This is a genomic window from Spirochaetota bacterium (assembly GCA_040756435.1).
In the GTDB taxonomy this organism is placed as follows: domain Bacteria; phylum Spirochaetota; class UBA4802; order UBA4802; family UB4802; genus UBA4802.
Genome location: JBFLZD010000026.1, coordinates 1 through 52100, shown reverse-complemented (window position 1 = coordinate 52100; position 52100 = coordinate 1). Strand labels below are relative to the sequence as shown.

General features: G+C 33.8%; 41 protein-coding genes. 22 read left to right on the top strand and 19 right to left on the bottom strand.

Annotated elements, in window-relative coordinates:
- Positions 1-694: amino acid carrier protein (locus tag AB1444_08960; protein ID MEW6526780.1), on the bottom strand; the 694-nt coding region annotated here is incomplete at its 3' end.
- Between the two features lie 184 nt (positions 695-878).
- Here AB1444_08960 and purB point away from each other — a divergent pair.
- Positions 879-2174 carry an adenylosuccinate lyase gene (gene purB / locus AB1444_08955; GenBank protein MEW6526779.1) on the top strand — a complete coding sequence of 432 codons (1296 nt, stop codon included), beginning with the start codon at positions 879-881 and terminating at the stop codon, positions 2172-2174.
- A 46-nt stretch (positions 2175-2220) separates the two neighbouring features.
- On the opposite strand, the gene AB1444_08950 is transcribed toward purB, so the two are convergent.
- Entirely contained in the window at positions 2221-4347 is a 2127-nt protein-coding gene (locus tag AB1444_08950) for a methyl-accepting chemotaxis protein (GenBank protein ID MEW6526778.1), read from the bottom strand.
- Between the two features lie 335 nt (positions 4348-4682).
- Here AB1444_08950 and AB1444_08945 point away from each other — a divergent pair, with 335 nt between their 5' ends.
- Genes AB1444_08945 through mutS form a run of 4 tightly spaced genes read left to right on the top strand, consistent with a single transcriptional unit; the run spans position 4683 to position 10851 of the window.
- Complete coding sequence (locus tag AB1444_08945) at positions 4683-5882, top strand: CaiB/BaiF CoA-transferase family protein (protein ID MEW6526777.1); 1200 nt, start codon at positions 4683-4685, stop codon at positions 5880-5882.
- Positions 5879-7195: a tRNA (N6-isopentenyl adenosine(37)-C2)-methylthiotransferase MiaB gene (gene miaB / locus AB1444_08940; protein MEW6526776.1), complete on the top strand. Its 1317-nt coding sequence runs from the start codon at positions 5879-5881 to the stop codon at positions 7193-7195. Before AB1444_08945 ends, miaB begins: the two co-directional genes overlap by 4 nt.
- Complete coding sequence (locus tag AB1444_08935) at positions 7176-8300, top strand: hypothetical protein (protein ID MEW6526775.1); 1125 nt, start codon at positions 7176-7178, stop codon at positions 8298-8300. Before miaB ends, AB1444_08935 begins: the two co-directional genes overlap by 20 nt.
- Positions 8290-10851 carry a DNA mismatch repair protein MutS gene (gene mutS / locus AB1444_08930; GenBank protein ID MEW6526774.1) on the top strand — a complete coding sequence of 854 codons (2562 nt, stop codon included), beginning with the start codon at positions 8290-8292 and terminating at the stop codon, positions 10849-10851. The genes AB1444_08935 and mutS overlap by 11 nt, the downstream gene beginning before the upstream one ends.
- Here mutS and AB1444_08925 read toward each other — a convergent pair whose 3' ends face one another.
- Both AB1444_08925 and AB1444_08920 read right to left on the bottom strand, forming a co-directional pair.
- Complete coding sequence (locus AB1444_08925; protein MEW6526773.1) at positions 10852-11613, bottom strand: slipin family protein; 762 nt, start codon at positions 11611-11613, stop codon at positions 10852-10854.
- An 86-nt stretch (positions 11614-11699) separates the two neighbouring features.
- Positions 11700-12989, bottom strand: coding sequence for a nodulation protein NfeD (locus AB1444_08920; protein ID MEW6526772.1), 1290 nt, complete (start codon positions 12987-12989; stop codon positions 11700-11702).
- A 267-nt stretch (positions 12990-13256) separates the two neighbouring features.
- On the opposite strand from AB1444_08920, the gene AB1444_08915 reads away from it, so the two are divergent.
- Together AB1444_08915 and AB1444_08910 are read left to right on the top strand one after the other, a co-directional pair.
- Complete coding sequence (locus tag AB1444_08915; protein MEW6526771.1) at positions 13257-14444, top strand: HEAT repeat domain-containing protein; 1188 nt, start codon at positions 13257-13259, stop codon at positions 14442-14444.
- Positions 14445-14839: 395 nt separating this feature from the next.
- Positions 14840-15778: an acetylxylan esterase gene (locus AB1444_08910; protein MEW6526770.1), complete on the top strand. Its 939-nt coding sequence runs from the start codon at positions 14840-14842 to the stop codon at positions 15776-15778.
- A gap of 34 nt (positions 15779-15812) precedes the next feature.
- Here the strand turns inward: AB1444_08910 and murJ are convergent, their stop codons facing one another.
- Complete coding sequence (murJ, locus tag AB1444_08905; GenBank protein ID MEW6526769.1) at positions 15813-17387, bottom strand: murein biosynthesis integral membrane protein MurJ; 1575 nt, start codon at positions 17385-17387, stop codon at positions 15813-15815.
- A gap of 249 nt (positions 17388-17636) precedes the next feature.
- On the opposite strand from murJ, the gene AB1444_08900 reads away from it, so the two are divergent.
- A complete protein-coding gene (locus tag AB1444_08900; GenBank protein ID MEW6526768.1) occupies positions 17637-18371 on the top strand; it encodes a hypothetical protein in 735 nt (244 codons plus the stop codon).
- 242 nt (positions 18372-18613) lie between these two features.
- A complete protein-coding gene (locus AB1444_08895) occupies positions 18614-20584 on the top strand; it encodes a PQQ-binding-like beta-propeller repeat protein (protein ID MEW6526767.1) in 1971 nt (656 codons plus the stop codon).
- On the opposite strand, the gene recJ is transcribed toward AB1444_08895, so the two are convergent.
- The 5 genes from recJ to thiD all read right to left on the bottom strand — a co-directional run bounded on the left by recJ (position 20569) and on the right by thiD (position 26233).
- A complete protein-coding gene (gene recJ / locus AB1444_08890; GenBank protein MEW6526766.1) occupies positions 20569-22566 on the bottom strand; it encodes a single-stranded-DNA-specific exonuclease RecJ in 1998 nt (665 codons plus the stop codon). The two genes, AB1444_08895 and recJ, sit on opposite strands and share 16 nt — an antisense overlap.
- A gap of 21 nt (positions 22567-22587) precedes the next feature.
- On the bottom strand, positions 22588-23256 hold the full coding sequence (locus AB1444_08885) for a ribonuclease HI family protein (protein ID MEW6526765.1): 669 nt from the start codon (positions 23254-23256) through the stop codon (positions 22588-22590).
- Between the two features lie 179 nt (positions 23257-23435).
- Positions 23436-24134: a hypothetical protein gene (locus AB1444_08880; GenBank protein ID MEW6526764.1), complete on the bottom strand. Its 699-nt coding sequence runs from the start codon at positions 24132-24134 to the stop codon at positions 23436-23438.
- Position 24135: 1 nt separating this feature from the next.
- Positions 24136-24939, bottom strand: a complete 804-nt coding sequence (locus tag AB1444_08875) for a Nif3-like dinuclear metal center hexameric protein (GenBank protein MEW6526763.1) — start codon at positions 24937-24939, stop codon at positions 24136-24138.
- Entirely contained in the window at positions 24932-26233 is a 1302-nt protein-coding gene (thiD, locus tag AB1444_08870; protein ID MEW6526762.1) for a bifunctional hydroxymethylpyrimidine kinase/phosphomethylpyrimidine kinase, read from the bottom strand. The genes AB1444_08875 and thiD overlap by 8 nt, the downstream gene beginning before the upstream one ends.
- A gap of 164 nt (positions 26234-26397) precedes the next feature.
- Here thiD and AB1444_08865 point away from each other — a divergent pair, with 164 nt between their 5' ends.
- The 4 genes from AB1444_08865 (at position 26398) to AB1444_08850 (ending at position 29916) form a co-directional block, all read left to right on the top strand.
- A complete protein-coding gene (locus AB1444_08865; GenBank protein MEW6526761.1) occupies positions 26398-26742 on the top strand; it encodes a hypothetical protein in 345 nt (114 codons plus the stop codon).
- On the top strand, positions 26739-27578 hold the full coding sequence (locus tag AB1444_08860; GenBank protein MEW6526760.1) for a shikimate dehydrogenase: 840 nt from the start codon (positions 26739-26741) through the stop codon (positions 27576-27578). Before AB1444_08865 ends, AB1444_08860 begins: the two co-directional genes overlap by 4 nt.
- Positions 27579-27580: 2 nt before the next feature.
- A complete protein-coding gene (locus AB1444_08855) occupies positions 27581-28870 on the top strand; it encodes a folylpolyglutamate synthase/dihydrofolate synthase family protein (protein ID MEW6526759.1) in 1290 nt (429 codons plus the stop codon).
- 230 nt (positions 28871-29100) lie between these two features.
- A complete protein-coding gene (locus tag AB1444_08850; protein ID MEW6526758.1) occupies positions 29101-29916 on the top strand; it encodes a PTS sugar transporter subunit IIA in 816 nt (271 codons plus the stop codon).
- 4 nt (positions 29917-29920) lie between these two features.
- On the opposite strand, the gene cls is transcribed toward AB1444_08850, so the two are convergent.
- The 4 genes from cls to AB1444_08830 form a co-directional block, all read right to left on the bottom strand.
- Complete coding sequence (gene cls / locus AB1444_08845; protein MEW6526757.1) at positions 29921-31177, bottom strand: cardiolipin synthase; 1257 nt, start codon at positions 31175-31177, stop codon at positions 29921-29923.
- Positions 31178-31372: 195 nt separating this feature from the next.
- A complete protein-coding gene (locus tag AB1444_08840; GenBank protein ID MEW6526756.1) occupies positions 31373-33838 on the bottom strand; it encodes an ATP-dependent Clp protease ATP-binding subunit in 2466 nt (821 codons plus the stop codon).
- A gap of 6 nt (positions 33839-33844) precedes the next feature.
- On the bottom strand, positions 33845-34894 hold the full coding sequence (locus AB1444_08835) for an ATP--guanido phosphotransferase (GenBank protein ID MEW6526755.1): 1050 nt from the start codon (positions 34892-34894) through the stop codon (positions 33845-33847).
- An 11-nt stretch (positions 34895-34905) separates the two neighbouring features.
- A complete protein-coding gene (locus tag AB1444_08830) occupies positions 34906-35430 on the bottom strand; it encodes a UvrB/UvrC motif-containing protein (GenBank protein MEW6526754.1) in 525 nt (174 codons plus the stop codon).
- Positions 35431-35670: 240 nt separating this feature from the next.
- Here AB1444_08830 and AB1444_08825 point away from each other — a divergent pair, with 240 nt between their 5' ends.
- Together AB1444_08825 and argF are read left to right on the top strand one after the other, a co-directional pair.
- A complete protein-coding gene (locus AB1444_08825; GenBank protein MEW6526753.1) occupies positions 35671-36891 on the top strand; it encodes an aspartate aminotransferase family protein in 1221 nt (406 codons plus the stop codon).
- Positions 36888-37829, top strand: a complete 942-nt coding sequence (gene argF / locus AB1444_08820) for an ornithine carbamoyltransferase (GenBank protein ID MEW6526752.1) — start codon at positions 36888-36890, stop codon at positions 37827-37829. The genes AB1444_08825 and argF overlap by 4 nt, the downstream gene beginning before the upstream one ends.
- 44 nt (positions 37830-37873) lie before the next feature.
- On the opposite strand, the gene AB1444_08815 is transcribed toward argF, so the two are convergent.
- From AB1444_08815 to AB1444_08805, 3 genes are all read right to left on the bottom strand, one after another.
- Positions 37874-39460 (bottom strand): hypothetical protein, encoded by a 1587-nt coding sequence (locus AB1444_08815; protein ID MEW6526751.1) that lies wholly within the window; start codon positions 39458-39460, stop codon positions 37874-37876.
- A gap of 74 nt (positions 39461-39534) precedes the next feature.
- Positions 39535-40617 carry a hypothetical protein gene (locus tag AB1444_08810; GenBank protein ID MEW6526750.1) on the bottom strand — a complete coding sequence of 361 codons (1083 nt, stop codon included), beginning with the start codon at positions 40615-40617 and terminating at the stop codon, positions 39535-39537.
- Entirely contained in the window at positions 40614-41414 is an 801-nt protein-coding gene (locus AB1444_08805; protein MEW6526749.1) for a hypothetical protein, read from the bottom strand. Before AB1444_08805 ends, AB1444_08810 begins: the two co-directional genes overlap by 4 nt.
- 792 nt (positions 41415-42206) lie before the next feature.
- On the opposite strand from AB1444_08805, the gene AB1444_08800 reads away from it, so the two are divergent.
- The 7 genes from AB1444_08800 (at position 42207) to AB1444_08770 (ending at position 50152) form a co-directional block, all read left to right on the top strand.
- Entirely contained in the window at positions 42207-43736 is a 1530-nt protein-coding gene (locus AB1444_08800) for a diguanylate cyclase (protein ID MEW6526748.1), read from the top strand.
- Between the two features lie 165 nt (positions 43737-43901).
- Positions 43902-45107: an argininosuccinate synthase gene (locus AB1444_08795; GenBank protein ID MEW6526747.1), complete on the top strand. Its 1206-nt coding sequence runs from the start codon at positions 43902-43904 to the stop codon at positions 45105-45107.
- A gap of 1 nt (position 45108) precedes the next feature.
- Positions 45109-46041, top strand: coding sequence for a hypothetical protein (locus AB1444_08790; GenBank protein MEW6526746.1), 933 nt, complete (start codon positions 45109-45111; stop codon positions 46039-46041).
- A gap of 184 nt (positions 46042-46225) precedes the next feature.
- Positions 46226-47134 (top strand): MoxR family ATPase, encoded by a 909-nt coding sequence (locus AB1444_08785; protein ID MEW6526745.1) that lies wholly within the window; start codon positions 46226-46228, stop codon positions 47132-47134.
- Positions 47135-47137: 3 nt separating this feature from the next.
- The gene (locus AB1444_08780) at positions 47138-48502 is read left to right on the top strand and encodes a VWA domain-containing protein (protein ID MEW6526744.1); all 1365 of its coding nucleotides are present in this window, start codon (positions 47138-47140) and stop codon (positions 48500-48502) included.
- Positions 48503-48675: 173 nt separating this feature from the next.
- On the top strand, positions 48676-49746 hold the full coding sequence (locus AB1444_08775; protein ID MEW6526743.1) for a response regulator: 1071 nt from the start codon (positions 48676-48678) through the stop codon (positions 49744-49746).
- An 82-nt stretch (positions 49747-49828) separates the two neighbouring features.
- A complete protein-coding gene (locus AB1444_08770) occupies positions 49829-50152 on the top strand; it encodes an STAS domain-containing protein (protein ID MEW6526742.1) in 324 nt (107 codons plus the stop codon).
- A gap of 9 nt (positions 50153-50161) precedes the next feature.
- On the opposite strand, the gene AB1444_08765 is transcribed toward AB1444_08770, so the two are convergent.
- Both AB1444_08765 and AB1444_08760 read right to left on the bottom strand, forming a co-directional pair.
- Positions 50162-51763 (bottom strand): SpoIIE family protein phosphatase, encoded by a 1602-nt coding sequence (locus AB1444_08765; protein ID MEW6526741.1) that lies wholly within the window; start codon positions 51761-51763, stop codon positions 50162-50164.
- Positions 51764-51766: 3 nt separating this feature from the next.
- A partial coding sequence (locus AB1444_08760; protein ID MEW6526740.1) for a tetratricopeptide repeat protein occupies positions 51767-52100 on the bottom strand: 334 nt, incomplete at its 5' end.

The following is a 52100-nucleotide window of genomic DNA, read 5'->3' as shown; positions in this document are numbered from 1 at the left end:
TATTTGATCGATAAATAATTAATATTATTGTTCCAGCAATTATGTAAAATAAAATCATCACAGGAACTATTGCCGAAGCTGCCCGTGCGATACTTTTGATGCCACCCATAATAACAAGAAAAGTTAAAATAAAAAGAGCAATCCCGGTAATCCAGTGGTCAATGTTAAACGTTGCTTTCATGGCTTCAGCAACTGAGTTTGATTGTATCATGTTACCTGTGCCAAATGCAGCACATGCAGCAAATATTGCAAAAATCATGGCAAGCCAGTTATTTTTTAACCCTTTTTCTATGTAATACATTGGCCCGCCGGACATGGTTCCCAGTCCATCAACTTCACGATATTTGACTGCCAAAACAGCTTCACTGTACTTTGTGGCCATTCCAAATAACCCGGTAAGCCACATCCAGAACATTGCACCAGGCCCACCAATAGCAATAGCTGATGCAACTCCTGCAATGTTTCCAGTGCCCACAGTGGCAGCCAGTGCTGTCATTAAAGCCTGAAAATGTGAAATATCACCAGGATGTGCACCGTACTCTTTTCGTTTAATTAATGCCAGGTATAATGAAGAAAACAGCGTCCTGAATTGTAATCCTTTAAGCAATATGGTAAGATATATTCCAGTTCCCAGCAGCAAAATGATCAGTGGGGCTCCCCACACAAAATCACGTATTTGATTAAGATATTCCATGATATACCCTGATTAAAAATTTGTATTGTTATACATTGATGCTATATTGTTATCCTATCCGTCAAGCAGTAATTTACTAACTATCCCAAATTATCTTTTTTTTACTTGATTATTTTCCTTATTGAAGGAAAATTTACTTTTTCTTTAATTTATTATGAATTATAAGGTGTAGTAAGAGGTTTATATGATTGATAGGTATTCACGGAAAGAAATTGCTAATATATGGTCACTGGAAAATAAATTTAAAATATGGCTTGATATTGAGATAGCTGCCTGCGAAGCAAATGCACAGTTAGGAGTTATACCACAGCAGGATTTGGCAATAATAAAAGAAAAAGCAAACTTTAATGTTACCCGCATTGAAGAGATAGAAAATCAGGTGCACCATGATGTGATAGCATTTTTAACCTGCGTTGCAGAATATGTTGGACCATCAAGCAGATACATTCATTATGGTCTCACATCAAGTGATATTGTTGACACTGCACTATCAATTCAAATGAAACAGGCTGGTGAAATTATACTTCATGATATTGACCAGCTTCTTCAAGTACTGAAAAAATTAGCAGTCAAATACAAACATACTCCATGTATGGGGCGCTCCCATGGCGTTCACGCAGAACCAACGACATTTGGCACTAAGATGGCATTGTATTATCATGAATTTTTACGTAACCGCAAAAGAATGCAGGATGCAATTGATGAAATATCGTATGGAAAGCTTTCAGGTGCTGTTGGCACGTTCAGCAATATTGATCCGCGTGTTGAAGAGATAGTATGTAAAAAATTGGGGCTTAAACCTGATCCAATATCAACACAAATTATACAAAGAGATAGACATGCACACTACATGTCAGCTGTAGCTATTTGCGCAGGAACACTGGATAAATTGGCAACTGAAATACGCCACCTTCAACGGACGGAAGTACGTGAAGTTGAAGAACCTTTTCAAAAAGGTCAGAAAGGCTCCTCGGCAATGCCTCATAAACGAAATCCCATCTTGTGTGAGCGGGTGTCAGGGCTATCACGGGTCATAAAGGCAAACCTTATGGTAGCACTGGATAACATGACATTGTGGCATGAACGTGATATATCACATTCATCAGCGGAGCGTGTAATATTGCCCGATAGCACTATTGCACTTGATTATCTGCTTACAAAGATGATGTTTATACTTGAAAATCTTCATGTATATCCTGATGCCATGATGAAAACCATTGAAAAAACTGGTGGATTGTTTTATTCACAGGGATTGTTACTTAAACTGGTAGAAAAAGGTTATACTCGTGAAGTAGCTTACCAGATAGTACAGGATAATGCAATGAAAGTATGGAATGCAGGGGGCTCTTTAAAGGAACTATCGCTGAATGATGAAAGAATAACTGCAAAACTTTCACATGATGAAATAGAAGAAATATTCAAACTGGAAAATTTTTTGCATAATATTGATTATGTATTTAAAAAAGCAGGTTTGGAATAAATAAATTGTGCACTTTATGCTAATAATGGCGTAAGTGTTCGTTTCATCATATCTTAAAACGCTCAATAACTTTTTTAAGTTCTGCTGCCATAGATTCAAGTTCTGATGAAGTGTTTGTAAGGTTTTCAGATAATGCCACAAATTGGCCTGCAACTGCATTAACGTTTTCAATGGATTGGACTATCTTTTTGGTATTATCGCTCAATTCAGCCATTGAAAGCGATAGTCCTTTGGAAAACTCGCTGGCACTGGCAATGCCTTCATGAATCCTTGCAAAATCTTGAACTCTTTGATTAATTGTTTCAATAAAACCTGTTATTAATGTTACACTGCGTTCAATATCCTGCATGATATTCATCAATACTTTTCGCATGGTGTCCATCATGCTCATGTTGCTATTCATGGCACTATTGCCTTCATTTATTATTTTTGAAATTTCCTTAAGGTTTTGCGAAGTTCTGTCTGCAAGTCTTGAGATTTCTTCTGCAACCACAGCAAATCCTCTTCCATGTTCACCAGCTCTTGCTGCTTCAATTGACGCATTTAGTGACAAAAGGTTAACCTGTTCCGCAATATCAGATATTAATCCTATAACATTCATAATATTTTCAAAAAAACTTGCTATATGCTTTGATGATTCTGCCGTACTGGTAACAAGATTTTCACTATCATGAGCATTTTTTTCAACTCCTCGTATTGCTACGATGACCTGCTGTGCATCGTTATTTAATGTATTCATTGCAGCATTAAGATTATTAACAATATCTTCAAGATTTTTCAAGATATCACTTTGCTTATTGGCATCGGATGCAATTGTATAAAAGGAACTGGATACTTCGGCTATAATTGAAGTAACCTGTTCAATATTTTGTGCCTGTTGTGAAGCCTCTTCCTTTATTGATTTTCCTGAGAATGCTAAGGCTTCGGATGAAATAAGTACCTTTTCGCTGAGTTCATTAGATTTCTGTATAAATTCAATAATAACTTCCCTGAAACCAATAAAACTTCGTATAAAATCCTCCATTATATCACGTGATTTTACTAATGTAATTTCACCTGTCAGATCGCCTTTGGTTGCCTTTTGTAAGGCTGGCATAGCTATATCAATAGCTTTTGAAAGTTTCATCAGCTGTCGGTTAATAAGATATCTGACGATTAAATTAAGTACTATCATGCCAAGTATTATCAAAAATAAACTTCTGTATACAGTTTTATACAATATCTTTTCATCAAATGCAGCCATTATAATACGATTGCTCTGAGGCATAGTATAACCAAATAACACAGCGTGATTGCCTTCAAATACACCATCTACTTTTGAATACCTGGTAGCTTTTATATTTTGAATAAATTGAATGGTATCATTATATAAAAATTGTGGCTGGTTTCCTTTTTTAATTGTTTGCGTAAGGGGTAATGATAAAAATTCATCTCTATTACTCATAATAACAATGTTATCTTCAGAAACAAGAATTACGCCTCCATATTCTTTAATTACAGTTGGTATGCTTTGAGTAAACGCTTCATTAGTATCTAATTGAATTGTAGTAAAACTATCATTTATTCTGGCTGTTAGTAATGAATCAACATTTGATTTATCTATACGATAAAATAATACCAGAAGAAATACAGATGTTAAAAGTGTTATAGGTATGACTATGCTAATAATTTTACTACGTAGTCTTTGAACTGCAACTGGTATCCCAAAACGTCCCAGTGGATATGTCCTGGTATACCATACCTGCATAGAATTGAACCCAATAAATAAGAACACAAACACTAAAATAAAGAAAACATAAAAATGATAATATAAGTTATTGTACCCAAATTTAAAATACATTAAGAAAAACAAAGGGATATATACAATAATTAAATACCCCATATTAAGCAACATTGTTTGTTGTGCACCTGTCTTAAATTTATTAAAGATCTTTTCATGCTTTTGTGGGTCTTCACTTTCAAATAATCGTAGTATACTAATAACCATCCACATGTAATATGTGAATAATGATGAAAAAGATATAACCCAGAAAATAATAAATGCTAATAACAGCCTGATATCTTTAAATAATGGGAATGAGCTGCTCATAATAATGACAAATAGTAATGCATTAAATAAGATAACAGCACTCCCATATTTCTGAAACTGTTTGATAAGCTGTTTTGGTTGCATTAATTTACCCCATAAAAAAATTGAATAAATTCCAAAAATAATGTAGTCTAGGTATAAATAAAAAACAATAATTATATTAAAATATACTAAAAATTTTTACAAATAAAATGATATATAATTTTCAAAACGTCAAATTTACCATTGGAAAGCCATACTAAAGCTTTTTCACCAATTACAATCATGATAAAGACATAGTTTATAAAGCCAGAAATTATATGAAAATCAACCAATTGAAAAATATCAATAAAGGGATGATAGATTCTCATAAACTTTTACTTGACTAATATCTATTTATACATATAGACATTGACAGTGTAGTATAACATGAGGTAAATATGAATTATCCATTGAAAAATCTTAAAATATTAGATTTCACATACCTGCTACCTGGTCCTTATGGTACCATGATGTTAGCTGATTTAGGTGCTGATATAATCAAAGTGGAAAATCCCAACAATCCCGATATGTTAAGGATGCTTCCACCAATTGTTAATGGTATTTCAGCTGTTTATGCGCATATTAACCGTGGTAAAAAGTCTTTAGCACTTGATTTAAAATCACCGGAAGCAAAAGATATTATATACGCACTTGTAAAAGACTATGACATTATTATAGAGCAGTTCAGGCCAAAAGTTCTGGAAAAGTTGGGTTTTGGATATAATGATTTAAAAACCATTAACTCTTCTATAATATATTGTTCATTGTCAGGTTATGGGCAAACAGGAAGTTACGCATTGCGAGCGGGACACGATATCAACTACATGGCACTATCTGGAGTTGATTCCTTTTCAGGAAAGAAAACTACAGGCCCTTCCCTTCACGGCATTCAGATTGCTGATATTGCCAGTGGTGCTAAGAATATGGTAATTGGTATATTAGCAGCATATATCAAACGACAGGCTACTGGTGAGGGAGATTATATAGACATTTCTATTACTGATGGCGTATTTGCCATGAGTGCATTTACCACAGCAGCATACCTGGAAGGCGAACCATTACCACAGCCTGAAACGCAAATGCTCAATGGTGGGGGAATATATGATTACTATCCAACATCCGATGGACGCTTTTTGTCAGTAGGGCCCATTGAACCAAAGTTTTTCCAGAGTTTTTGCCAGGCAATTGGCTATACTGATATACTGCAAAATATGGATTTTTCACCTGAAGCTGTTCATTTCCATAAAAAAAAGATTGCTGCTATTATTGCATCGCAACCTTTATCACACTGGATTGCAGTATTTTCAAACGTTGATGCTTGTATTGAACCAGTAAGAACACTTGAAGAAGCTATAAACAATCCCCCGCTTTCTGAACGCGATATGATAGTTTCAATTATGGATGGTAAGGGTTCTGTATTTAAACAGATTGGAAATCCAATTAAGTTTTTATCGCAAAACTATATTGCGCATTCAGCAGGTGTATCGCTTGGCTATAATAATGATGAAATTTTACAATCTATTGGCTATAATGAACATACAATTCAACAACTATATGCTAAAAATGTAATAGCAAAATTTAATGAAAGCAAACTATGAAAACACTAAAAACATTTACCATAGTAACCTTTGGCTGTCAGATGAATAAAAGCGATTCTGAATTAATGGAAGTTTCACTGGCACAGGAAGGTTTTGTAAAAAGCACAACGTATGGAGATATCATCATATTCAACACCTGTGCAGTCCGCAAACATGCAGAGGACAGAGCCCTGGCTCATATTGTTGAAGCCCGTAATACCTATAAGAACTCCATCATTATTGTTGCCGGCTGCATGGCACAACGATTGAGCTGGGAATTGCGGAGTAATTACGGCGTAGATTTAGTTGTAGGTCCCTACCACTCACCTAAAATTGGTTCAATTATCAAAAGTTTCATCCATAATCAAGGTATTAGCGAGTACACATCACAGGATGTAAAGGATTTTGCATCACGAATTCATCCTTCACTGGTTGCTCATAAGGATGAATTGCCATGGCATAAGTGGGTTACCATATCCCATGGATGTGAAAATTATTGCGCATATTGCATTGTCCCTTATGTACGGGGCAAGCTTATATCCTTCCCTTCACAGCAGATTATTGATTACTGTAAACTGCTCATTGACAACGGAATAACTGAAATTACATTGTTAGGACAAAACGTAAACCAGTATGGTCAGGATTCAGGCGATGTACCATTTTATACACTGCTTGAAAACATTGCCATGTTGCCTGGATTATATAAATTAAACTTTTTAACTTCACACCCAAAAGATTTTAATATAGAAATACTTCATGTTATACAAGATAATCCTGTCATTGCTCGTAGCATACATCTTCCTTTGCAAAGTGGCTCGGATACCATACTACAGGCAATGAACCGCCAGTATACCATGAAACACTATTACGCAATAATAGAGGCAATACATAAGCTACTACCTATGGCTTCCATATCTACTGATCTTATTGTGGGCTTTCCTGGTGAAACACAAAAAGATTTTGAAGACACAATTGATGCTGTACGTACCATACAGTTTGATGAAGCGTTTACCTATAAGTATTCGCCGCGTGAAGGCACAAAAGCTTTCACACTAGCTGATTCAGTGTCTGATATAGTCAAGCAGGAAAGACTTGATATGTTAATACAAACTGTGCGTGAGATTTCCCAAAAACGATTGATGAATCACATACACACTACTACCGATATGATTGTAGAACGGATCAGTAAAAAATCGGAAAATGAAGTTATGGGTAAAACCATTTATAATCATCCTGTTATTATTAAAGGTGGGAAAGAAGATATTGGGAAAAAATACACAGTAACTATCGTATCATTAAAAGGTTCAACGCTCTATGGTGAGCGTAGCGCTTAAAACAATAGGCATTGTTGTATTGTTTACCACTATCACGTTAGCTGGTGAACAGTCTGATTTTGAAGCAATTCAGAAAGCATATCAATTAAACAGTAGCAACAAGCAGGAACTTGTAAATAAATACTTCAAGACTTATCCAAACAGTAACTATATTCCTGATATCAGAATGCTAATGGCTGACAGAGCTTCAACAGTAGATAGAAGCATTGCAGAGTATCATATAATAATCAGTAACTATCGCTATTATGCAAAACGTGATGTGGCATTTTTATCACTATGTCAGCTCTATTATATAAAAAGCGATTGGGGCAACCTGCTTGCTGTCTGCAACCAGGCAATCAAAGAGTGTAGCGCCAGTAACTATCGCCCAATATTTTTACAGTTTCGGGCGATAGCTCATTATAACCACAACCATTATGATGATGGGGTCAACGATTGTGAAAAAATACCTGAATACTCACGCCAGCTAAATACGCTGGCATACAGTTTGTTCTTAAAAGCAGAGATGGACAGACAGATGTACGGATATGCACGTCAATACATTAAAGGTCTTGCCGAACTGATACATGGCTATTCTGAAGCAGCTATATATCCCACCTGTTTACTGCAATTGGGACAATATTATGAATATAATAGAATGTACAACGAAGCCTGGTCAACGTATAATTTTTTGATGGCTCAATTCCCAAAATCACCTGAAGCAGTGAAGGCGTATAATTATGCTCAACTTGTAAAGAAATTTAATCCTAAAACTGTTGCGTTTGTGCCTGATGAAAAGATTATTGCTCAGAGTGAAGCTATTGATATTAAACCTGATGTGGAAGAAAAAGAAACCCAACAAAAACAAACCATATATTATACCATTACTATTGGGCCTTTTTATAATTTACAAAAAGCAAAAGAATTACAAAAATTGATTGTTAATTATGTGGTGCCTGTACATATCGTCAGGAAAGAAAAATTTTTTGACATATATGCAGGCCATTTCAATTCACTTGATGAAGGCATGAGTATTAAAATACAATTGGCTGAAGAGTTAGGCATTAACGGGTTTATTATTGAAATATTTGAACAGGATGGGAAGCAGTATATCTATGGGCAATGATAAAGAACTAACTCCCATGATGCGACAGTATCTTGCGATTAAGCAAAATTACAAAGATGAGATACTGTTTTTCAGGCTTGGCGATTTTTATGAGATGTTCTTTGATGATGCAAAGATTGCTTCCAAAGTTTTAGATATTGCTCTGACTTCACGGCAAAATGATATTCCCATGTGTGGTGTGCCATATCACGCTGCTGACAGCTACATTGCCCGACTTATCAAATCTGGATACCGTGTGGCAATTTGTGAACAGATGGAACCTCCATCGTCAAGTTCTATTGTAAAACGCGAAGTTATCCGCGTCATTACTCCAGGTACTGTCATTGAAAGCAACCTTATTGCATCAGATGAAAATAATTACTTAGGTTCAGTGGTCATTCATAACAATACGGTTTGTACTGGATTTGTTGATGTATCGACAGGCGATTTTTTTCTTTCAGCTGCAGATTATAATCGTGAATTCATGGCTACTGAAATTTCACGTTTTTCACCAAAAGAAATGCTGTTATACGGATCCCCGCAGGAACTCACATTTTTACATGACCTTTTAAAACAGCATGACATTGCTTTAGCATCTATTAATGAGTGGTATTATGATGTTGAATATCTTTCTAATATAATATGTGATATCTATGGATTAAGCAATATTAAGGGGTTGGGATTAACACATACAGCAATTCTTACTGTTGGTTCACTGCTTCACTATTTAAAGGATACTCACAAAAGTGCGCTGGTGCACCTGAAATATCCAAAGAATGTTAGCCGCAGTGAATTTATGGTTTTAGACCATCAAACTATCCATAATCTTGAAATCTTAAAAAGTCAGGATGGTTCAAAACTTCATTCGCTTTTTGGTGTGCTCAATCATACACAGACTGCAATGGGGAAACGGACGTTAGAACGAGCACTTCTGTATCCATTGCTTGACGCAGTTGCTCTTGAAAGCCGTTATGACATTATATCATATCTTATGGGTAATATTAATCTTTTAAAGGAAATCCATGATGCGTTATCGCATATTCATGATCTGGAGCGGCTTGTTTCTCGCTTTGCCTTGAAAAAATATTACAATAGGGATTTTATTGCTTTGCAGCAATCCATTGAAGCAGCCAATGATGTATATATATTATTGCAACAACATCCTGATAAGCTTTTTAATATGCTGGGCACTATCAGCGATTCTTTACAGGAACTATCGCTCAAAATTAAAAATACTATTGTTGAAAATCCACCGCTTTCTTCAGAACAGGGACGCGTGATTAAAGAAGGTGTCAATGCTGAACTTGATAGGCTATATACGTTAAAAACTGATGCACGACAATGGCTTCTCAATTATCAGGAAGAAGAAAAAAAGCGTTTAGATATTGCTACCTTAAAAGTACGGTATAACAAAGTTATTGGCTATTACATTGAAGTGAGCAAGGGTCAAGCTGCAAAGGTTCCACAGGATTATTTCAGGAAACAAACGTTAATTAATGCTGAGCGCTATACAACCGAAACACTGCAGAAGTTTGAAACAGATGTGGTGCAGGCACATGATTCAATAATCAAGATTGAAAATGAGATACTTGAGACAATTGTTGAGGGAATTCTATTTAATAAGCAACAGATTCAAGAATTAGCATATAATATTGGCATACTTGACATGTTTTGTTCATTGGCCCTGGCAGCATATCAAAACAACTACGTCAGGCCAGTGTTGAACAATGAAGGTATCATTGACATAAAGGCTGGAAGACACCCGGTAGTTGAAAAATTTTATATAAAAGAACCATTTGTGCCCAATGACATTTATCTGGATACTACAGACAACGTGATAGCAATTATTACCGGTCCCAATATGTCGGGGAAATCAACGTATATACGCATGGCTGCTGTACTTCAGCTTATGGCTCAGATTGGATCATTCATACCTGCCCAAAATGCTAATCTGTGTATTGTTGATAGAATCTTTACCCGTATTGGCGCAAGTGACAATATTGCACGCGGTGAATCGACATTTCTTGTTGAGATGAATGAAACTGCTATCATCTTAAACAATGCAACCGATAAAAGCTTAATTATAATGGATGAGATTGGACGTGGGACAAGTACCTATGATGGGATGTCAATAGCATGGGCAGTTGTTGAGTACATTGCCAATTATATCAAGGCAAAAACATTATTTGCTACTCACTATCATGAATTGACTAAAATAAATAAAAAAGGAGTTGTTAATTATACAGTGATGGTGAAGGAATCTATTAGTGGCGTAGAATTTTTGCATAAAGTTGTTCCTGGCGCAGCGGACAAATCGTATGGGATTCATGTGGCTAAATTGGCTGGTATTCCAAAGCCTGTAACTATAAAAGCAAACAAAATTCTGGAAAAACTTGAAAAATCTTCGCGGATTGATTCTTTAGTTAAAGCTCCTGATAATGAAGAACAACTTGAAATATTTCAGGCAACACATCATAGATTGGCACAAGCATTAAAAGATATAAACATTGAAAATTTAACACCGCTTGAAGCGCTCAATGAAATTGCACGCCTCAAGCGGCTTATTGAGTAATTATTTCTTACGGCCTGCTAAAAATGGTTCAACCAAATCAATTGGTATTGGGAACAATGTGGTGGAATTTTTTTCAGTAGCAACTTCACGCAGCGTCTGCAAATAACGAAGCTGTAATGCAATAGGATGTGGTTCCATAAGTTTTGCAGCATCTACCATTTTTGAAGCTGCCTGGTATTCCCCTTCGGCGTTTATAACCTTGGCTCTTCGTTCTCGCTCTGCTTCTGCCTGTTTTGCCATAGCTCGCTGCATTTCCTGTGGCAGGTCAACATGCTTGATTTCAACAGCTGTCACTTTAATACCCCATGGGTCAGTTTGCTTATCAAGGATCTTTTGCAATTCATGATTGATTCGTTCTCGGTCAGCTAACAGATCATCAAGTTCAACCATACCTAAAATGCTTCGTAACGTTGTCTGTGCCAGCTGTGATGTAGCATACAGGTAATCTTCAACTTCGGTAATTGCTTTATTGGGTTCTATAACCCGGAAATAAATAACAGCATTTACTTTTACAGAAACGTTATCACGGGTGATTACATCCTGTGGTGGTACATCCATGGCAACTGTTCGCAGGCTAACCCTGATCATCTTATCTACAAATGGAATGATAATGACCAGGCCTGGACCTTTGGGGCCTGTTGGTGGTTGCAATAAACGACCTAATCGGAATACTACAGCCCTTTCATATTCCCTGATTATTTTAATTGCTGATACAGCTAATAAAACTAACAGTATAATCAATGTAGGTAATGCTTGAAACATTATGTTCCTCCTTAAATTTTATTTGTAAATAAAAGACTTTTAAAAAAATTAGAATATGTATTAAACTTGTTTCCTATTATTTATTGCTATACCCTCTTTACATGCAACACCATGCCTTCCATTTTTACTACTTCAACTATATCACCTTTTTTCACAGGTTCATTTGATATAGCAGTCCACAGTTCTCCATGAACTTCTACTGTTCCCTTTCCAGCAAAATCGATTGTGGCCTCACCTTTTTCACCAATCATACCCTCAATACCGGTAACAGCCTTTTGTGTGTGTACTTTAATTACAGCACGGACTACAACAAATATAAAAAGTAACAGAACAATAAGAACAGTAATAATTGAAGTTAATGGTATCTGTCCACCTGGCAAAGGAGAATCAAATAAGATCATTGCCCCAATAACAAAGGAAATTATACCACCCAAGGTTAGCAACCCATAGCTTGTGAATTTTAATTCCAGTATGAACAATATTATAGCTAAAATGATAAACGTAAGTCCAGCAAAATTTATTGGCAATACTTTGACTGCCAGTAAAAATAAAAATAATGCAATAGCACCAATGATACCGGGAATTATCATACCCGGATTCTTTAATTCAAAACCAATGCCAATAACTGCAATTAAAAACAAAAAGAACACCATCTGCGGATCAGCAAAGTAATTTAAAATCTTTTCCTTCCAGTCCATTGTATACTGCTGTTGTTGAATATTTTTTGTTTTTAAAACCACATATATATCTTTTGTTTTAATCTTTTTACCATCGATTTTTTCTAAAAGATCATTGATATCATTAGCTACAACATCTATAACACCCAATCGGAGTGCTTCATTATTGGTGCTGGATATGGCTTCACGGACTGCTTTTTCCACCCATGTAATATTGCGTCTTCGTAATTCAGCCAAACTTTTTGCATAAGCAACAGTATCATTTAAAACTTTCTTTTCCATTATGCCGTTTTGTTTTTGTTCCGGGCTGAAATTTAAAAATGGGCTTACTGGATGCATGGCACCTATCTCAGTACCCGGTGACATTGCTGCTATATGAGAAGCTATCATAATAAATCCACCAGCAGATGCAGCTTGAGCACCTTTAGGATAGGTATATACAATGACAGGAATTTCAGAATCAAGTATAGCTTTGATAATGTCACGCATTGAATTAAGTAGCCCGCCAGGGGTATCCATAATCATCAGAACAAATTGCATATTATCCTGATTGGCTTTTTTAATTGAATTGACTATGTAATCGGCAATGACAGGATTTACCGAACCATTCAGTTCAATCAATGCATATTTATTAGAAGCAAAAACTGTTGAGGAAAAAGCTATAATGAGCAATAGTGTTGTTAAGAATCTGACTTTCATATAATTCCACCCGAAATAGAATTTCATACAAAACATCTGGCTTAATTATGTTAGCTGAAACTTTCTTACATAACACAATTATATACAATATATGTATTTTAAAACAATAGTCAAGATATTAAACATAAGAATTTTACAATTGATTGATATAATATTATATTTTTAACATAAAAGTAGCTCTTTTTATATGTTGACATAAAAAGAATTGCTTTATCAGGCCGATAGTTACTATATAATACCATGAATATATTTATTGAGAGAATATTTATGAAAAAAATATTTTTTATTTTTATCATTTTGCTTGCTTCACTATCGCTTTTGCATGCACAAGAATTAGAAAAGAAAAATATGGATGCGGTAGGCGATAGTTCCCTGAAAAAATCAACTGAAAAGAATACACCATCAGTAACTACAGAAACAGCTAAAGATGAAAAAAAAGATATTAGCAATACATCACAGGAAAATATAAAACAATCTGATGAAAAGAAAAAGGACATTTCACAGGATAAACAAATTGAAGCTGAAAAGAAAAAAACAGAATGGATTAAAAAAACAATTCAATATGGAATTCAGGATGACAGAATAGAAGCAATAAAATCAACATTAGCGTTAAAGCAACCTTCACAAAAAAATGAAATTATAAAACTATTGGATGAACTTATGCCTCAGGAAACAAATCCCGAAGTTAAACGCACCGCTATTACAGTTGTCAGCGAGCTTAAGAGCAGTTCATCATCGTCATGGATTATTACTTCGTTGAACGACACCTCAGAGGAAGTAAAAATTGCTGCTGTTTATGCAATTGACACATTAAAAGCTACAGAGGCAATACCTCAATTAGAAAGCATACTCAAGGAACAAAAATTTACTGAAAATTCCAATTTTACCGAAGCCCTTATACGGACATTAGGTAAATTAAAAGCTACTCAGCTTAAAGATTTTGCCATTGAACGTATTAAAGATACAAAAACAACAGATAATTTACGGCAATTGTTTATATTGTTTCTTGGTGATCTGGAAGATATCGGTTCAAAAGATTTTTTACTTGGAATTGTCAAAGACAAAGATGAAGATACAACCATACGTTCATATGCAGCTGTAGCACTGGCAAAAATTGGGGCAAAGGATACAGCAGGCGATCTGCTAGAAATAATAAAAGAGATAGATAGCTATCCTGTAAATAAAAGAAAAGATTATTATTCTTTTTCAATGTATTGTACTGCTGCACTGGTAAAAATGGGAGACAGCAATGCAATTCCCCGTTTGATGGAGGCTTTACGCAGTAATAATCCAGTTGTACGCCTGCGAGCAGTTGAGTTGATGAAAGATCTTAAAGACAAAAGAACTATTGACATTTTGAAATATAAAATGCAGTATGATCCAAGTCCCAAAGTACAGAAGGCAGCTAAAGAAGCATTAAAAGAAATGGGTGAAAATGTTGATGAATCAAAATAATACAATAAAAAATATCATAATGCAATCGTTAACGCTGTCTGTTGCCATACTGATAAGCCTGTTATTAATAATATTAATTTCAAATCTTATTATTTTTCCAATTGTCCTTTTATCCAAAAGCTATCCTAAAATATTTACCAAAATCGTTGAGATTGTCATCAATCTTGGCATTATTTCTGTAATTTGCTATTTCTTAATTTACAGAATAGTAAATTTACGTAAAGCAGGTATACCTGTTATATTGAGCATCAAAAATGCTTTTGTATCACCTTTACGTATTTTTTTATTTATTTTGATGATACTATCTTTTATAGTTGTACTGATAGCATTGATTTATCTTATTCTTAAAACAAACTATATGATTCTTTATAAATTAATTCACCAGTGATATCCCAATGGCTTTAGTAAGCGATTTTGATAAATATTTCCTGCATCTACCTAAAATATCCCGACCAGATGACTTTGAAAAATTTTGGCAGAATGCAATTAACGAATTAAAAAAATCTCCAATTGATGTCCAGTATGTACATAACAAAAGAAAATCAACTGGCAAATTCTCTGCCTATGATATGACTTACAGTGGATATGGCAAAACCCAACTTTTTGCCACATTATATATTCCCGATAAAATAGCACGACCGCATGTTGTTATTTTATTTCATGATTATGATGACCTTGAAAGTTATGCTCAGTTCCCCATTGATTTACCCTTTGCATATTGTTTTGTAGAATTACGAGGCCACCGAAACATCATTCATTATGATCAGGAACAAAACAAATATCCGGGATTTATGACTGAAGGTATCCTTGAAAAGGATGATTATTATGTTAAAGGACTTTACTTAGATGGTCTACGAACTATTGATGCATTGCGTTTACATAATGATCTTGATTGCAGTAAAGTAGCAATTATTGGTAAGGGATTAGGAGGTGCTGTAGCTTTATTCACCACATCAAATTCTAACAGGGTTGTGGCGCTTGTTCTTGATACACCATCATTTTGTTATCTGGATAAAGCACAGAATATTGCAAAAAGCATGATAGCAAATGAAATAAATGCTTTTATTGAAGAACATCGAAGTAAAAAATCTACAATAAAGAAAAACCTCAATTACTTTGATGCTTTGCAATTTGTCAATGCTATAACATGCCCGGTATTAACAACAGTTGGCTTTAAAGATTCTTTATCACCTGCAGAATGTGTGTTTGCCCTTTTCAATCACTTACAGTGCGATAAAACTATTGAAGTATACCCCGATGAAGGCCATAGTGCCGGTGGAATTGAACAGCAGAAACGTATAATTGAATGGATCAAAGCCATAATGTTGGCGTAAAGCTTTATTTTAGTGTTTTACTTTCTTTCGTTATCTATCGTTTAAACCCAATCATTTTAAGTATATTCATTATTTCTTCTATCCTGAATATGAACGTACAAGCAAAGTATACACCGCCATATAATGGAAGCACTATTCCAGCTAGAATAAGAGGATGATAGTGCAAATGGATTTTAATATTGAATGCTATTAAAGCTGCGATAAGTGAACTTGCCCATAAATACAAAAGATATTTTTTTTGTAATCCGACTTCTCCAATTCTTTTAGAAATAGTTGCTTTTAGCAATTTATATTCAATCCACCCGGAAAATCCCGATGCTGCAGTAATTCCTACAGTTCCATACAGTTTATTAATACCTAGAAGTAAAGTCCCATACTGAGAAGCAAAAAAACCAATGATACTTGACAGTATAACGCGTAAAATTGCAAATTTTAAAGGGGTGCAAGTGTCATTCATTGCATAAAATGCAGATGAATATAATCTACTTTGGGTTATTGCAAGCAGTCCAACTGTTGAACCAGCAAGTACCATCCACACAAATGTTGTATCGTGAGTACTAAATGCACCAGTTTGATAAATAGCCCCAACAATAATATCGCCTAATATAAAAAATGCAATAGTTGATGGCACAACATAAAATGCAATACGTTTTATTGCGTTGTTTATTCGTGATTGAAGTTTTTTAGCTATTTCTTCCTGTGGGCCAATAACTTTTGACATGGCTGGTAATTCAGCGGCGGAAACTGACATGCCAAATAGGCTTATTGGTAGCATATACAATGTTTGGGCATAGGATATAGCGGCGACAGCTCCGGTAGGTAGCAAACTGGCAAGTAACGAATCAATGTATGCACTTATCTGAACAACTCCGCGTCCAAAAAATACCGGAATAAAATTATTAATAACAGTTCTTACTTCCTGTGTTCTAAATGAAAGTCGTAGTTTGAGCTGTTTAATGATAACGATAACAAATGGTAATTGTATCAATAACTGTAAAAAACTACCAGCCACTGATCCGGCTGCAGTATATTTTGCAAGGTCATTTTGCTGAGAACTATCGCCAAAAAATAATAATGTTATAATGATTATGATATTCCATAATACCGGTGCACTATACGATAAAAAGAACTTACCATGACTATTTAAAATGCCCAAACACCATGCTGAAAATACAAGTATTCCTGCACCTGGAAAAAATATACGAACAAGTAAAATGGTAAGCTCTCGCTTTTCACCGTGAAAACCAGGTGCAATGATATCGATAAGAAGTGGTGTTATCAGGATTCCAATAAATACAAGTGATGAAATTACAAGTGACAATATTCCAGCAATAGTCTGTGCAAGTTTTGTAGCCTGATCAAACTTTTTTTCTGCAAGCAATTTAGCATATACAGGTATAAATGAAGCTGAAAGGACGCCCTCGCCAAAAAGATTTTGCAAAAAATTTGGAATTCTAAATGCTGCTCTGAATGCATCTGCAGCATCCGAATTGCCAAAGTAATGCGCAAACACACGGTCGCGGATTAAACCAGCTATTCTGCTTAAGAAAATGCCGGTGGCAACCATTATGGTATTAAAAAGGCTTTTATCTTTTGGTTCGGTTTTCATATTGTGGTTTATATTAATTCAATTATTGTCAATAGTATTGTATGAAACAGAAATGGAAAATATAAAAAATTGTCAATTTGTAAAAAATAAAAAAATAAATTAATTATTAAATCTGCCGTTTTCAAATTTCTAAAATTTAAAAATTGCTTGTTTAATACACGATATACATATTAAAATTATCAAATAACCTTATTGTAACCTATTACTAATAACAATATTATTTTAAATTTTATGATAAGGACTTTTTATATGTATATACGTGAGGACATTATCAAAATAATAAATGAATGTGACCGGGTACTTAATTTAATAAATGCCACATTAGGCGAAGAATATTACTATCAAAGCTTGCCGCTCTGTGTCATTGACAGCGTATGGTCATTAGGAGTAAAGTATGAATCTGTCAAGCAAGTGGTAAGTAGATATTGTAAATACTTCAAACTTAAACGGATAAGGGAAAACCGATACAGTATTCCACCAAAAGAAGATCAAGAGTCAATATCAAACTTTTTTTATAAAATGAGTATATTAGGTGTTGCAAAGTTTACAGATGAAATTTTTGGTAAAAGACAAAGGACTTCAACCAAAAATGGTATATTAAAAACTGAAGCTGTTTTTCAATTTGCTACTGTGCTAAAAAAATATAAGGTTGACTATTTTCAAGATCTAAACAAAATAGTTTCAAATACTGATTTTGAAGCAGATATCAAAAAGATACCAGGTCAGTCAAGTGGCATTTCATTAAAATATTTCTTGATGCTTGCTGGAGAGGAAGATTTAATTAAACCAGACAGAATGATTGTAAATTTTTTATATGATATTACAGGAAAAAATATTACAGCTTATGAAGCTCAATTAATCCTTGTGCACGTATGTAATGGATTAAAATGTAAATATCCACATCTTACACCACGGTTATTGGATCATATAATATGGAACTACAAGAGAATGCACAATACAATCAGTTCCACTAGAAGAGTATAGTAGGCAATGAATGTATTAAATTGTCGTAAATATTTATATACTTTTTTGTACCTGCCGAATGTATGCATCTATCTAAATTTTATACTATGGTTATAAGGACTAATCTTACCATAAAAAAAGCAAAGATTTCTCACTTGCGTTCGAAATGAAATTATTGTAAAAAATAAATTTCTTTACCTTGAAAAATAAAAGTTTTAAAATAAAAGCCATGGTTATATCATTTTTTACAGCAGGAGGAAAGTATGAAAAACATCATAATAACCATTTCACTTTTATTAGTAACTTTCGCTACCTTTGCATTAGCGGGTAACTGGCCAATATATAAAGGAAATCTTTTTTTTACAGGCAATAATGATGAAATTATCGTTTCAAATAATCAATTAAAATGGCTATTCTTAGCTAAAGACAGAGTATTCAATCCAGTTGTAAGTGATGGAAGACTATATTTTGTTGATAAAAATGCATTTCTATATTGCATTGATGAAGATTCTGGAAATATTATCTGGCTTAATGATATACGATCCATATCATCACAGTTTAAAGCATATTCAAAATCAGCTGGGAAAATTAAATATCCTCTTGTGTATGGAAATACTGTTATTGTCAGCGATCCCATTGCTATTTATGCTTTTGATAAACGAACTGGCAACGTTATATGGGCACGTACCGGATTGCGTGTTGACGAAACAAAACCTCAAGGGTTAACCGGCATTACAACACAAATTTCCATAGATGGGATATATGCGGATCCCATTATTGATCAGGATACTATTTATTATGGTACTCGAAAAATATTTGCTTCACGGGATATAAAAAACGGGCATATAGTTTGGGAAAACAAGGATATTGCCACATACAGCGGTTTTCCTGTTTACTATGATCAGTATATCATAACGCAATCAATGAATTATGAAACAAAAACTTTTACCGTTTTTTGCTTGGAACAAAGAACTGGAAAAGTAGTATGGCAAAAAAATTTTAATCAACCAGTTGCAATACTGCCACCAGTAGTCAATAAACATGTATATGTACCCATAAATAATACCGTATATTGTTTGGATATAAAAAACGGTGAAACATTATGGCAGAAGTCATATAATGGCACCATTACATCACCGTTAAGTTTTACCGACAGGTCAATACTGTTTTCGCTGAATAATGCATCAATTGTTGGCATAAGTCCAGAAAGTGGTAATACCATTGCCAGCATATTTGTTGGACAACAATCCTCTCCGTACTTTGTTACCATTCGTGATGTTATATATATTGCGTATAATCAGCAAAATGATAAAAATCAACCAGTTGCAAAAGTGAAAGCAATGTATATCAATTCTGGCAATACATGGTGGGAATTCACTGCCCCCTTCCCTGGAGGCGTATCTCAACCAGTAGCTGCTGATGGTATTTTATTTTTACCTGCAGGAAACTATTTGTATGCAATTGGTGCAGGGTATATGGGAAGCAAACATTACGAAACTTCAAAACCAGAAGAAACCCAAAAGAGTGAACCAAAAGAACCATCAAAATTACCTGATCAAGAGCTATCTGAAAAAGAATTAGCCGATAAAACGAAAACACCCGAATCAAAGCCAACAACACAACCTACAAAACAACAAATGCCAACACGTCAGTTGCCCGTTGAGATTACGGATAATAATAAATCACCACTGAAATCACGTATAACTATTCAATACAAAGATGAAAATGGGGAGTATAACCAGTCAACTGCCATTAATGGAAAAGGTGATATAACTATCCCCGACAAAGACAATGTTGAAGTTATTTTTGAATCAGATGGTCATGTTCCCAAAAAGGTAATTGTCAATAAAAGCGACAGTCAATTGAAAGTAGTCCTTGATGAAATACAACCTGGCAAAGCTGTAGTGGTGGATAACATTCACTTTGATTTTGATAAATGGTATATCAGAAAAGACTCGATTAATATTCTTGATAAACTGGTAGACATGATGAAAGCAAATCCTCACTTAAAAGTTGAGGTGTGGGGCCATACTGACTCAATTGGCGATGATACCTATAATCAAAAATTATCTGAAAAACGTGCTGATGCGGTATGCGATTATATTATTAAGCATGGAATAAGCCCTGAAAGGATTAGCGCAAAAGGATTTGGTGAATCAAAGCCAATTGCACCAAATGATACTAAAGAAGGGAGACAGAAGAACAGGAGAACAGAATTTTATTTTAAATCCTGAGAGGGATAAAGATTTTCTATAATTAGCAGCGGCGATATAAGACCATTATACTCATTAGCTTTTACTGTAAAAAGTATATCAACAGGAATTTTTTGTATTAAAATATCTTTATATTTATCAGCTGAATTCCACGCCATAGCTTCTAATTTTATAGAACCATTAAAAATAATTTTACAATGTTTGCCATTAATGATAAAATATTGGCTGATGGTGCAATGTTTTGATAAAAAAATAAAAGGCTTATGCCCTATTCCATAAGGTTCAAATAATTTCAGTGCTTCAAGTAATTCAAAGGTTATGTATTCTATTGGCAATTCATAATCATATTCTGAAATATCATTTTCTATAGTTGTACAGCTCAATGTACTATTCAATTCTTTTAAAAGTATAGGAATATTCTCTTTTTTTATTGAAAAACCAAAGGCATGGTTATGCCCACCTAATTTTTCGAAAAGATGTTCATGTTTTGATACGGTAGTAAAAAAGTCAAAATTATTCCGTGACCTCCCTGAACCTTTAATTATCTTTGCCTCAGGCTTATCTGAAATTACAAGCACAGGTTGTAACAACTGATCAGCAAGCCTGTTTGCAATAATTCCGGTTAATCCGTCAGGTATTTCATTAGAACATATCACCCGTAATGCATTATTTTCAATGGATTCATTATTAGAAAATTTTGATACTAACGCTTGAATTATATTTTTACGTTCCCTGTTAAGTTGAACAATCTCCTGCAATAGTTCTTTTACTTTTGATTGCTTTTTCTCAAGAAGAAAATCGGCAGCTAACTTTGTTTTGCCAAATCTACCCGGTGAATTTAGAAGTGGTGATATATCCCAGCCAATAGTATCCGAATTTATTGTTTTTGCAACATGCTCTCTTATTACCTTTAATCCGCAATGATTAGTTTTATCAAAGTATGATATTCCGTTACTTACAATAATTCTGTTTTCATCTATCAGTGGCATCATATCAGCAATGGTACCCAGTGCCACCAGGGGGAGCATATCCTGTATAAATTGTGATATTTTTTTTGATTGCTGGTATTGTATCTTGAAAAGTAGCATGGTAGCATAATCCACCGGGGTTGGGAATAAATCCTTAACATCACCTTTTATTATTTCATTAATTGGCGATAGTTCATCTACAAAGTCTCTGATATCATAATACATTCCATGTTTTAAAGATGCTATATCAGGTACATCGTAATTAAAAAGAATTGCACCAGTATATTGTTTTAAAAGGTGTTTTATTTCCTGTATGCTGTTGACTGAACCATGAGCTATCGCCCTGCCTCTATGAATTACTTTATATAAAACAGAATCATGTGATAACGCTACAACTATAATATGCTTGTCATGATACTTTGTATAGCTTAGCAATACTGCCAGACAAAATTTATAAGTAACACCAACACCAGCCAGTTCCTTGAAGGGATATTGAGAACTGATTAATTTTGGGTTAATGATGACTGCATCTGGTAGTGTTTCAGATGGTTCATGGTGGTCACAAACAATAACATCCATACCCAAAGTTCTGGCATACGCAATTTCATTAACATCACGAGTACCACTATCCAATGTTATAATACAATCTATATTATTTTTTTTAAACTCATCAATAATAGGTATTGTTAGTCCATATAATTCATCGGCAACAGGATAACGGTAATAGTACTTTGCTTTCAAAAGATCAAGCAAATGAGTTAATAATGTTAAAGAAGTAAGACCGTCAATATCTGAATCCGCAAAAATACCTATTTTTTTCTTATGGGTTACAGCATTTTTAATGATCCTTACTGCTTCATCCATCTCGTTTATAAGAAATGGGCTGTAACATAATGTAAGGTCAGGATTGAGGAATGTGTATGCACTATAAGGGCTATTCATACCCCTAAGTAATAGTAAATCAGCAACAAGATGAGAGATTTTAAAATGAGATAATAATAAATCTTTTACATAGGATGATGTACTGGTACACACAAATGCCACCTTTATAGTATTCTATCTTTTTTTATCAGCAGCCTTCTTGGCTAAAAAGTCAGCTTTTTCATTAAAATTACGTATTACATGCTCAATTTTAACATTTGGTATCTGCTTTTTTAATTCTATTACTCTTTCATAAAGCTTTTTTATGTTAGTATTGCTTACCTGGTATTCTCCTGAGAGCTGGCGCACTACTAGCTCTGAATCACTTCTTATTTTTAAAGTTTTGGTCTTAAAGTACAGTGCCAATTGAATTGCCCGTAATAATGCAGTATATTCTGCCTGATTATTTGTCTTTTTGCCAATGTATGTGGAAACTTTGCCTACAAGCCTGTCATCGGCATCATAAATAACAATGCCAATACCTGCAGGACCTGGATTTCCTTTTGATGCACCATCAATATACATTGTCAGAACTGATTCAGTAGGTATTGTTGATAGAATTTCAAGCCCATCAAATATATTGTCCGCTACTTCAGCTTGATCTTTATTTTCTGTAGTACTGCTTTTCTTTTTTACTATTATTTTACTTTTTGCGCGTTGCTTGTCATATTCAAGGATAATTTTACGTGCTTCTTCAATTACTGATTGTATTTCACTTACATCAACATCTGACAATTCAGCAATTTTTTCCAAACTTTTGCCTTCTGCAAGTAACTGTAACACTCTATCTATACTCAGCAACATTATTATCTCCTCTAAAAATGAATCATTCTCATGACGGTTGTGATCCAGAATCAATTATAAAAATTAAAACTTTTAGTAGGTATGTCACCATACAATCAGGATGACTAATGGTGAAAACGTTTTCACCAGCCTTGGTAATGTAACATTTAACTACAACCAGCACTTTTAAATATGTTATATTAATTTTTGAAATATAAAAAACGGCCACAATTGGTGCAGGTCACTGCTTTTGATTTAGCAACTTCATCTTTTACATACACAGGTACCTGAAAATGGCATCCCTGGCAAATCCCGTTTTCAAGAGGAACTATGCCATTGCCTTTTGTTTCAACCACTTTTGCAAATCTGGCCCTTAAATCAGGAGGCAACTGGCTCATTTGCTTATTAAATTGTGCGGCATTATCTTCTGCTTCTTTTTGCAGAGATTCAAGTTTATTCTGTAATTCTTCAACATCTTTTTCAATCTGATTTAATCTTTTTGGCATTTCATGTTGTAATACACTCAGTTCATTTTCAATTGCATCAACATCTTCCATATACTGCAGCATATTGTTTTCAATTTCGTCTTTCTTTTTATTAAGAGTTTCAAGCTCTGTAATCATTGAATCAAATTCACGCTGTGATTTTAACGAATTCTTTCTGCTGTCAAGAAATTGAATGCGTGATTCCACATCATGAAGTTCAAGTTCTTTTTGTTTAATGTTTGTTTTAGTCTGATTAACCCTGGACCGCAAATCAGCCATTTTGGCTTCCATTGCTTTCATTTCATTGCGCCAGAAATCAATAGCATGCCGCGATCGGGAAATTTCATTTTTTGCTGCCAGAACCTTATCCCATATAGATTGCAATTCAAGCATTGTATATATTTCAGGGCTCATTTCACATACCACACTTCATTGGATTATGTTCTTTCTTTGATATCATCAAAGGTATATCGTTACAGTTCATTTTTTTTGTCAAGTAGTTGTAAACAGTTTGGTATAAAAAATCAATAATTGGTTTTTCAGAAACATAATGACCAATATCAATGACAGCAATCCCATTATTATTGGCTAATAGAGCATCATGATATCCAACATCACCGGTAATAATACAATCTACTGAACCATGTGCAATGACCGCATTAATTTTTCGTGAACCTGCTCCCTGCAAACAAGCCAATTTTTTAATACATTTGCCTGAATCACCATAGTATATTATTGAGTTAGTCTGTAAACATTGAGATATTTTTTTCAACACATCTGATAATGTCATATCGTTTTCAAAGTTACCCGTAGCGCCATATCCTATTGTATTAAAACGTTTATCTGGAAACAGCAATTCTATATTGTTAAGTTCCAGTGATTTAGCCAGTAAATCCCAGCATACAGCATCTGCGTTGGTGTGAGTAGCATATATGCTGATTTCATGTTGAATGCATGCAATTACCATCTGGCCAGTACTATTAGTTAAAGATATATTTTTTATTGGTTTAAAAAATATTGGGTGATGTGTTATGATACAATTACAATTATTTTCACGTGCTTCATCAATAATAACAGGAGATACATCCATAGCAACAAGAATGCCTTCCACAGGTTTATCATCAAACGAAATCTGTCTTCCTGAATTATCGTATTCTTCCTGATATTCAAGCGGGAATACTTTTTCCAGATAATCAAAAAGGCCTTTTATGCTATGCATGTGAATTTTCCGACTTTTTAATTTTTAATAGAGTTTCTGCTATTTCAAAGGGTGTATTGCCAATAATATACAGCATATTGTCCTGCTTGATTTCAACACATACTATCCTATTACTTTCAGAAATGGTGATTTCCTGTAAATTGTCAATAGTTAATGAAGTATACACTGGAATGCCACGTGCCTGAGCATTTATTTTATACTCAATTTCATTTTTAATATTTATAGCTGCGCGATAGTTCATTGGAGTAATTTTCTGCATAAATAATGCCATTTGATGGTCTACACCATATGCAGGATCCTTAACTCTGAAAATTGAATCATTGTAAACTATAATACCACCAGGAAACATCGCGATGTCACTGGTATCAGTAACATATGGAAGAGTATATGCTATGTTTGAAACTCCACTGGTAAACATTTGGCCACATTTAGCAGCATGGAGTATTGAAAAAGCTTTTTGAATTTCTTCTACTACCTGAATCTTTTCTTCATTATTAACTATTGCCACAAGATGATTTGTTGGTCCATGCCCCTTGCCTAATGGAAGCGAAAAGGTAATAGCTTTTGTGATAAATTCTTTTGCTTTTGTTATTGCTTCAATAGTATTATACCCTTTTGCCACATAGGTTGCAATTGCTGACGAAAATGTGCATCCAGTGCCATGGGTATTTTTGGTTTCAATACGCTGATTTTTCAAAACGGTAAAATTTTTACCATCGTAAATAACATCACTTGGATCACTTTCTAAATGCCCACCTTTTACCACTACATAGCGCGCACCAAATGAATATATCTTTTTTGCTGCATCTTTCATATCATCAATATTTTTTATTGTTATCCCGGTAAGAACTTCAGCTTCATGAATATTTGGGGTTACTACATGGGCAACGGGAATTAAATTTTGAATTACTGATTGAATGGCGTCATCTGATAATAATTTTGATCCCCCTTTTGCAACCATGACCGGATCAACAACACAGTTGCTGATGGAAAACTGTTTAATTTTTGTTGCTACAAGCTTTACAATGTCAGGTGTTGCCAGCATTCCTGTTTTAGCTGCATGAATGGGAATATCAGATGCAACTGCATCAAACTGTTTTTCAATCATGTCCAATGGTACAGGCATATAATCAATAACGCCCAGTGTGTTTTGAGCAGTTATTGCAGTAATCACAGTCATACCAAAACAACCCAGTGCAGTTATTGTTTTTAAATCAGCCTGAATACCAGCACCACCACCGGAATCTGATCCGGCAATACTAAGGACATTGCGAATGTAAGATGAAGTTTTCATTTTAATATCCAGTTGTTATATATCAGTAAAGGGGTTTTACATTTATTATTATATAACTATTTTTTTCAAGAATTATTTGTTGTAAAAAATTACTTGTCATTTCTACTATTCATTATCATACATCATTTTATGTATGTACAATATAATAATATAAAGGTCGCTCCATGAACAATACTCCCTTTTCATTGAAAACAAACGATAGATGGACTGTCATTGCACAGGACTCAAAATATTGGCGTGTTGGTGTGTATCATCCTGAATTTACCAGTGCTGAACAAATCACAAAATTAGAAAAACACAGCTGTCCTGAATTATTTATTTGTGTTAATGCACCATGTGGAATATTATTGAGTGTTGATGGGAAAGAAATACAGTATATAGTAAACCCCAATGAAGCAATACTGGTAACCGAATACCATAATGGTTTTAAGGTTGACCCTAAAGGGTACTTTATAGTAGTGGAACAAACAGAATTTACTACGGAATTTATTGAAAGAAAAACAATATGACAATAAATGCACATACATCTGTATATTGCATTTTGGGTAAACCTGTACGGCATTCACTTTCGCCAGTAATGCAAAACGCTGCATTTGAATATACTAAAATAAATGCAGTATATGTTGCATTTGAACCAGCTTCAATTAAACAGGCTTTTGACGCAATAAAAGCACTGGGAATAAAAGGTGCAAGTGTAACCATTCCTTTTAAGGTTGATGTTTTACCGCTATGCGATAGCGTTGATACTTTAGCTTCACGCATTGGCTCGGTTAATACCCTTGTCAACAATAATGGGATGATAAAAGGATACAATACCGACGGCTACGGATTACTTCGTTCACTTGATACTCATTCTATAGATTATCATAACAAAAAGGTTTTAATCATTGGCAATGGTGGTTCTGCAAGAGCTATCGCATATACCCTTGCCCAATCTAAAGCACACATAACTATATGTGGCCGGAACATAAATAATGTAACGCAACTAACAAATGATTTACGCAAATACTTTACATCTATCGAAACGGTACTGATTGACGATCTTACACCTGAGATAACAGCACACCATGACATCATTATAAATACCACACCTGTTGGTATGAAGCCTGACATATCCCTAACACCAATTGACACATCATTACTGCATCCACAAAATGTAGTTGTAGATATTATCTATTCACCGTTACACACACAGTTGGTTAAGAAAGCACAGGAAAAAGGATGTACTGTAATAACTGGTGATTATATGTTATTGTTCCAGGCATGCATGCAATTTGAACTATGGACAGGAAAAACTGCACCTATTGACGTTATGCATCAAGCACTGAAACAGGCGTTGCACTAACTATGCTTCCACACTATTTACAATCCCTTGCCAATAATGAATCCTTTGCAAGCAATTATACTCATTATTCTCCTGATACGATTGTTTCTGTATTGAATCTTTTAGGTAACCCTCAGCACAAGCTGCCATGCATTCACATTGCCGGAACTAATGGAAAAGGCTCAACGGCATATATGATTGCAGCTATCCTTCAAGCAGCGGGTTACACAGTTGGGTTGTACACATCACCTCATCTTATACGATATAACGAACGCATAACAATAAATGGCAAAGAGATCACTGATGAAGAAATATTGGAATATTCTCAAATGCTGGAAACACTATGTAAAACTCATAGCTATACTCCAACTTTTTTCGATGCGTTTACTATAATTGCTTTTCTTCACTTCTATAATTCAGTGGATATTGCTGTGATTGAAACAGGGCTTGGTGGCAGACTTGATTCCACAAACGTTGTCACTCCACTTGTCAGTGTTATCACTCCTATATCTTATGACCATACAGCAATACTGGGTACTACATTAGAAGAAATTGCATATCAAAAAGCAGGAATAATTAAAAAACATATTCCAGTAGTAAGTGCCATACAAAAACCTGAAGTAAAAGAAGTATTACAAAGGGAAGCAATACTAAAACAATCACCCATAGTGTTTGTTAATCACGATATAAATTTTTTAATTAAATCACAAAGCCCTCTCACCTTTGATGGTGAATATAACCATACTATATTTGGTGAATATAAAAAGATTCAAAACATTCACTGCTCCCTAATGGGAGATTTTCAGGCGGCAAATGCAACGGTTGCTATCGCCACAGCATTAATTTTAAAAAACAATAATTGGGCGATAGTACCTGAACATATATACCATGCCATGTCAAATCTTTATATTCCTGGAAGGAGTGAAGTTCTAAGCAGAAAGCCTCTTATTATATTTGATTGTGCACATAATCCTGAAGCATTAGAAAATACATTAAGAAACATGTGCAAACAATATGCTGACTACGAAAAAATATTCTGCATCAGCTTCATGAAGGATAAAGATGTTACCAAAATGCTTTCAATAATACAGCATTTTACTTCAAAACCGCTCCTTTATCTCCAGATACCTGATAATCGGTGTTACATACCTGATGAAGAAATAAAAAATATATTTTTAATGGATGTTTTTACTGAAACAGAATCAATTGCAAACCTAATAAAACCACATCTTTACTCTAATACCATGATAATTTTTACTGGAACTTTCAGGTTATATCCTTATAGCAAATCTATTTGTTCATTGCTACAGTAATGTTTGTATTATAAAGATTTCCATCTGCAACATCTATTGCCAATTGTAAGCTATTTGTTAAAAAATTTTGAAAATATCTTCTTGATTTTAGTTTTATTTATAATTTTATGGTACAATAAATATAATTATTTGTTTTATGATAATTAATGAAGCAATGTTAAATATTCTTAACAAGTTTTACGATTTGAATTTCACAAGAAATAAATTTAAATTCACAAGGAGTTTAGAAAATGGATCTATCAGAACTATTACCTAAAGAACATGTAATAACTGTTAAAAGCAATGAAAAGCAACTGGTTATCAAAGAGTTGATTCAGAAATTACAGGATTTAGGGAAACTGGATAATGCTGATAGATACTACACTCAGGTAATGCACCGTGAAACACTGGAAAATACGGGTGTTGGGAATGGGTTTGCTATTCCCCACGTGCGAACCGATTCAGTTAAAAAACTACTGACCATTTTTGGAATATGCAATGAACCTGTAGAATATGAATCCTTTGACAATCAACCTGTTAAATATGTTATGCTCAGCATTTTCCCAACTTCTTTAAGCACCAAGTACCTTTACCTTGTTGGGATGATGGCAAGAATTTTTTCCAATACTGAAAAAAGAGAGAAAATTGATGCTGCTCGGACTCCTTCAAAAATTTATCCTATACTCACCAAAGAAGCCAAATTATATTTTGACTCAATAACAGAAATAAATAAAGAAGAAAATCATATTGAAAGTTTGGCTGGTGTACCTTCATCTGATCTTGACCTTCTAATCAGGCTTGATCAATTATATCGCCTTTTAGATAGTGGTGATAAATCAGAAACACTCACAAAAAAAATCAATGAATTGCGTCGATTTATTGATAACCGCTCACTTTCATATTATGAGAGAATGCGGCAAAAATGCCAGAATCCTTTTGCTATTCTTGAAAAAAATACCTGTGGTGGTTGCCATATGGTAATCCCACCAGTAGAAATGGCAAAAATCAAAGGGAAGAAATCCTTAGCTGTATGTACTTATTGCGGTAGATTTTTAATTATAGTATGATTCCCTATAATAAATATCTGAATCTATAGCAAAACCACTCTTTTAAATATTGTACAAAAGGGCGTCGTTTAAGATGTTCCAGGTGTAATTCATTGCTAGTTTTTATATCCTTTAAAAATTGCTTTTTCATCTTTTCACCAAATGCCTGGTCAAGTATAATAGCATTCACCTCTAAATTTGCAGTAAAGCTTCTTCTGTCTAAATTTGAAGAACCAACCGTTGCCCATATATCATCTATAACAGCTGTTTTTGCATGCAGAATAGCACGTTGATATTCATATATTTTAACATTATTTTTCAAGAACCGTTTATATAAATATCTACTGGCATGCTGCACAAATGGTATATCACTTATTGCTGGTAACAATATTCTTACATCAACATCTTTTTTTGCTGCATATATTAAAGACTTTACTATCCTCATGTCGGGGATAAAATATGCATTGGTAATATAAATATAGTTACGTGCATTTGCTATAGCTGCTAAATATGTATGATAAATTGGTTTAATTCTTCTTCGTGAATGGCTGCTTAAAGCCATTACAATTGTATCCCCAACAGGTTTAATTACAGGAAAATACTTTGAAATATCAACCAGGGCTCCTCCCTGCCTGTGCCAGTTTTCAAGGAAAAAGTACTCAATGTCTTTTACCACTGGCCCTTCTATTTTTATGTGTGTATCACGCCAATTCTGTCCACGGTATTTTTTACCAGCATATTCATTTCCAATATTCATACCACCAATAAAAGCTATTTTGCCATCGATAACCATCAATTTTCTATGATCACGTATATAAAGATTAAAATATTTTCGCCAGGGTACAATAGGATGGTATTCTATTAATTCAATACCCATTTTTTTCATGTATTCAAAAAGCAAAGTTGAAGTATTAATGCAGCCTATAGCATCATAAATCACATTAACCTCAATACCTTTCTTTGCTTTTGCAGCTAATTTTTTAGCTAATTTCCATCCGATGTCATCACTATTAAATATATATGTTTCCAGGTTAATGCTCAAAAGCGCGCTGTCTACAGCTTTGAATAACTCATCAAAAAATACATCACCATCAGTTATAAGAGTAACTTTATTACCACCGTAAAATCCTGAAATACCAAATTTTTTTAATGAGCGCAGAAATTGTGGCAGGAAAAACCTGTTTTTTATCTTTTTGATTATATAATTATAACTTATTTTTGTATTAATAATTTTTTGATGAGACTTAGATTGAGTAATCAAATTTTTTCTAACAGATAGCATTATATATTATTTAAATATAGTAATAATTCATTAAAAAAAATTTCATAAAGAATAAAGTGTACACCCCCGCCGCCTTCGGCGGCGGGGTGTAGACTATTTTATATTTTATTCAAATTTCAACATTTAGGAATAATTAATGATTTAAATATATATTTCAGTTAAATATATAGAAATGATATTCGTTAAGTTAGTACTTTATGAATGATGTACAACTTCAGGTTCTGAAATTTTGCCAGTATTACCGTTTTTCTCTGGTTTAAAATATATTGCATCATATTTTATCCCAGCATATACACGATGGCAGTCTTTAAAGCGTCCATTTAATATTTCCACAGCCAATCTGTCTTCTATTTCGTTTTGCACAGTTCTTCTGAGGTACCGTGCTCCATACTTTTCATTAAATCCACGTTTAACCAGGTATTGCTTGACTTTTGAGGAAACAATTAATTCAATACCCTGCTCCTCAAGATGTTCATTTACTTCCTGTAACATCAAATCAAGTATTTGTTTGATGTGGTTTTCATTCAATTTGTGGAAATGGACTACTGCATCAATGCGATTTAAAAATTCAGGGCTAAATAATCTTTTAACTTCTTCATCTACATTCTGAAATTGTGCAATTTGTGGATCAACTTCATTAAAGCCCATTTTACCTATCTTTTGGAACTCCCTGTTGCCAACATTGGATGTCATAATAATTACTGTATCAATGAAGCTTGTTGTTGAACCAAAGTTGTCGGTTAATTCACCTTCTTCAAGTACCTGCAGTAATATATTATATACATCAGGGTGTGCTTTTTCAATCTCATCAAAAAGAATTACCGAATACGGCCTTCGTTTTACTTTTTCAGTTAACTGCCCTCCTTCTTCATAACCTACATATCCAGGAGGTGCACCTATCAGTCTGGAAACAGCATGCTTTTCCATAAACTCGGACATATCAAACCGTATTAGCGCATCTTCATCATCAAACAGAAATTCTGCCAGGGCTTTTGCAAGTTCAGTTTTTCCAACACCCGTAGGGCCCAGAAAGATGAATGAACCAATAGGCCTTCTGGCGCTTCTAAGGCCTGTACGTGACCTTCTGATAGCTCTACTTATGACGCTTATTGCATCGTCCTGTCCTATTATACGTTTATGCAATTCCTGTTCCATGCGTAACAGTTTCTGAGATTCAGACTCTTCAAGTTTTTCAACAGGTATTTTTGTCCATTGTGCAACTACAGTTGCTATCTGTTTTTCATCAACTATTACTGCATAGTCATTAATGCGCTGTTGCCAGTCACTTATTTTCTGTGATAACAGTGCTTTCTTTTCTATGATTGTATCCCGTATAGATGCTGCCTGTTCATATTCCTGTGCTTTTACAAGTTCGTTTTTACGGTTATTTAAATCTTCAATTTCACGTTCAAGCAATTCTATATCTACAGGACGTTCACAATTTTCAAGCCTTGCTTTGGATCCTGCTTCATCAATAACATCTATAGCCTTATCAGGCAGGTATCTGTCATGGATATATCTGTCAGCGTATAATACAGCTTTTTTAATTGCATCATCAGTATATCGTACTTTGTGATGCATTTCATAGCGTTCACGCAGGCCAAACAGTATTTCAATAGCCTCATCTACTGAAGGTTCATCAACCATAACTGTCTGGAATCGGCGTTCCAATGCAGCATCTTTTTCTATGTACATGCGATATTCATTTAAGGTTGTAGCACCTATGCACTGCAATTCACCCCTTGCCAATGCAGGCTTCAAGATATTTGCAGCATCTATGGCTCCTTCAGCTGCACCTGCGCCTATAATGGTATGCAACTCATCAATAAACAAAATAACATTATCTGATGCTTTGATTTCTTTCATGATTCGTTTCAGGCGTTCTTCAAATTCGCCTCTGTATTTGGTCCCAGCTACCACAGAAGCTAAATCAAGCGCCAGTACCCTTTTGTTAAAAAGTGGTTCAGGGACATCATGGTGTACAATACGCTGTGCAAGCCCTTCAACTATAGCTGTTTTCCCAACACCAGCTTCACCAATCAAAACTGGATTGTTCTTGGTTTTACGTGATAGAATCCTTATAACTCTTTCAATTTCGGAATTACGTCCTATAACCGGGTCTAACTTATCCTCTGCTGCTAAACGGGTCAGTTCTATAGCAAATTCATCTAATGTTGGTGTTTTGGTTTTATCATTGGTTTTTTGTTGAGAATTACCTTCAGGTGTAACGCCTAAAATCTTTTGTACTTCGCCCTTTATGACATTATAGTCAATACCTGCTCGTATAAGGGTATCAATCCCCGAACAAGTCCCATCACGAAAAATTGATAATAATAAATGTTCGGTGCCTACATAATTATTTTTTAATTTACGCGCTTCATCTTTTGCAATTTCAATAATTCGTGTAAAACGTGCACTGAGTGGTAGATTGCCTAAAATAATAGTGGATCCAGATTTGCGTATAGCCTGTTCTATATTTCTTCGTAGTATTTCAAAGTTAACCCCCATATTTTTCAATATGCGGGCTGCAACTGAATCATCATCTTTTAAAAGGGCGAGCATTATATGCTCTGGTCCCAATGCATCTGAATTTAATCGCCGCCCTTCTGCCTGTGCTAAAACTTCTAATACCTTGCGTGACCTCTTGGTATAATCAAACATATTTTTTTACTCCTTATCTTCGAATTTTTTTCGAAGATATGCTGCTCTGAAGGCATCTCCTTCTTCACTGCTTGCAAATTGCCTGCCTGCAATTTTCTGAAGATGAGATACCTGTATATGTATCATTAAATCATTAATTACAGAAAGTTCAATATTTTTTATTATCGACAAAACAACCCCTAATCTTATTAAAGATAGATGCTCTATGGCTTCTGCATAACTCATTGACCGTGAAAATGTTACTATACCATACGAACGCCATACCATATCTTCCAGTACATCCTTGTGATGCTGATAATACTCGTCCCGTGCTTCATTTTCAAGATCAATAATGAGGCTTATTACTTTATCAATTTCTTCTATTATATCTATCTCAGATTTTCCCAATGTGGCTTTATTACTGATAATATACATGCTACCAACGGTTTTTGTTGCATCATGGACAATTCCTTTTAACTGTGCCTGGTATTCTCTGACCAATTTTATTACTTCACCCATATTTTTTGCAGCGGTAAGCATTGGTAAATGAAGCATAGCTGAAACACGCATGCCAGTACCAACATTGGAAGGACAGGTAGTTAAAAAGCCAAAATCATCAGTAAATGCATACGAAATATATTTATTTAATTCATCATCTATTTCATCAGCTAATTTAAATGCCGATAGCATCTGCAAACCTGGTTTAATGACCTGAATCCTGATATGATCTTCTTCATTTATCAGAATAGAATATTGCTGGCGGGGATCAAAAACAACACAACTATCGTTGTTCAATTCCATTTCATGAGTTATTATATCCCGTTCACGTAAAAAGCGTCTGTCATCTGAAGAGCAATCTTTTAAACTAATAAACTGAGCATTTCCAAAATATTTTGATGTTATTACTGCCTGGTGAACAATTGATTCCAGCGTTGATATATCAGCTTCATCCATCTTGTTTCCAAAAGGTAATGACGGCAAATTTCTTGCCAGTCTGACTCGTGTGGTCATGACAACATCAGCCGAAGGCCCTACCTGTGACCAGAATGGTGACTGTGAAAGCAGCTGTTCAAACATTAAAGCCTCTTTTAACCTTTTAGTCTTTTTATTTCATCTCTAAGTTTAGCTGCTTCTTCATAATTTTCATTTTGAACTGCTATTTCCAGCATCTTTTCAAGATCGTGCAACGACAATGTGGCAACATTCTTTGACCTCACCGTATCAATCATTCCCCTGGATTTTCTGTGCTCAATGTATTTAAGCGGCATTTTGCCAATATGGTATGTTGAACCATGATATCCGGCTAAAATGGGGGTCAGCGATTCTTTGAAGAAGCTGTAACAATCAGCACACCCTACTTTGCCAGTACGTTTGTAATCAATTAAAGTCCAACCACAGGTGGCGCAGGTATTGCTGTCAACCATATCCGTCATTTCTTTGGCATCCAAAAATGACATCATATCAGAAACCGTTAACGAAAACCCCCCACCATGAGAACTTAAACCCATATCCCGTGCACAATTGTCACACAAGTGTACTTCAGTCTTCTCATTTCTGATGATTTCAGTCAAATGAACAGTTGCTTCACGTTGTTTACATCGTTCACACAACATAAATCCTCTTCATGGTTACTATCTCACATAATGATACTATCAAATTATATAATACTATAAAATATGTGTATATGCAAACCATTTTTAAATCATTTTGGCAAAAATTTATGATTTTGTTGCAATAAAAACAATATATTAATTTTTATTAAAAAATATCAAAATGTATTGACATTATACAAATATACTATATGTAGTTTGCAATCGGGGCAACCCGATTTATTTTTTTTATGGGATGTTTGTATGAAAGAATCCAAAAAATTACAGGCTTTAATGCAACTGGACAAACAGTATCTTTTTCAGAATTATGGAACACGCCTTCCGGTTTGTTTTACACATGGAAACGGTTGCATTCTATTTGATCAGGATGGCCAACGGTATATTGATTTTTTTGCAGGTATTGCAGTCAATTCATTAGGATATAATCATCCAGCATTGAATAAAGCTTTGCATGGTCAGGTTAATAAAATACTCCATTCTTCAAATTGGTATTTTAATAAAGAACAGATTGAAGCAGCCAGGCTAATATCAAAAACTGCATTTCCTGGAAAAACACTTTTTACCAACAGTGGTACGGAAGCCAGTGAAGCAGCAATAAAATTAGCACGAAAATTTGGTTTATCACAATCACCAAAAAAATATCACATTATATCATTTACCAATTCATTTCACGGAAGAACATTTGGTGCCATGTCGGCAACAGCACAGGAAAAAATTCATTCAGGGTTTGGACCGATAGTTCCTGGATTTATCTATGTTCCATTCAATGATATCACTGCATTTAAAAAAACTGTAAGAAAATACAAAGGAAAAATATGTGCTGTAATAACAGAGCTTGTACAGGGCGAAGGTGGCATCAAAATTGCTGACAGTGCATTTATCAAAACGATAGATACTGTTACAAAAGAAAACAGTATTCTCTTGATAATAGATGAGGTTCAGACCGGCATTGCCAGAACTGGAAAGATGTTTGCATTTCAGCATTACGATATAACTCCAGATGTCATTACAATGGCAAAAGGCCTGGGTGGCGGCGTACCTATCGGTGCAATCCACACAAAAGATTTTCTTGTGGATTATTTCCCCAAAGGTACACACGGTACAACATTTGGTGGTAACCATTTAGCCACTGCTGCAGCAAAGGCAGTACTTGAGACATTAAGTAAAGAAACTGCACTTCATAATATCCGCAAAACAGGCGAATTAATTATTAAGGAACTATCGCTCATGAAATCAAAATATCCTAAACTGATAGTTGATGTTAGAGGGATTGGGCTTCATATTGGTGTAGAATTATCAATTCCAGGTCAGCCTTTAGTACTTGAAGCGTTACAAAAAGGGTTGGTTATAAACTGCACTGCTGAGAAAGTAATACGAATCATGCCACCGTTAACAATATCAACTAAGCTTGTTAAAGAAGGCCTTTTGATTCTTGATAGCATTTTTGCAGGAGCAACAGTATGATAAAGATACCCAGGGTAAAATCAAAAGATTTATTATCCGTAACTGATTTTTCAAAAGAAGAAATTATTTCAATATTTGAACTGTCAAAAAAGCTTAAAGATGAACTGAAACAGGGAAAAATCAATTCATATCTTAAAGGGAAAACCCTGGGCATGATATTTGAAAAAACATCCACCCGTACACGGGTATCATTTGAAGTGGCTATGTTTCAATTAGGTGGTTATGCTCTTTTCTTAAGCAGGGATGATATACAATTAGGACGCGGGGAAACCGTTGCGGATACTGCAAAAGTATTATCACGATATTTAGATGGTATTATGATACGGTGTTATGCACATGCAACTGCTATAGAGTTAGCTCAAAATTCTACAATTCCTGTAATCAACGGCCTTACCGACATGTTTCATCCATGCCAGGCATTAGCTGACTTTTTCACTATATATGAATCTAATAGAAATTTTAAAAATGTTAAGTTAGCTTTTGTAGGAGATGGCAATAATGTAGCACAATCATTAATGTTAACTGCTGCAATGTTAGGTGTTGATTTTGCATTGGCCTGCCCTAAAGGCTATTATCCAAAAAAAGAGGTGGTAGAACTGGCATTTTCTATTGCTTCAAAATCAGGAAGTGTTATAACGCTTACCAGTGATATAGCATTGGCTGTTGAAAATGCTACACATCTTTACACCGATGTCTGGGTTAGCATGGGCCAGGAAAAAGAAGCTTCACGAAGAAAAAAGGATTTTGCTAAATATAAAATAACACGAAAGATACTGGATAAATGTTCCCCCGAATGCAAAGTGATGCATTGTCTGCCAGCTCACAGGGGTGAGGAAATAACCGATGATGTTATTGATTCGCCACAATCCATTGTGCTGGACCAGGCTGAGAACAGAATGCATGTACAGAAAGCTATTCTTTGCACATTGATGAAGTAAAATTAGATAATATTAGATTATTGAAAAGTTATATAAAACTCATTTTATTTTAATTCTTCTAGTTTTTTTTCAGCTAGATTTTTATAATAAACATAAAATTCATTATTACCTGTTTTTATAAGAAAATTCAGCTTATCCTTTAAGGTTTTTATTGATGTTACATCACCTGAGTTTATTATTGCATCAAACGCTATCGCCAGAATTTCATCTTCATAAAATTCCTTATCAGAGTCTAATTGATTTATTATGGTATTGTAATATTTTAAGGACTCCTTTTTATTAGATTGGTTATAATAATATTTCCCCATCTGTAGCAAGCTAGGGCCATGTAATTGGTAATATACTAATGCTTGCTTAAAATATTGTGCTGCTTCATCACTTTTTCCCAATTTTAAACATACTAATCCTTTAGTATAATATCCAAGATGATTAAATGGTTCAAGATTCATCATTTTGTTAGCATAACCAATTGATTTTTCATATTCATCAATATTTATATAGGCATTGGTGATATACCATAATGATAAAATATCAGAACCAATATATTCTTCCGAATTTTTTATAACATGGATGGCCATTCGGTTACGGTTTTGCATTATATAACAGCGGGCAAGCATTGTTCTTGAGTAAAATGATAACGGTTCAATATCAATAGCACGTTTTAAAAGTTCTTCAGCATCAATGTATTTTTGATTTTCCATTAACGCTTTGGACATCATTATCAATAATGAATATGAATATGGATTATTTTTCAGGGCATCTTCAAATAATGGAATTATTTCATTTTTCCTGAATTCATACACTGATTGGTATTGTTTTATCCAATTAATATTGTATTTTTTTGAATATTCTAAAACAGAAAAGTAATAAGGAGTCAATGAATCAAGGCTCATTGCCCATGCAGATGTACATTGAGGAATCCAAGGGTATCTGTAAAATAAATCCTTTGCATTTTTTATAGCTTCAACAAGGTGTTGGAATGCTTCCTTATTTTTCCCAATAATTCTCTTATATTCAGATAGCAAGCAATTTACTTCCACATATGATGCTTTGTATAGGGGTTCATCAGGCGATAATTCCAGAGCCTGCTTATAATATTGTAATGTTTTAGTCATTCTTGACTCATAATTTGGTCCACAAAGAAGTGATTCTTTTCCTTTTAAATATAGCATAAAAGATTTTGCATTCATAGTGTTGTCAATAATTGGTTTTTCTTTTTTTTGAGAGAGCCCTATTAATTTTATTATTTCATTTGTAGCTGGTTCAAAAATATCAAACAATGTATTTTCAGTACATGTTTTGATAATTTCAGAAATAACTATATTTTCATTCTTAATATTTTCTACCCTTATTAACACTTTTATGTTTTCTTCTGTTACCTGATAGTTTCCACCGATAATAATATCACAATGTGCAAGCCCCTTGTATTGATTGCTATCTCTTTCAGTTATCAATCCTGCTTTTTGTAAATTATTTTCTTGTATAATATGCTCCAAATTACCTCTATCTATAACTGTAATTCCATATTTTTGATATGGAGCTAAAGAATCAATAATTCCCTGCTGAAGAGCTAACCCCAATTCAAAATCAAGCGATATCCCACCATATTTTTCAAAACCAATAACAGCCACTCGTATTACCTGTGCTTGAGCAGTAATACAATAAAATAAAATAGAAAAAAATATTGATATTATACGCAAATACTTCATATTTCAACTTTTAACCCTTTCGTAAATTCATTAACATAATTATTAATCTCTTTGGAATCTATATTTTTTATTTGGACAACTATAAGAATATAATTATTTCCAACTTTTATTAAATCATAAACTATACCTAACTGATTGAACCCAGAAACTGCATATATTGCCCTGAGACCGTTTGACTTACCATAATTTGTTTTTATTATCTGAGGCTTTTTTATAATACTCAAAAGCATATTAAAATAATTCTGAATTTGTCCTTTTTGAGTATTGCTTATATGAGCTTCAGCTATATCTTGAATCTGTTCTTCAGCCGGAAGAGTTTCATCAACCTGCACTTTGTAGATAGTAGCAAATAATGGTTTTACACTATCCAGAGGTGAATATATTGAACTTAACATAAAAAACCTGTCAAAACCTCTACTTTGTGGGATTATAACATAATCATTAGAAGTAGTGAATTGAAATTTAAAGTAATTATGTTTATAGGAATTTTCATTAATAGAATATTCCTTTGTAGAAAGAAATCTAAATTTATACATAATCGATGCCAGCTGATCTGAAGCCTCCTTGGTAGCGAGCACCATAGATTGTATGATTACCCCTTTGTTTCCTGACTTAAAAAAAGTAAAAGCCTGTAAAAAATTTTTATTCTGTGGGTGAGGTTGCAGATATGCAAGCATATCAGGCATATCTGGTTCTGTTTTCTCAGGTATTCGACCATAATCTATAAAAGTCTGAGCTACAGGCTTAATCTGTTCCTGAGTCATTGTAGGAAACATTTTACATAGCCCATCTATTATAAAGCGAATATCATTGACTGCATAACTTTCATTAGTTAGGAAACTTTTACTAAAACTCCATGCTTCGCCATTTTGTGCTTCTATGACAAAATCATTTGAAGTATCTGATTGATTATATTTTGCATTATATGCATAAAACCATGGTTCAAAGTCGATTACATATCCTGTTTTATAGTTTACATAATATGAAAGAAATATAATTGAATCTTTTTTATTCGCAAAAAGTGTTATCGATATGAGTGTTAAAAATATAGATAAAAAAATTATAATTATTTTTCTCATCGTTGTATTTCCTCATATATTTTATTACAAATTTGTTTTCCAACTTCAACACATAACTTTTCCTCATTTCCTACAGATGAATCATTGAATATGGAAAAAGCTATAGACCCATCTGTAGGATTTATAGCCCTGGATGAAATTCTGATTTTATTTCCTGACTTTTGAATAGAGCAAAATATTATTAAATCAGCCCCTGTTAATCTGAGGGATTTAATATAATCATCAGAACTATCAATACCTGAAAGATTTAAGCTTTGTTCAGATAATATTCGTGATATCTCACTTCTATCAACAACTGAAATTGCAAATGAGCTATTTTTAATTAGCGAATCAGCAATTAAATCATAAAAGATAAATTCTTTTCCTTTATATTCACGTTTGTAACTATTATCTTTAAATGGAGCAAAAATAATTGAATGGATTGATTGTTTAACTTTAGAGTATTCATTAATAACAGAAATAATTTCATAATCGCTTTTTGGAATCTCAATTATTTGTTTATTTATTATTCCAATAAGTTTTGCTGTTTTTACCTCGATAATTCGCAAGAGGACTTTAACATGACTTTCATGATAGATAATACCAGTAATAAAAAAATCTGAGGCAATTTTCTTTGCATCCTTTATAACGGTCATATCGTAGATGGCCATGTCTTTTTCTAAATCATTTAAAATATTAGATAATTCTTTTCGATCATTAACATTTATTTTATGTTTATTTTTTAAATTGGTTAATAATTGATTAAATATATGTATATTTTCTGATACCAAACCATCATTATTAGTTGATACTGGCATATAAAATGATATGGTTAATAATTCATATGAGGAGGAGAATACTTCGATAATGAGTACAAACATTAAAGTATTAATTAAAATTTTGAATTTGTAATTCATACAATATTTACTATTTGTAAATCATCATAATTATCATTATAGAGGTGAGTAATGTGTATGAGGTGCAGAAATCTATATAAAATACTCTAAGACAAGCTCTATAGTGTTAAAATGATGAATTGTAAATAAAATTATTATACCATAATGATATAAAAAATTTTTTGTGTCAATAAAAAATAGTCCATAAGTTTAACGTGCACTAAAATTGCTCATTGTATTACAAAAATAATTACTGTCTTGCTTCAATCATTTAAAACCATTAAGGGCTGCTTCAAAAAATTCACCCTGCCAGCGATAGTACAAATTTGGATGAATGCCATATTCTTCACTTATCTATGTAACTGTCTTTGCTTTGCCAAGTACCTGCTTGACGGTATTAAAATTTTCCTCAGTGCTAAAGAGCCTTCTCTTCTTCTTGCTCATTTAATCCTCCAGTATGTTTTTTGGAGGATTTACTAACTTGGTTGTTTTTCTCCATTACACCAAATATCAGTAGTATTACTGTCAAGAATATTGATAATGAATGTATTGTCAATTGAGTTTAGGGTTTTAATATACAATTTTTTTAATAGACTAATTTTCAAAATTTATTGTAATATTTACAAATACACCGATACACATGACAAATTATTATTTGACAAATAAATATGTACACATTTTCTAATTATTAAAATAAATGTAATAATGAATTTTATGACGGCAAAAATATTAGTTTCATCTTTGTTATTTTTATCATCAGCAATATTACTATCGCTGTGTATGATAATTATCATCCGTAAGAAAGTTAAAGAAAGAAAATATTTATTGTTACTTTTATTAGCATTTGCAATATATACTATTGGTTATACTATAGAAATCCAGGGACAAACCTTACAATGGGTGCATATATCACTGATCTTTGAATATATTGGTATTTCATTTTTACCTGCATTTTTAATCTTATTAGCTTTATCGTATTTAACTGATATTGATAGAATCCCTTTATATTTAAAATTTTTCATTTACGTGATTCCAATAATTACTTTTATAGTAGTACTAACTGATCCCTATCACAATTTACTGCATAAAAATCCATTTATAGATTACTCAGGTCCTTTTCCAGTAGTTTCTTTTGAAAAGGGGATTTGGTACTGGGTTCATATAGTGTATTATAATGTTGCTTTGTTAATTTCTAATATAATTTTTCTAAGAATTTTTATAAAAAGCCATTCGCGTTTTAAAAAACAAACTGTCATAATCTTTCTTAGTACTTTAATTCCGTGGATTACTATGTTTATATATCTTTCTGGAATAATTACCTGGCCTTTAGATATAAATCCGTTTTCATTTACAATCATGGCAATTATTTTATATATTGGTGTAAAAAAGCAATATCTTATAGATATTCTACCCATTGCAAGAGATTTAGTATTTGAAAATATATATGATGCTGCTTTTGTTCTTGATAACAATGGATTAATTATTGATTACAATCGCAGTGCAGAAAATATCTTATCTAACCAAGAATCTATTATTGGTAAAAATATTAAAGATGTATTGAATGAATTATCTTCATCAATAAATGATAACCAGGATTTACAGATAGTTACTGAAACAACAATTAATGAAAGAATTTATAATATACAGAATATACCGCTTACATCAATAAAAAATAAATCCATGGGATATATTTTCTTACTGCGTGATATCACTGAATACAGAATGATGGCTGAGAAATTACAAAAATTAGCAATAACTGATGAATTAACAGGTATTTATAACCGAAGAAAATTTAATGAAGTAGCTTTGAGGGAATTTAATAGAGCAAAAAGAAATAAAAACCCACTTTCTATCATTATTATGGATATAGACTATTTTAAAATAGTTAATGATACATACGGCCATGCAATTGGAGATGATGTTTTAAAAACTATTGCAAAAAGCATTGCAGAATCATTACGTTCTTTAGATATATTTGCACGGTATGGTGGAGAAGAATTTATTATATGTCTTCCTGAAACCAGTATTATTGCTGCGCAAAATGTAGCAGAACGCATAAGGTCATGTATCAATGATCTTACATTTCATGATAAACAAAACAATCAATTCAAAATTTCATTAAGTTTGGGAGTTTCACAAATTAAAGAATATTCTCAAACAATTGAAGATATCATACGTGATGCTGACAAAGCGCTATATGAAGCAAAAAGCCAGGGTCGCAATAAAGTTGTTGTTAGTGATTAAACAAGTTTTTACCCTATTTTTTCCCGTTTTCATTGAAGCGGAACAATACTATCAATTTACACAATAAATACTATAAGATTAAATTAGATTAATCGCTTGACTATAAATCAGAATACTGCAAATTGCAAAATTAGTTAATTATAAATTATATTTGAGGGATATGCTATGAGTATTAAAAAAGTTGTACTTGCATATTCAGGTGGCCTTGATACTTCCGTCATTGTAAAATGGTTGCTTGAAACCTATAAATGTGAAGTAATTTGTTATGCTGCTGATGTTGGCCAGGAAGAAGAACTTGATGGACTTGAACAAAAGGCAATCAATACCGGTGCTTCAAAATGTTATATTGAAGACCTCAAAGAAGAATTTGTGCGCGATTTTATCTTCCCATGTATTAAGGCAAATGCCATTTATGAAAATAGATACTTACTTGGAACATCTATTGCTCGCCCGGTTATTGCTAAACGTCAGGTAGAGATAGCCTTAAAAGAAGGTGCTGATGCTGTGTGTCACGGTGCAACGGGGAAAGGCAATGATCAGGTACGCTTTGAAATGACATTTAAGGCTCTGGCTCCACAATTGAAGATCATTGCACCATGGCGAGAATGGAATTTGACTTCACGTTCATCCCTTTTTGACTATGCCGAAAAACATAATATACCAGTTCCTGTAACAAAAGATAAGCCATATAGTATGGACCGCAATATACTTCACATATCGTATGAAGGTGGGATACTGGAAGATCCGTGGCGTGAACCAGATGAAAGTATGTTCATATTAACAAAATCACCTGAAAAAGCACCTGATACACCTACCTATGTTGAAATAGAATTTGAACAGGGAATACCAGTTGCAATAGATGGCAAACGCATGAATCCTGTAGTTTTAATGAAAACGCTCAATAAAATTGCCGGCGAAAATGGTGTTGGCAGGATTGATATAGTAGAAAACAGGCTTGTTGGCATTAAATCACGCGGTGTATATGAAACTCCCGCAGGTACAGTGTTACATGTAGCGCATCGCGATCTTGAAGCTATAACACTGGACAGGGATACCCAGCATTTAAAAGACAGGCTGGCAATAGAATATGCCGAACTGGTTTATTATGGTCAGTGGTTTACCAAACGTCGTGAAGCTTTAGATGCATTTATTAATGAAACGCAAAAAAATGTAACCGGTACTGTCCGTGTAAAGTTGTTTAAAGGTACCTGCATGGCGGTAGGGCGCAAATCCCCTGTTACCTTGTATGAGCCGGATATTGCAACATTTGATGAAAGTGCATTGTACGATCACCGTGATGCAACCGGATTTATTAACCTGTTTGGTTTACAAACAAAGATTGAAGCATTATTAAAGCAAAAAAGAAAATAATATGAGCGATAGTACCCTACAAAAACTGGAACAGAGCTATCCCAACCGTATACAGAACCATGCATTGTTTAACGATGCATGGAATTTATTTGTTGGTGACTATCCACCCACACACTGTCTTCTTGATTTCAAAGAATTGCCTTCAACAAACGTTGCACTACATTCAGGAGATTTAGGATTTGCATTGCTCTGGATTGTCCAATCTGTGCTTATACGATGTATCATCTACAACATCAATCAGCTACAGCCATGGACAATTCAGATTGATAATGCTACAATAGGTGCTATGGCTCATACCGAACCAGATAGTAACCGTATGATTGCCCGATATATGGATACAAATACACTTGTGCTTTCTGGTAAAAAGAACTATATCTCTGGTGGTTCAGATGCAGATATGCTATTAATTACTGCCAGAAGGCCGGGCGAAGATAAATTTACTAAGATGATGTATATACCGGTTAAAAGCCTCCCTGAAAATGCATTGCAAGATATCAATCTTTCAATATTGCCAACTATCAGACATTCGTCTTTAACACTTACAGATTTTACCTGCGATGCTTCACAAATCTCACCTGTAAAGGACAAAGAACTACGAAAAATATTAAAGAAGTGGAGCCTAATTGAACGTTCACTCATTGGTGAAGCATATATTGCATTTTTGTGCTATCTTTCCAAAAATATCCCCTTACCAAATCAGGATCATACTCTTCGCGAAGCAGAAGAATTGCTGTCGTTACAAATGAATTTTTCTCGGGAACAATTGGAAAATGCATTCTCTGATAAGTATGTTGACACATTAGGAGATGTGGCACGTGTTCTCAATATTACACAGAAGATTGCAAATTATTGTATGGAACATCCCGATTCCTTAAACAAACCCATCCAATTACGTATAAACGATCTTAATCTTTTTAACAAAATACGATTGTAAACATATACTTTTAAATTCAGTATAAAAAATATTGGCAACACGATGCCTATTGTGGCGTGGTGTACACTTTTCTTTGAGATATAAATAGTGGTGCATACTCATATTACCATTTTTTATATAATTTTCTTGATAATTACGCTATACTCATATTAATGGCATAAAACAGTGTAAAGAAGGCTTTATAATGTTTGGTTCAATAAAAGATACAATTCAAGAGTTAGAAAAGCAAAAGTATATCTGTTCTAAAGAAATAGCAACTACGATATATTTAGCGTTAAAAATGGAAAAACCAGTTCTGGTTGAAGGGCCTGCAGGTGTAGGCAAAACTGATTTAGGAAAATGTATTGCTCAGGCGTTAGGATATGAGCTTATACGCCTTCAATGCTATGAAGGCCTTGATGAGGCAAAAGCGCTCTATGAGTGGGAATATGCAAAACAGCTTTTGTATACCCAGATACTCAAGGATAAATTATCAAAAATTCTAGAAGATCAGGCTACATTAAAAGATGCTGTGAACAAATTGTCAACCGAAGAAGACGTATTCTTTTCTGAAAAATTTCTGGTTGCACGCCCCATCTTAAAAGCTATTACTAATGAAACACCTTCGGTATTGCTTATTGATGAAATTGATAAATCAGATTCAGAGTTTGAAGCATTTTTACTTGAGGTGCTTTCCGATTTTCAGGTTACAATACCTGAAATTGGTACCATTACTGCTAATAAAAAGCCATTTGTACTTCTTACCTCAAATAATGCCCGCGAAATGTCTGATGCGCTTAAACGGCGGTGTCTTCATCTTTACATTGACTATCCAACAAAGGAACTTGAAGAACAGATAGTAAAATTAAAAGTACCAGAATGTGGCAATTATCTCATAAAAGAAATTATTAATACAATTCATGAAATACGAAAACTCCCGTTAAAGAAAGATCCAAGCATAAGCGAAACATTAGACTGGGCAAAAGCATTAGCTTTACTTGGTTGTGAAGTATTGAACCGTGATATTGCAATTGACACATTAAATTTTATCTTAAAATATGAAAAGGATATTGAACTGGTTAAGAAAAATATTAATACCATTATAGTACATTAAACCATGCTATATGATAAAGCATTTATTAGTGAAGAAGACAAAGCAAAAGGCGTTTTCTTTGAGTTTGCTGAAGTATTAAAAAAAGCGGGCGTTAACCTATCCATTGTTGAAATAATGGATATGATGCAAGCACTACCTTTAATTTCAATCGCAGAAAAAGAAATCTTTAAACAAACCCTTGCAACCACATTAGTTAAGGATTATACTGATATACCCATATTCAATCAATGCTTTGAAGAATTTTTCCAGAGAAAAAAAGGCAATGATTCATTACTGGAAGTGTATACTTCACATACTAATGCTGAGGATTTTATTTTTTCTCAGGAAGAGAAATCCTTATTAGAATCTCTTATAGATGATTTTCTTGATTCACATCCACAATCGTTTTTCAAAAAATCCAATGAATATTTAACCAAAATTCTTATCGATGAAATACAATCATCAGAGGCTGGTGGTGCAATAGGATTATCGCTTTTCAACAGAAGGTCACGCTATGCATCCGGTGGCTCCGACGACTCCATCCAGCAGGAACTATCGCCCCAGGTATTTGAAGCTATTATGGGGTTGCTCCGGCGAAGGATGTTTGAGCGGAATATGGGCAGTGCCATAAAACAGCGTGAAGATTATCTTTTGAACAAATATATTTATCAACTGAAACCTGATGAAATCAAAGAAATGCGTGAGCTTATCAAGCGCTTTGGCCAGAAGATGAAAAATAGAATTTCATTGCGTAAAAAGCGAGTAAAACGGGGCTCGATTGATATTAAAAGGACATTGCGCCGTAATCTTCAATATGGTGGAGTACCTTTTAAGATTTTCCACAGAGACCGCAAGGTTGACAGGCCCCAGCTTGTTGTTATGTGTGATATTTCCAGTTCGGTTAACCAGTATTCACGATTTATGTTGCTGCTCACGTATACGTTGCAGTCTTTATTTGCAAAAGTGCGGTCGTTTGCATTTATCAGCAACCTGGTGGAAATCACTGATTTATTCAGGGAAATGGATCCTGAAAGGGCTTTGAATTCAATTTTTAACGACACCAATTTCACGTATGGCTGGGGAAGCAATTATGGAAACAGCTTTAACCAGTTCATTCAGAATTACAGTGATGCCTTAACAAGCAAGACAACAGTATTAATTCTTGGAGATGCACGAAATAATAATCAGGATCCTGGCCTGGATTCTTTTATCAAAATCAAAGAGCGATCACGCAATATTTACTGGCTTAACCCCGACAGAAAACATTTATGGGACTGGAGTGATAGTATAGCAAGTATTTATATCCCCCATTGTACTGAAATGCGTGAAGTTAAAAACTTCCTGGATCTATCCCACTTCATAGATACGCTGTTTATACAAAAAAGGTAATTTTAATAACCAGGTACCTGTTAATGCCTGGACGAACACAATAATTATTTTGTTCATAAATGGGATTATATAATAAATACTGCATGAACTTCTATTTACTTGACACTTTACAAGTATTAAATGTAAATAGATAAAATTATTATAAAATCTTGATTAATGGTGTTTTAATTACTATGGCAAATACAATTAAAATCCTGATTATTGATGATGAAGATATTATACTAAAAAGTTGCGAAAAGATTTTAAAAAAAAGAGAAGATTTAGAGATAGATACCGCCCAAAACGGCTTAGAAGGGCTTGAAAAAGCCAAATCTAAAAAATATGATATCGTTATTACGGACTTAAAGATGCCACAGTTAGGTGGTATGGAGGTATTAAAAACATTACGAAAAGAACAGCCAGATGTTACCGTCATAATCTTTACTGGATTTGCAACAGTTGATACTGCAAGAGAAGCATTGAAATTAGGCGCTTTTGATTATATTCCTAAACCTTTTACACCAGATGAATTGCGGAATGTTGTGGATAATGCAATTAATGCCCGCCAGAATAAGGCCGAAGCTGCAATGCTTGACTTGATGGCAATAGTGTCACATGAATTAAAGAGCCCGGTTTCGGTAGTTCATACAACTGCCGAAACACTGTATAAAGGCTATTTTGGTAATCTATCGCCTGAACAGCAAAAAATTATTGAAACAATTTTACGCAACTGCCAGTATTTAGAGGATATTATTCGCAATTATTTAGATTTATCAAAAATGGAGCTTGATTCTTTAGAGTCTTTTGAGCAGGAAATTGACCTTTATGAGGATGTTATTAAACCAATAGTAGAAATGCCTGAACATGCAAACAATATTAAGAACATGAAACTTAATCTTACTATAGATGTAAAACCTAAAATAAAAGCTGATGCTAATTTGCTTAAAATTGTTGTTACGAATTTTGTTAATAATGCAATCAAATACGGTAAAGCTGACACCACTATTAATATTGAATTAAAACAAACAAATAACGAATATGTATTTTCAGTTTTTAACGAAGGTGTTGGTATTCCTCCTGAAGGTATGGACAAGCTATTTAAAAAGTTTTCACGTCTAAAACAAAAAGGAACTGAAGGCATTAAAGGTTCAGGATTAGGATTGTATATTTGCAAGTCAATAATTGAAAAACATAAGGGAAGAATTTGGGCTGAGTCAGAATACGGCAGTTGGGTAAAATTTTATTTTAGTTTACCGGTTAACTAAAAAATATGCTTGAAATTAAAATTATAATTTCATATAATATACATCAATTGCATTAATGTAAAATAGTTTGGGAGATAGCTCGATGGAAATAGAATTTAAGGATATTGGTGAACATAAAGTAATTTCTGTAAGCGGTGAGGTTGACTTATATAATGTCAGTGAATTGAAAAAAGCATTATTTAGCGTAACTGACGGTTCATATTCAAGTGTTGTTGTAGATTTGAAAGATGTTAATTATATGGATTCTTCAGGTATTGGTGCTCTTGTTGCTGGCCAAAAAAAGATGAGAGCACACAATGGTAAATTTGCATTGATGAATATTCACGATGATGTGCTAAATATATTAAAATTAGCAACTTTAGATAAATTTTTTACCATATACGAAAGTGAGGAGGATCTGCTGTAATTTTATCATTTAAGCTGTTCTTTTTAATACAAGTAGTGTCATGTCATCATGTGGGGGTACTTCCCCCCTGAAATTATCCACATCCTGTACAATTAATTCAGCCAGTTCCTTTGCATTGAGATGTTTATTTGAAACAATCAAATCTTTTAATCGCTTCTGCCCGTATTCTTCTTTATTGGCATTACGCATTTCTGTAACTCCATCTGTATAAAGTACAACAATATCTCCAACATTTAAAGGCACTTTTGCCTGTTTATAATCAACATCCTCCATTATACCAATAGGCACTCCATCCAATTTTGCTAAAGTACAAGCATCTAAAGCAGATCGATAGCAGAATAATGGTCCATGCCCAGCATTTGAAAATGATAGTTCGTGAGTGGAGCGGTCATATATCATGAAAAAAAGAGTTGCAAATTTATCCACTGCAAAGTCAGCACTGAGGGAATCATTAATAGCTTTCACAACATCAGCACACTGAACATCGCCTTTTCTTATGTATGAAACGAACACTGTCCGTATCATAACCATAACAAGTGATGCAGGAACCCCCTTCCCTGAGACATCGCTTATTAGAGCCCCCACCCTGTATTGATCAATATCTATATAATCAAAATAATCACCACCAACACCTTTTGCTGCACGGGTGAATCCTTTAATCTCTATTCCCTTTTTATTGTAAAAACCCATTGGATTCAACCCTTCCTGAATCTCACGAGCTAAATCAATCTGCTCCTGCATAATACGGCTTTCTATCTCCATCTTCTGAGCAACCTTCAATCGCTCGGTCATCTGATTAAATTCTGAAGCCAATTTGCCAATTTCGTCAGTACTATCTAACTCAATTTTATAATCAAGATTGCCATTACCAATAATTACTGCACCTTCAGTAAGTTTTTTAATTGGTTTAATAATTATACTTGCTAGAACAATTGAACCTATTACAGAAAGTCCAATAAAAAATGCACCTATTAAGAGAATTGTGATTGTCATTTTTCGGATTTCTGATAAAATAATTTCCTCACTAAAACCCAATCGTACTATTCCTATTCTCACTTTTTGTACTGTATGAAAAAGTGGCAGAGATAAATCATAAAAATTAATCCCGGTTTTTGCATCCTTATATACCACGAGTTTTGGTTTTTCTGTATTGGTATTATCTATAGCCTTTTTTGTTAAATCATCATCAAGAATAGTACCGTTTTTTTCAGGATCAAAATTCTGGATTATACGTTTATTGTTATCTAATACATAAATATAATGAACAAATTCCAGATTTTTAAGATCCTGAACAGCTCCAACCAGAGGTAACTCATCTTTTTGACTTATTGATTCTCTGGCAATAACCGCCAGGCGTTCAGTTTCACGATTAGCAAATTGTATTATTTGTTTACGAAGTAATTCAGATTCTTGCTGTATAAAATAATACGTCATAACAGCAATTATACTGCTTGCCAAAAGAATAATTGCTAATGAAAACTTTAAACGGAGGCTAAAACGTACTTCTTTTGATGATGTTACGTTTTGTTCGCCTTTGGAATTTTTACCTTTATTTTTTTTATTTTCTTTTTGTTCTTTTTTTTCTTTTTTGATCTTTTTTTCTTCAGCCATTGTTTACCTGCCCAGTAATATTAAACACTTTTTGATATTATTCTTTGCTTTTTCATGAGTAGGGTCAATTGCTAAAACCTTTCGCCATTCAGTGATAGCAAGTTCAAATTGATTATTACTATAATAATTGATACCTTTAAAATAGTATTCACGTATAAGTTCCTGCTGACGGGGTGTCAGCTTTTTGGCTTCACGTTCTTCAGTTACTTCAAATCGCAATTGTGATTCAATTTTGTTAATAATTATTGCTACCTGAATGTAATCAGGATATTTATTATTAATAACCCTAAATTCAGCCAGCGCCTTTTCAAGATTATTTTTTCCACCTTGTTGATAC

Coding starts and splice junctions, on each gene's coding strand:
- AB1444_08825 (MEW6526753.1), top strand. CDS start 35,671: ATGAAAGAATCCAAAAAATTACAGGCTTTAATGCAACTGGACAAACAG.
- AB1444_08920 (MEW6526772.1), bottom strand. CDS start 12,989: ATGAAAGTCAGATTCTTAACAACACTATTGCTCATTATAGCTTTTTCC.
- AB1444_08790 (MEW6526746.1), top strand. CDS start 45,109: ATGAGCGATAGTACCCTACAAAAACTGGAACAGAGCTATCCCAACCGT.
- AB1444_08910 (MEW6526770.1), top strand. CDS start 14,840: ATGGCTTTAGTAAGCGATTTTGATAAATATTTCCTGCATCTACCTAAA.
- AB1444_08925 (MEW6526773.1), bottom strand. CDS start 11,613: ATGTTTCAAGCATTACCTACATTGATTATACTGTTAGTTTTATTAGCT.
- AB1444_08835 (MEW6526755.1), bottom strand. CDS start 34,894: ATGTTTGAACAGCTGCTTTCACAGTCACCATTCTGGTCACAGGTAGGG.
- AB1444_08810 (MEW6526750.1), bottom strand. CDS start 40,617: ATGAGAAAAATAATTATAATTTTTTTATCTATATTTTTAACACTCATA.
- AB1444_08800 (MEW6526748.1), top strand. CDS start 42,207: ATGACGGCAAAAATATTAGTTTCATCTTTGTTATTTTTATCATCAGCA.
- AB1444_08885 (MEW6526765.1), bottom strand. CDS start 23,256: ATGTTGCTGAGTATAGATAGAGTGTTACAGTTACTTGCAGAAGGCAAA.
- AB1444_08945 (MEW6526777.1), top strand. CDS start 4,683: ATGAATTATCCATTGAAAAATCTTAAAATATTAGATTTCACATACCTG.
- AB1444_08770 (MEW6526742.1), top strand. CDS start 49,829: ATGGAAATAGAATTTAAGGATATTGGTGAACATAAAGTAATTTCTGTA.
- AB1444_08950 (MEW6526778.1), bottom strand. CDS start 4,347: ATGCAACCAAAACAGCTTATCAAACAGTTTCAGAAATATGGGAGTGCT.
- AB1444_08830 (MEW6526754.1), bottom strand. CDS start 35,430: ATGTTGTGTGAACGATGTAAACAACGTGAAGCAACTGTTCATTTGACT.
- cls (MEW6526757.1), bottom strand. CDS start 31,177: ATGCTATCTGTTAGAAAAAATTTGATTACTCAATCTAAGTCTCATCAA.
- AB1444_08895 (MEW6526767.1), top strand. CDS start 18,614: ATGAAAAACATCATAATAACCATTTCACTTTTATTAGTAACTTTCGCT.
- AB1444_08850 (MEW6526758.1), top strand. CDS start 29,101: ATGGATCTATCAGAACTATTACCTAAAGAACATGTAATAACTGTTAAA.
- argF (MEW6526752.1), top strand. CDS start 36,888: ATGATAAAGATACCCAGGGTAAAATCAAAAGATTTATTATCCGTAACT.
- AB1444_08775 (MEW6526743.1), top strand. CDS start 48,676: ATGGCAAATACAATTAAAATCCTGATTATTGATGATGAAGATATTATA.
- miaB (MEW6526776.1), top strand. CDS start 5,879: ATGAAAACACTAAAAACATTTACCATAGTAACCTTTGGCTGTCAGATG.
- AB1444_08935 (MEW6526775.1), top strand. CDS start 7,176: ATGGTGAGCGTAGCGCTTAAAACAATAGGCATTGTTGTATTGTTTACC.
- AB1444_08780 (MEW6526744.1), top strand. CDS start 47,138: ATGCTATATGATAAAGCATTTATTAGTGAAGAAGACAAAGCAAAAGGC.
- AB1444_08860 (MEW6526760.1), top strand. CDS start 26,739: ATGACAATAAATGCACATACATCTGTATATTGCATTTTGGGTAAACCT.
- AB1444_08805 (MEW6526749.1), bottom strand. CDS start 41,414: ATGCCAGTATCAACTAATAATGATGGTTTGGTATCAGAAAATATACAT.
- mutS (MEW6526774.1), top strand. CDS start 8,290: ATGGGCAATGATAAAGAACTAACTCCCATGATGCGACAGTATCTTGCG.
- thiD (MEW6526762.1), bottom strand. CDS start 26,233: ATGAAAACTTCATCTTACATTCGCAATGTCCTTAGTATTGCCGGATCA.
- AB1444_08855 (MEW6526759.1), top strand. CDS start 27,581: ATGCTTCCACACTATTTACAATCCCTTGCCAATAATGAATCCTTTGCA.
- AB1444_08795 (MEW6526747.1), top strand. CDS start 43,902: ATGAGTATTAAAAAAGTTGTACTTGCATATTCAGGTGGCCTTGATACT.
- AB1444_08840 (MEW6526756.1), bottom strand. CDS start 33,838: ATGTTTGATTATACCAAGAGGTCACGCAAGGTATTAGAAGTTTTAGCA.
- AB1444_08785 (MEW6526745.1), top strand. CDS start 46,226: ATGTTTGGTTCAATAAAAGATACAATTCAAGAGTTAGAAAAGCAAAAG.
- AB1444_08865 (MEW6526761.1), top strand. CDS start 26,398: ATGAACAATACTCCCTTTTCATTGAAAACAAACGATAGATGGACTGTC.
- murJ (MEW6526769.1), bottom strand. CDS start 17,387: ATGAAAACCGAACCAAAAGATAAAAGCCTTTTTAATACCATAATGGTT.
- AB1444_08875 (MEW6526763.1), bottom strand. CDS start 24,939: ATGCATAGCATAAAAGGCCTTTTTGATTATCTGGAAAAAGTATTCCCG.
- AB1444_08900 (MEW6526768.1), top strand. CDS start 17,637: ATGTATATACGTGAGGACATTATCAAAATAATAAATGAATGTGACCGG.
- AB1444_08880 (MEW6526764.1), bottom strand. CDS start 24,134: ATGAGCCCTGAAATATATACAATGCTTGAATTGCAATCTATATGGGAT.
- AB1444_08915 (MEW6526771.1), top strand. CDS start 13,257: ATGAAAAAAATATTTTTTATTTTTATCATTTTGCTTGCTTCACTATCG.
- AB1444_08765 (MEW6526741.1), bottom strand. CDS start 51,763: ATGGCTGAAGAAAAAAAGATCAAAAAAGAAAAAAAAGAACAAAAAGAA.
- purB (MEW6526779.1), top strand. CDS start 879: ATGATTGATAGGTATTCACGGAAAGAAATTGCTAATATATGGTCACTG.